This is a genomic window from Phaeovulum vinaykumarii (genome assembly GCF_900156695.1).
Taxonomy (GTDB): domain Bacteria; phylum Pseudomonadota; class Alphaproteobacteria; order Rhodobacterales; family Rhodobacteraceae; genus Bieblia_A; species Bieblia_A vinaykumarii.
Genome location: NZ_FTOM01000009.1, coordinates 1 through 55974, shown reverse-complemented (window position 1 = coordinate 55974; position 55974 = coordinate 1). Strand labels below are relative to the sequence as shown.

Genomic DNA, 55974 nt, shown 5'->3' with positions numbered 1-55974 from the left:
TACCCTGAAAACCGCGTGCAACCCACCAGGGCGGTTGCGGCCGATGCGCCGAATGCGAACTATGCGGTCAGCGCCCGAGGAGAGTTCACGCCGACGGCCATCTGGGATGATGGTACCTTCACGTATTTCCGGTTCGCACGGAACGCGCCGGTGCCCGCCATCTTCCGATATTCGAACGGCAGGGAACGCGCGGTGAACAGCCAGGCCTTGAGTGACGGCGTCATCCGCGTGTCTGGCGTCAACCGACAATGGGTCCTTCGCCTTGGCGAAGATGTGGTTTGCGTCCAGGAAGCGGGACAGGCCACATTATGACCGAAGGTACGGAAGACCTCGCCGCGCGCCTCGCGGCTCTCGAAGGATCGACAGGCAAAGCGAAGGCAAACAAGCGGCCTGCACCGCTTGCCGCGATCCTTGGGGTCGTCGGCATCGCGGCAGCAGGTGGTCTGGCGTGGGCTGCGCTACAGCCGTCGGCAGAAGCACCAATGGCGACCGCCGCGCCGGAAGAGTTCCAGACCAGCGGCCCCGGATTCGGAGATCTGGCGCCGATTTCTGCCCCGGAGCCCAGCCAAGCCCCGCCTGCTGACACAGGTCCGAGCGAGTCGGAACTCGCGCTGATGGAAAGTCTTGCGACATTGAGAGCGGAACTCGAGGACCTGCGCGCAAGACCGGCCGAGGCCGCGGACAGCGGGGCGGAGCAGGCGATTGCGGACCTGACGGCGCAAGTTGCCACCTTACAGGAAGCATCCGCCGAGGCGCAGCGTGCCCTCGAGCGGCAGCTGACCGAGCGGGATCGCGAATTGGATCAGCTCCGCATGGACTTGGAACTTGCACGGCTTGCACCACCAGAGCCGACCTCATTGGGACCAAGTGAAGAAGAATTGCGGCTGGCCGAACTCGAAAGGCGGCGCGCTGCTGAAGCTGAGGCCCGCGCAGAGCGTATCGCGTCTCCTATGATCGCCTTCTCCGGGATGGGCGCGGGTGCGGATAGGGAGAACACGCTGGAAGCCGCACGCCTGAATGCAGATGAAGCCTTTGTTCGTTCGGGCGCACAACCTGCGCAGGTGACACGTGCCGAAGTGATCGCGAACCCATCGAACACGGTTGTTCAGGGCACCATGATTCAGGCTGTGACAGAGACGGCCCTCGACAGCACACTGCCCGGCGCGATCCGCGCCATCGTCTCGGAAGACGTCCATTCTTTCGATGGAACGCGTATCCTGATCCCGCGCGGCGCGCGGCTGATCGGGCGCTACCGCTCCGATGTCGCACTCGCCCAATCGCGCGTCATGGTGGCATGGGACCGGATCATCTTGCCCGATAATCAGACCGTGCAGATCAGCGCCTTCGGTGGAGACGAACTCGGCCGTACTGGCACCACGGGGTTTGTCGACACCCGTTTCGCGCAACGCTTCGGCTCCGCCGCGCTGATCTCCTTGATCGGCGCCCTGCCTGCGGCTGCAGCGGGTCAAATCGACAGCGAGGCGGCAGCCGATGTTGCGAATGATGTCGGCACCGACCTGCGCGATAGCACGCAAAGCGTGATGCAGGACTATCTGGCGATCCGGCCAGTGATACATGTCGATCAGGGTACACGGATCACGGTCATGGTTGATCGTGACCTCGAGATTTTCTGACATGGCTGCAAGTTATCTGGAAGCGTCGCTCGACCGTTTCGGCCCCGAGGTCCTGCGCGACGACACGATCGAGATCTGCATCAATCCCGACGGACAAGTCTGGGGCGAATTCCAGGGCGATCACTTCATGCGAGGCCTCGGCACGCCGCTGACCCAAACCGAGATCAAGGACCTCGGCAACCAGATCGCCTCCGCCGCCTCGACGACGCTCAGCACGAAGAAGCCTATCGTCTCGGTCTCGATCCTATATCGAGATCGCCCAATCCGCGCGCAGGTGATCCAGCCGCCGGCAGTCGAGGGCGGTTTCTCGATTTCTCTTAGGTTTTTCTCCTCCCTGCCGCTTGAGAAGGTCAAACTCGGATTCCTTTTCGGCAAGGAACGCAGCCTTGAGGGTCTGCGCCGCGAACGTAACGCCGCGCTGCGCGATGTGGTGACATCCGGCGACATCGGCGCCGCGCTGCGCTTCTGCGTCGAGAACAAGCTCAACATGATCGTCTCGGGTGGCACGTCGACCGGCAAGACGGTTGCGGCGCGCAAGATCCTTTCGCTGATCCCGCCCGAAGAGCGGATCATCACCATCGAGGAGGCGGCCGAGCTGCGCCCCGAGCAGCCCAATGTCGTGACGTTGATCGCGGACCGGGACACGGATGTCCGAAGTGCCGATGTGCTTTTGGCCTCAACGCTTCGCATGCGACCCGACCGGATCGTCCTGGGCGAAGTCCGCGGGCGCGAGGCGATGACGTTTCTCGAGGCAATCAACACCGGCCACGGTGGATCGCTGACTACGCTGCATGCCGAGACCCCACAACTTGCTGTTCGCCGCCTCGCCATCGCCGCCCTGAAAACGGATGTGCCGATGACCTATGCCGACATGATCGATTATATTGAGGGCTCGATCGACGTGATCATTCAGGCAGGCCGCCATGAAGGCGCGCGCGGAATCACCGAGTTCTTCCTGCCGGGTCAAACCACAGATTTGAACCTCGACACGGTCGACGGCAGAGGCAACAAGAGCCCCTCCGTTGCCGCTGAGTAAAAAAGGACCCCCCCAGATGCGAAAACCAATCCTCGCAGTCACGCTTGCCGCCCTTGCGGGCCCACTTGTGGCGCAGACTTCGCCTCAGGTTTCAAACGATCTCACAGTGGATATGTCGCCTCAACAATACCGGATCTGCAACGATCGTCCGGCGCGACCGACCTGGATGGACGAAATCAATCCGCGGGAAGCCTACAAGGCGCTGACGCTGATGGACCTTTACGAACTGCGAGCATGGGAACAGATCGTCGAAACAGGTAGCTGCAACTGCGATATCCGCTTTCCATCCTGGGAAGGTGCCTCGGAAGCATTCAACGAAAGGTACCTCATGGCCTCAGCTGCAGAACACACAGCAGCGCAGCGGAACATCAGGCAGCAGCGCAATGATCTGCGCTACGCAGTACAGGACCTCTGTGAAGCTCAAGGCAACTGGTAATGGGCGTCGTCAGCTGGATGGTCGGAACGGCAGACGCGTTCCTTGTCGATGCGGCTGAGTCCCAGTTCGGGGCCGTGGCAAGCAATACCGGCACGATCGTCCTGCTGATGGTCACGCTTTCGCTAATCGGCGTCTGCATCAACATGGCATTCCAGTTCCGCAGCATGGATGGGGCAAGTTTCTTCTGGTACCTGATCAAGCTCACACTGATAGGCCTCTTCGCCTTCAACTGGGCCAACTTTAATGCGGTTGCGAATGCCGTCATCGGAGGGCTCGACTATGTAGCGGGCGCGCTGGTGTCGTCCGTCGGCGGGGGTGGCGCAGGCGCAACCCATTTCGCGGGAGAGTTCGACAACCTGATCGAGCGCTTCGCGACATATCTGAACGCGATCGGCAGCAATCTGAACTGGATGACAGGCGCGATCCTAGGTGGGATCGGCCTGGTGCTCCTCAGCCTCCTTGGCTTCATGACCGGCATCGTCCTCATATTCGCCAAGATGATGCTGACCCTCATGCTCGGCCTTGCTCCGATCATGATCGCATTGTCGCTCTTCGACGCGACCAAAGATTTCTTCCATAGGTGGGTCTCGACGACGGTCAGCTATGCCTTCTACCCCATCGTCATCGCAGCCATGTTTTCGACCGTCGTCGGCATGGCGAATTCGCTTCTCGCGCAGCTCGGTGATCCGAACTCGGCAACCAACATCGGATCGCTCGTGCCGTTCTTCGTCATGGTTTTCCTAGCCAAGGGGTTTGTGGCAGCAACACCCCTGATCGTTCGCGGCATCTCGGGCAACCTGATGGTGGCGGCCGCGCCCGCGGTCGTCGCTGGGTCGAGCGGGGTCGTGCGAGGGCTCTTCAACACGGCCGGCGTTAAGGGTAGGTCGCGGATCGGTGCGCTGACCACGGGGGAAGCGATCGGGCGAGGCGTAGTACAGAGTCCAGCGGCTGTGCAAGCGGCAGCAAAAACCGCCAGCGCCCAGCTAGTAAGGATGGCGGAAAGGGCGAAAAGGTTGGTCCAGTAATGGATGGTGATGATTTTATTGTTTTTCAGTGAGTTGAACGACGTCGTGTGCAGCTGATGTTCATGTTTCGGTCTCGCATTTTCGCATTCTGCCGTAGAACCGGCGGAGCAGCTGCCGATAGATCCGACCACAAGACGTAAACCTACCGACGTATTCGTTCCAATCAGCCAGTTTCCGACATGTCCGCCCTAATGGTTTCAAGGTGCTCTGTCATGAACGCGGACGCACCTTCCGGATCCTGCTGTTCGATCGCATCGACGATGCGTTCATGCTGATCGCTGTGCAGGGTTTGAAACGCCTGCGTTCCGATACGTCGGTAGGTGCGTTCCCATTCCCGCTGCCAGGCGACCCGACGGCGCACACCCGAGAGGTAGTTTAGAAAGCCGACCAGGATCGGGTTGCCGGAAATCTGCGCCAGCGCGCGGTGGAACACGTCGTCTGCCTGTTCGCAGTCGGCCCGGTCGCGGGCCCTGCGGCCCGCGCCGACCTTCTCGCGCAACAGCGCAACATCGCTGGCATCCGCAAGACGCGCCGCCTCGGCAGCGACCATCGGCTCCAGCAGCATGCGGGCCTGCATGACATCGGGCGGGGTCGCGCCCTCGATCAAGAGCGTATCGCGCATGGGAAGGTGACGCGGCCGCGGTCCGCGAAAGGTGCCCTGACCGACATGGCGCCAGATTGCGCCATCTTTTTCCAGCATCGTGAGGCACGACCGAAGGGTCTGCCGCGAGCAGGCGAGTATTTTCACAAGATCGCGTTCGGCCGGAAATCTCTCTCCCGGTGCCAGATCGTTCAGCACCTCGAGTATTTCGGGATAGATGTCCGCGGCAGACCGTCTCGGCATGGAACTCTCCTTTGCGGACCAATTTGCAGACCAATCGAGAAAAGCGCAAGGACCGGCGCACACCAGAAACGGAGCTTGCGCCATGATGACCGACCTTCTCTTGCTCTGCCTTGCCGGGACGGCGGCGGGCCTCCTCAATGCCGTGGCGGGCGGCGGGACCTTCCTGAGCCTGCCGGCGCTGATCTATGTCGGCGTGCCGCCCGTCGCCGCGAACGCAACCGCAACACTGAGCGCGTTGCCCGGATACCTCAGCAGCGCATGGGGCTTCCGCGGCGACATGCGCGCCGAGGGGACGCTGGGGTTTGCGGCCATCCTCGGCCTTGCGGCCTTTGGCAGCATCCTCGGCGCGCTCCTGCTGATCGTGACGCCGGGCGAGACCTTCCTCTGGATCGTGCCGTGGCTTCTGTTGCTTGCGACCGCGCTATTCGCGGCTGGTCCGATGTTGCTGAAGATCTTGCGCCGTCGCGGGACGGGTGTTGCCGGCCCCGTGCTGTCCGGCACCGCGATCCTCGCCGTTTCGGTCTATGGCGGGTATTTCAACGGTGGCCTCGGGATCATGCTGCTGGCCACGTTCGGCCTGTTGGGGCATGTGGACCTGCACGGCATGAACGGATTGAAGAACGTGCTGTCTGCCTTGCTGTCTCTGGTTTCGGCCGCCGCCTTCGTCTGGGCCGGGCTGATCGTCTGGGAGCAGGCCACCGTCATGGCGGCAAGCGCGATGGCGGGCGGCTATGCCGGCGCTCGGCTAAGCCGCCGGATCGTGCGCACCGATCTGTTGCGCGGGTTCATCACGTTGGTCGGGGCGTCGATGACGGTGGCATTCTTCGTCCTGTAGCGGCGCGGGCGGCGGTCAGCCGCCCGGCCACGGGGTCAGCGCCCGCCACGCCGCCGGCGCGGGACGCGGGCATCGCGCTGCCGTTCCCGGTGGACGATGTAAGCGCCCGAGCCAAGGATGATCGCGACGCCCAGCCAAGTGAGCCCATCCGGGAACTCCGAGAACACGAGGAACCCGGCTGCCGTCGCTCCGACGATCTCCAGATACTGGAACGGCGCCAGCGCCGTCGCCTCGGCATGGCGAAACGCCTCGGCAATCAGCACGAAGCTCGCCGCAGCGAACGCCCCGCAGCCAAGGATCGCGCCCCATGTCCATGCGGGCCGCGTCAGGGGAGCCAGTTCGACGACATCGGCGGCGCTGAGAGCGCACACGACACCGACCATGCCAAGCGCGGCATAGACCGTCGCCCCGCATTGCACCGTGAGACCAGAGCGTGTCGCGCAGGCACGGCGCAACACGATCATGTTGAGCGCATAGGCCGTGGCGGCGACGAGCGGCAGCAGCGTCGCCAGACCAAACTCGGAAAAGCCCGGCCGGATCACGATCAGCGCGCCCACCAGCCCGACGCCCACGGCGGCGTAGCGGCGCGGCCCCGCGACCTCGCCCAGCAGCGGACCTGCCAGCAGAGTCAGGATCAGCGGCTCAGCGAAGAAGATCGCGATGGCCGTTGCGATCGGCATCACCGAGAACGCCGTCACGAGGCTCGTCAGCGTGATCATGACCAGCAGACCTGAGAGCGCGACGACCGGCGAAAACATCGCGCCGCGAAGCCTGCGGCGCAGCAGGACCACGATTGGCAGCAGGCAGAGCCCTTGGGCAAGCAGGCGCCACATCGTCACTTCGACCGGCCCCATGACGCCGGTCAGGATCTTGGCGAAGGTATCGCCGGCCGGAAGCAGTAGCATGGCAAGGGCCATGAAGACCATGCCGGTGTTCGAGCCCGACCATGCGGGCGCGGCGGCGCGGTTCAGGATAAGGGCGTGGTTCATGACATTACCTCACGACGAAAAGCCCGCGCTTGCCGCGCGGGGTGAAGTCTTGGCGTGCCAGACCGGAAAGATGTCCAGGGGGCGGTGTGACGCCATCACACCTTGTCGGGCTCATACGACCGGACGCCAGCCCCTGTCAACAGGGCGTGCCGATCCCGGGCGGAGCCGACCGGCCGGCGCGCCCGATGCGTTGTCAGGCGGCCTCGTAGCGCGCGAAGATCTCAGTGCTGCCGTCGCGGCGGATGAGGAAAACGCCGTAGGCCTCGCGGTTCTCTGCCGGGCCCATGCCGGGCGAGCCGTGGGGCATGCCGGGCACGGCGAGGCCCACGGCATCGGGGCGCTCGGACAGAAGCCTGCGGATATCGGCGGGCGGCACGTGGCCCTCGATGAAATAGCCGTCGACCTCGCCGGTGTGACACGAGATCATCGCCTGCGGAATGCCGTTGTCGAGCTTGTGGCGGATCAGGAGCGTCCCGAATCTGGTCTCCGTGGTCACCTCGAAGCCCTCGACCTGGAGGATGCGCACCCAGGCGTCGCAGCAGCCGCAATTCGGATCCATAAGGACGTGGATCGCAGGCGCGGTCTGGGCGAGACTCAGTTGCGGCGCGAGGACGCCAAGGCTCGCGCCGCCGGCGAGCAGGCTACGTCGGGTTATCTGGTGCATAACGTTTTCTCCGTTCGTAATCGTTTGCATCGTTATCCCGCGGCGTTCAGCGCCCAGCCGATCACGAGGACTTGCGGCACCGTCAGGAGCGGCAGCAGGAGCGCCGCCTTCAGCCGCCCGGTGACCTCACGCAGGACAAGCATCTCGGTGTAGTCGGTGGCCGCACCGGCCATCAGGAAGGTGAACGCGTTGCCGGGCGCCGCGGCGCGGGTCATCAGGTCGGACGCAAGCGGCACGGAGCCTTCCGAACAAACCTCGATGATGGTGGCCGCGACGAGCGTGGTGAAGAGCCCCAGAAGCGTCGCGCCAAACCATGTCGCGAAGATCTCGGTCGGCACCGTCGCCTGAATGAGAGCGGCCAGCACCACCCCGAAGAACAGCCAGCGCAGGACCATGCGGCTCGCCGGGAAGGCGCGCATCGCGATGTCCTTGGCCAAGGCCGCGTCGAAGCGGGTGGCGCGCAGGCCGGCCTTTGCCTCGCGCCAGACGTGGAAGTCGGCCGGCAGGTCCACGCGGTTCGGGTTCGGCTGGACACGGCCCGCGCGCTCCAGCGCTTCGACAGCAAGGCCTGTGAGAAGCGCGATTACGAGCGAGGCCACGAGGAACACCGCCATCCACTCCCAGCCCATCAGGACGCCGATGATGATCGTCAGCGACAGCGAGTTCCACGGGGACGCGATGAGGAACGCGAAGACTTGCCCGAGGCTCGCGCCGCGCTCGTAGAGTTTGGCGCCGACCATCAGAACCCCGTGGTTGCAGAGGTCGAGCAATACGCCCGCCAACACCGCGCGCACGAGGCTCTTCGCCCCCTGGTCCCGGCCGATGATCCCGATGACGAACTCGCGCGGCACTCGGTCGATAAGGCCGACGGCCAACATGCCGACGAGGATGCCCCACCACATCAGGTTCATCATCTCCTGCACGCCGTGGGTGAAGACGCCGAGCCCAAGGGGTGCGTCATGCGGCAGGACGACGGCCGCGGGATAGGCAACGGCTATCACCGCGCCCGAGCCCCAGAGCAGCCAGTCCACTCGTCGCCAGGCCGGCGCACCAGCGGCCACGGCGGGGCCACAGCAGGTGTCCACCGTCGCGTTATCCCCGCCGCAGCAGGACGCCGCCTTCGCCGAAGCAAGGCGAGGGGGATCGTCCGGCAGTGCGAAGGGACGGGATGAGGTGTCGGTGGCGTGGTCGGTCATGGTGTCGGTCTTAACGAGATTCTCTGTTCCGACTTTACAAGTAGGACCTCTAGCAACTGTAGGTTCAAGAGGTTTCTTTCAGAGTTTCATGTGTTTCCGGTCGTTGCGTCATCTGACATCGTTGCAGGCCAGTCTTGTGGAACCTACAGTCGATGTAGAAGAGGGGGCCGCTCATGTTCACCATCGGCACGCTGGCCAAACGCACCGCTACAAAGGTGCAGACGATCCGCTATTATGAGCAGATCGGACTGATGCTGGAGCCGGAACGCACCGGCGGAAGACAACGGCGCTATGGTGACGCAGCGCTCGACCGGCTTGCCTTCATCCGCCATGCACGCGACCTCGGGTTCGGATTGGAGGCGATCCGAGAACTGCTGGATCTGTCTGATCGCCCCGACCGCCCTTGCGCCGATGTTGATACCATCGCCCGGCGGCACCTGGAGGATGTGGAGCAGCGCATCGCGCGGATGGAAACGCTCCGTCTTGAGCTCAAGCGGATGCTGACACAGTGCGGCGAAGGTCGCGTCGCGGATTGCCGCGTACTCGAAGTGCTACGAGATCATGCGGAATGCCTGACGGATCATGGTTTGGATGGACGTTGATCCACACTTCTGCCAACTGCTACAGCCTAGCGCTTAAACGATGCCGTCCCATCGACGCGAAAACGCGTCAGCTTTTGAGCAACCCGTCAAAACCCGCATCGACCAACTCCAAAAAGCGCGTTGCCACACGTGAGGGTTCACGCAATGCGGGCAGAAGCAGATCGTAGCGGAACGGTTGTTCGGGGTGGAGGGGTCTCGAAACGACCTTCCCGACCGCTGCAAAATTCACCGCTGTCACAGGCTCAACAATCGACAGGCCCGCTCCACTGGCCACCAGTTCGCAGATCGACGCAGAAAGCTGAGCTTCTGCGACGATCCGAGGACGCGCCTTTGCACTGGAAAAAAACTCGTCTGTTTCCGAACGTGTGGTGATTTCCGAGCCAAGCGCCACGAAGGGCTGATCGTGAAAATCTGCTGGCTCCAGCCGCTCCTTGTTGCTAAGCGGGTGCCCGATCGGCAGCACGGCCAACATCGGCGCAGTGTAGATCGGGCGTCTTATGACCGCCGGGTGGTCTGTTTCGAGCGACGCAAAGCCAAGATCGAATTGCTGGGAACTCAAGTGCCGCAAGACAGCTTGGGAGCTACGCGTGCGCAATGAAACCGTGATGCCGGGTTCTTCCTTAATGAACGCCGCAATCACACCAGGCAAAAACCTGAGTGCCAGAGCTGGCATGCCCGCGATCAACAGGCTGCCGCGCCGAAACTGGCGAATATCCTCGATCACTCGTGATATTTCGCTCAAGCCGACGAAAGACCGCTCGACCTCTTCATGTAGCGCCAAAGCTTCCGCCGTGGGTATGAGCTGCCGCCCTCGTCTTTCGAAGAGCGCGAAGCCCGCGACATCTTCGAGATCGGACAGCATCCTGCTGACGGACGGTTGTGTCGTATTTAGGACGTCTGCGGCCGCAGTCACCTTTCCGGTCTCGATGACCGCCCGAAAGGCTTCGAGTTGGCGATGAGTCAGGCGATGTAGCATTGTTAATACATATCATAAACGTATGGATATAGCAAAAGGAAGAATTTTTCTTATGCATCTACGCATGCGATTTGTTCCCGCAGGAGGATTCGCATGGCATCTGGCACATCGGATATCGCAATTATCGGCGGCGGCGTCGTGGGCCTGTCCACGGCGCTCGGTCTGTTGCGGTCCGGCCGACAGGTCACCGTGTTCGATGGCGCAGATATGGATCTTCGCGCGTCACAGGGAAATTTCGGCCTGGTATGGCTTCAGGGCAAGGGCGCGGATTTCGCACCCTATGCCGAATGGACGCGGGACGCGGTTGCCGCCTGGCCGGATTTTGCAGGAGGTCTGAAGGATCTGACCGGCACCGACGTCGCACTGGACCAATCGGGCGGGTTCGAGTTCTTTACGGACTCAGAGGAGTTTTCCGACTTCGCGGCAGCCCTCGGGCGACAGCAGGCGGTCCTCGGCAATCGCTTCAGCCATGAGATCGTATCCGGCGACGACCTGCGGCGGTCTCACCCGGGGATCGGTCCGGATGTGGTTGGCGCGAGTTTCTGTCCGCTCGACGGACATGTAAACCCGCTGCGCCTGTTGCAGGTCTTGCGCTGCGCCGTGCTCGGTGCGGGCGGCCGCCTGGTCACCGATGCGCATGTGGTTGACGTGCAAGCCAGCGGAGGCGGCTTCGATCTGACGTTGCGGGACGCTACGCGTGTGACTGCGGAACGAATCGTGCTTTGCGCCGGTCTCGGCACCTCGGCGCTGGCCGGGAAGCTGGGCTTCCGCACCCGCGTCCGACCGCAACGGGGCGAGCTGCTGATCACCGAAAAACTGGCCGAGCGCCTGCCGTTCTTGTCCAGCACGATCCGTCAGGTCGACGAGGGCGGTGTGCAGATCGGCGGCACCAAGGCCGATGCCGGACCGGATGACAGCGAGACCCTCGAAGTGATGGCCGGACTTGCGCGCCACGCGGTGCAGGTCTTTCCGGCGCTTGCCGACGTTCGGGTGGTCCGGGCCTGGGGGGCCCTGCGCGTGATGTCGCCGGACGGGTACCCGGTCTATGCGCGATCTCGCCTGCATCCCGACGCGCATCTAGTGACCTGCCACAGCGGCGTCACCCTCGCACCGCTGCATGCCACTGCGCTGGCAGATTGGATCAACGGCAGCGTTGACGCACCCAACCTGGAGGCCTTCGATGAAAATCGCTTCGCGCTTTCTGACGCCGCCTGAACCGGCCGCGACGATACAGCTGACACTGGATGGTGAGCCGGTCACGGCACGGGCAGGCGATACCGTCGCTGCAGCGCTCTTGGCTCATTCGGGCGACGCCTCGCGGCTGACCGCCAGAGGCGCACCGCGCACCGCCTTTTGCATGATGGGGGTCTGCTTCGACTGCCTGGTCGAGGTGGACGGCCGCCCGAACTGCCAGGGCTGCATGGTGCAAGTGCGCGACGGCATGGTGCTGCGGCGACAGCGCGGACCACGAAAGTTGATGGGAGGCGCTCAAGATGCATGAGCTTGATCTCATCATCATTGGCGCCGGCCCAGCGGGTATGACAGCCGCTGCGACTGCCGCGAAACACGGCGCCCGCGTGTTGCTGTTGGACGAACAACGGCGCTCTGGAGGGCAGATTTATCGCGACGTCGGCGAGACTGACAGCGCAAGGCCGTATCTTGGCAAGGACTACGCGGCGGGCCGCGCGCTTGTTGCGGCGCTGAATGCTCCGGGCATCGACATCGAAGTCGATGCAACCGTCTGGCGCGTCGACGCCGGGCCGCGCGTGATCTGGTCAAGGGGCGGCAAAAGTCATGTGACCAGAGCCCGTCATGTCCTGCTGGCTAGTGGCGCGCAAGAACGCCCCACGCCCTTTCCAGGCTGGACACTTCCGGGTGTGATGCCCGCGGGGGCCGCCCAGATCCTGATGAAAACCTCCGGGCTGTTGCCGCGCGATGCGGTCCTGGCCGGGTCCGGGCCGCTCATCTACCTGATCGCGGCGCAGATGATCGACGCTGGCGCGCGACCTCGGGCGCTGGTCGAAACTCAGTCACCGCGGATGCTGCTGCGCGCCGCGCGACACCTTCCGCGCGCGCTTTTGGCCACACCGACGCTTCTCAAGGGTCTCGGGCTCATCGCCAAGATCAGAGCTGCAGGGATCACGCGCCATATCGGCGCCACCGGGTTCAGCGCCGAGAAGACGGAGAATGGCGATATCCTTTTCAGCTTCACCGCGAAGGGCCATCGCCATCAAATCGCGACGCCGCTTCTGCTGACCCATCAGGGGGTCGTGCCGTCGACGCATATCAGCCGCGCGGCCGGTGTTGCGCATGAATGGAACGAGGCGCAACAGGCGTTCCAAGCGAAGACCGACCCTTGGGGAAGAACCGATGTTCACGGCATTCATGTCGCAGGGGACGGTGCTGGCATCGGCGGTGCCGACGCGGCGAAAGCGGCAGGAAGGCTCGCCGCGCTCGATATTCTGCACCGGCTCGGTCGGCTGACCGAGGATGCCCGGAACCAGACGGCCGCTGCGGACCGCGCCGCACACCGCCGCGCCATGGCGATCCGCCCCTTTCTCGACGCCGCCTATGCTCCCCTGCCGGAAATCCTCGCGCCTGAAGGCGACACCATCGTCTGCCGCTGCGAGGAAATCACCGCCGCAGACATCCACGCTTCGTTGAAAGAAGGTGCGAAAGGTCCGCGTCAGGTAAAAACCGCGACTCGCGCAGGCATGGGCCCCTGCCAGGGGCGCATGTGTGACCTGACCGTTCGCGGCATTCTTGCCAATTGCGGCGCCACGCCCGCGACGCCGCGCGCCCGCTCGCCGATCAAACCCGTCAAGCTCGGCGAACTGGCCGCCCTTACTTCTCATAAGGAAACATCGCCATGACCCAAAACGCTGCCCTGAAAGTTGCCGACATGCATAAGAGTTTCGGCGCACACGAGGTCATCAAAGGCGTCTCGATGGAAGCGCAGAAGGGGGATGTAATTGCCATTCTAGGCGCGTCAGGATCAGGCAAGAGCACCTTTTTGCGCTGCATCAACCTGCTTGAGACGCCGAATTCCGGCGATGTCTATTTGAATGGCGAATTGATGCGTATGAAAACCAATCGGCATGGAGAGCCCGTTCCCGCCGATCTGCGGCAGGTCGAGCGGATGCGCACGAAGCTCGCGATGGTTTTCCAAGGGTTCAACCTGTGGTCGCACATGACCGTGATGGAAAACGTCCTGGAAGGCCCTGTCTACGTTCAGGGCCTGTCGAAGGCCGAAGCGCGCGACAAGGCCGAGGCCCTTCTGGCCAAGGTAGGACTGTCGAACCGTGCAGAATACTACCCTGCTCATCTGTCCGGCGGCCAGCAGCAGCGCGTGGCTATCGCGCGCGCGCTCGCGATGGATCCGGACGTGATGCTCTTTGATGAGCCGACCTCAGCGCTGGACCCCGAGCTCGTTGGCGAGGTTCTGGGCGTGATGCGCGATCTGGCCGAGGAGGGCCGCACCATGCTGGTGGTCACGCACGAAATGGGCTTCGCCCGGGACGTTTCGTCAAAGACCGTGTTCCTGCACCAGGGTGAGGTTTGCGAAGAAGGCCCACCCGGCAAACTGTTTTCCAATCCCGAAACCGAGCAATTCCGGACATTCCTGTCGCGGATGAACTGATCGACCAACCCCAAGGAGAAGAGACCCATGATCAGAAGAACCTTTCTTGCCACCGTTGCCGCGCTGGCGGTTACCGTCCCTGCCTTTGCCCAGGACGCCCTGCGCATCGGCGTCGAGGGCGCCTACCCGCCGTTTTCCTACAAGGAGGCCGATGGCACCCTGGCCGGTTTCGATATCGAAATCGCCAATGCGCTCTGTGCCGAGATGAACCGCGACTGCACGCTGGTCGAACAGGAGTGGGACGGCATGATCCCGGCGCTCAAGGCGCGCAAGTTCGATGCGATCGTGGCGTCGATGTCGATCACCGAGGAACGCAAGCGCCAGATCGACTTCTCGGAGAAATACTACCAGACGCCGGCCCGGATCGTGGCGCCGAAGGATGCCACATTCGAAGGCACGCCCGAGGGGCTGGCCGGCAAGCGGATCGGCGTCCAGCGCGGCGCGACGCATCAGTGCTACGCCGAAAAGACCTTCCCCGATGCCGAGATCGTGCTCTACGGCACGCAAGAGGAGGTGTTCCGGGATCTGGTTCTGGGTCGCATCGACGTGCAGCTTTCGGACTCGCTGATCGCGCAGGAGAGCTTTCTCAGCAAGGATGAAGGTGCGGATTACGGATTCCTCGGCGGCGATCACACCGACGTGGAGTGCTATGGAGAAGGTGTCGGCATCGCGGTGCGAAAAGGTGACGACGAACTGCGTGAGGCGCTGAGTGCGGCGATCACCGCAATCCGCGAGAACGGCACCTATACAGAAATCAATGACAAGTACTTCCCCTTCGACATCTACGGTGGCCGTCCGGCCTCGGCAGACGCGTCAAACTGATCGCAACGGGGCGGGGGCGGCAAGTGCCGCCCCGTCGGCCCGGAGGAGTGGCCCATGGACCTGATACTGGAATACAAGGCGCAGCTTGTCGCCGGAACGCTCATGACGATCCAGCTGGCGCTGGTCTCGCTGGCCATCGCGCTTGTCTTCGGGCTTCTGGGTGCCTGGGCAAAGCTCTCGGGCAACCGTGCCGCGCAGCGTCTGGCCGGGGCCTACACCACCGTTGTGCGCGGCGTGCCCGATCTCGTCCTGATCCTGCTGGTATTTTTTGGCGGCCAAGTGACGATCAACTGGATCGGCTATGCGACCGGTCTTTGGGACTACGTCGAAATCAGCAAATTCATTGCTGGAGCCGCGACCATCGGCGTGATTTTTGGCGCATATTTCACTGAAACCTTTCGCGGCGCGATCATGGCGATCCCACGCGGCCAGATCGAGGCCGGGATCAGCTGCGGCATGCCGAGGCAACTGATATTTCGCCACATCATCTGGCCGCAGATGGTGCGCTATGCGTTGCCGGGATTCACCAACAACTGGTTGGTGCAGCTGAAGACCACCGCGCTGGTCTCGGTGATCGGGTTGCAGGATCTCGTCTACAACGCCTTCACCGCGGGGCGCTCCACCGGCCAGCTTTTTACCTTCATGGCCGCAGCCTTCGTCATCTACCTGGTGCTGACCGCCATCTCCGACCTCGGCCTGCGCGCGCTCGACCGCCGTTACAGCCGCGGCGTAGTGAGGGCCTGAGCCATGGAAACCTTCCTGTCCTACATCCCACTCGACATCGCCCTGATCGCCGAGAATTTCGACCGCTTCTTCTACGGCGTCTGGATGACGCTCAACCTGACGGTCCTGTCGCTGCTGCTCGGCGGCCTGCTGGCGATCCCGATGGCGATTGCGCGGGCATCGCGCCATCCGGTACTCAACCCGATGGTCTGGAGCTATACCTACGTCCTGCGGGGCACGCCGCTGCTGGTGCAGACCTATTTGATCTACTACGGCCTCGGCCAGTTCGAGACAGTCCGCCAAAGCTGGCTCTGGGATCCGATCCTGTCCTCGGCTTGGTGGTGCGCACTTATTGCCTTCACGCTGAACACGGCAGCTTACACGACGGAACTGCTACGCGGTGCCATCGTCGACACACCCACGGGCGAGGTCGAGGCGGCTATCGCCACGGGCCACTCCTACCGCAGCCGAATGCGCCGCATAATTCTGCCCTCGGCCTTCCGCCGCGCCATCCCGGCCTACTCCAACGAAGTCATCTTCATGCTGCATGGCTCGGTCGTCGCCAGCACGATCACTCTGCAGGATATCTTGGGCGTCGGGCGCTGGCTCAATGGCCGCTACTACCTAGCCTATGAAGGCTTTATCACCGCCGCGCTTCTCTACTTTTTGATCGTCTTCGCCATCACCCGCGTCTTCCGCTGGATCGAACGGCGTTACCTGCGCCACCTGACCCGGCGTGAAACGACGATGGATGCCCCGGCGACACCCGAACCAACGCGATAGCCAAGGACCGAACCATGATCGAACGAACGCACACCAGTGCCCGGATGAGCAAGATCGTCAAGCACGGGCATACCGTCTACCTCTGCGGACAGGTCGGCAGCGGCCCGGACGTGACCGCGCAGACCCGCGATTGCCTGTCCCGCGTCGAGACCTTGCTGGACGAGGCCGGGTCGTCGAAGGCGCATATCCTGCAAGCCGTGGTCTGGCTGGCACATATGAGCGATTTCGATGCGATGAACGCGGTCTGGGACGCCTGGGTGCCTCAAGGCTACGCCCCTGCGCGTGCCTGCGGCGAAGCACGCCTTGCCGGGTCAGATTTGTTGGTCGAGGTGATCGTCACAGCCGCCATCATTGATGGAGGTGACGCATGAGCACGCAAACATGCATCTTGATCGGTGCCGGCATGGATTGCGGCAAGCGCAGGCGGGGCTGCATCATGGGCCCGGATGCCTATCGCACGGCAGGATTAGCCGGGACTCTGAACGATCTCGGCTGGCAGGTCGAGGATCGCGGCAACATCGACGCGCCACAATGGGTGCCCGACGCGCCTAAGGGCAAGGTCCACGCACGAGAGGAATGCATCGCGTGGACCAAGCTCTTGGCGCAAGCAGCCGAGACCGCCATTCAGGATGGTTTTCCGATTTTCCTTGGCGGCGATCATGCCTTGTCGCTGGGGACGGTGGCGGGCGTGGCGACCCATGCAGCACGGATCGACAGACCGCTCTTCGTTCTCTGGCTGGACGCGCATCCCGACATCAACAGCCCGGAAACTACCGCGTCGGGCAATCTGCACGGAACGCCCATCGCCTATGTCACCGGGCAGGACGGGTTCGAAGGCTTTCCCGCGGTCCAATCGCCCGTGCCGGCCGAAAACGTCTGTTTCATCGGGCTGCGCTCGGTCGACGCGCCGGAACGGGATTTCATCATCCGCTCAGGCATGACCGCCATCGACATGCGCCAGATCGACGAGCGCGGCATAGCCGCCCCGCTGGCGGAGTTCTTGCACAAGGTCTCTGCCGCAGACGGAATGCTGCACGTCTCACTCGATGTCGATTTCCTGGAACCTGCCATCGCGCCCGCGGCGGGCACCACGGTTCCGGGGGGCGCAACTTTCCGCGAGGCGCATCTGGTCATGGAGATGCTGCATGACAGTGGGCTCGTGACTTCGCTCGATCTGGTCGAGCTGAATCCTTACCTCGACGATCGGGGGCGGACAGCCTCGCTCATGGTCGATCTGACCGCCTCGCTTTTCGGTCGGCGCGTCTTCGACCGACCGACTCGCAGTTATTGAGGAGATCCATCATGCCCGCACCCGCACCTTCCGAACTCGCCTTCATTCGCTTTGTCAGCGTCGAGAACATGATGAAGCTCGTCCACAGCATCGGCGTAGAGACGGTGTTGAAAGACCTCGCCCGCTACATCGAGGACGACTTTCGCCGCTGGGAGAAATTCGACAAGACCCCGCGCGTCGCCAGTCATTCCGCCGAGGGCGTGATCGAACTGATGCCGACCTCTGACGGTGAGGATTACGGGTTCAAATACGTCAACGGCCACCCGAAGAATACCAAGGAAGGTCTTCAGACTGTCACCGCCTTTGGCCTGCTCGCACGGGTCGACACCGGCTACCCGGAACTTCTGACCGAGATGACACTACTCACCGCTCTGCGCACAGCGGCGACGAGCGCGATGGTCGCCAGCCACCTCGCACCGAAGGGCGCGCGTGTTATGGCGATGATCGGCAACGGCGCGCAATCAGAATTCCAGGCGCTGGCGATGCGGGCAATCTGCGGCATCGACACGCTCCGGCTTTACGACATCGACCGGGCGGCCACCGAAAAGGCGGTGGGCAATTTGAAGGGGCTGGGGTTCGACCTGGTGCCCTGCGCCACGCCGGAAGAGGCCATCGAAGGCGCGCAGATCATCACCACCTGCACAGCCGACAAGCAATATGCCACCATCCTGACCGACAATATGGTAGGCGCGGGCCAGCACATCAACGCAATCGGCGGCGACTGCCCGGGCAAGACCGAACTGCACAAGGATATCCTGACCCGCTCCGATGTATTCGTGGAATACCCGCCTCAGACGAGGATCGAGGGCGAGATCCAGCAGATGCCGGAGGATTTTTCCGTCACCGAGATGTGGCAGGTCATCACTGGCGCCGCCCCCGGCCGCGTGAATGACCGCCAGATCACGCTCTTCGACGGGGTCGGCTTCGCCATCGAGGATTTCAGCGCATTGCGCTATCTGCGTGACCGGCTAAAAGACCACCCCTTCTACCAGGAGCTCGACATTATCGCCGACCCCGACGATCCGCGCGACCTGTTTGGGATGTTGGAGCGGTCAAAGCAGCATTAAGTTCCGCGACTTCAATCTCTTGTCCTCTATTGAGGTGTCGAAGATTATTCTTGGGAGAGCACGGACTAAGCGGGTCTCAACCACCAGAAAAACTCGATCGAGGGCAGTGACTCCTTTCAAAAAACCGACGAATGGCGGCTCATCCGTGCTCCGCAATGATTGCTCTCGTTGTTTGAATTGCCGAAGCCAGTTCTGTCCGGTTCGTGCTCGAAATTCCCAACCCCTCGATATCGAGAGACAGCTGACCCTGGCCACCGCCGCTCGCAGCAGCGCGAGCGGCACGGCCACGTGATCTCCCTGAACAGACAGGACCCATCGTCAAAGTGTTCGGCACGTTCGTACCTACTTCCCGCGGTCCCGCAGCCGCCCGCACTTCCTGCAGTTCCTGCTTCAACCTTTCCACCGTTTCCCGGGTCTCAGACATCTGCCGATCCCGCCGCAGTCCATCCTCGTCCGGATACGGGAAACTCCCCGACTGCCCGGCGTGCAGCACCTTCAAAGCCGGGTCCTCGAAATACTTCACCCTTCTCGCGCGGATCGGCATCTGCGCGTCGATCACAAGGATGACCTCGTCGAGGTCCATGCGCCGGGCCTCATCCTCTGTCAGAAGCGGGGTATCTTCTGTCCTCTCCGAAACGCTGCGCCCTTCGAACGGATTGCGCCCGACCGCGCGGGAGCGCGTCACCACGCGTTTGGTGGTCTTGCCGACAGCTTGGCTCAGCTCCTCGATTGTCTTCTGCTCGGACGGGGTGAGGTAGAGCTTCACTCCGGCGCCGCCCTGAAGCGACCGGCGGGTGTTCTCACCATATATCTCGTCCAGCGCCGGAATGGTCTGGGTGACAATGGCGAGGTTGCCGCCGAAGGAGCGCAGAGTTTTGATGCTCTCGGCGACGATCGGCATTTTGCCGAGCCGGTCGAACTCGTCGAGCAAGATCATGACCGGCCACGGCTCGTCATCGCCGGGTTCCCGCGCCTGCAGCGAGGCAATCAGGTCCGAAAAGAAGAGGCGGATCAGCGGGGCAAGCGGGCGGATCATCTCGGATTCGACCACAAGATAGATCGCATGTGGGCGGCGGCGGATATCCCGGAATGAGAAGTCAGAGGTCGCGGTGGCCGCGTCGATCGCGCGGTTGTCCCAAGTGTCGAGACCCGATGTCATCAGGAGGGAGAGGTAGGAAGTGAGGGTGTCGTTGTTGGTCGATGCCATACGCTCGAAGATCAGTTTGGCCGACTTGTTCTTCACCTCCTGCGAACGCTTCAGGTATTCCTTCTGCTTGTCGCCCCCCGAGGCTGTGATGCGGTAAATCTCGCCGATGGTCGGAACGCCGCGCTCGAAGGCCAGAAGACCGGCCGCTACGAAGAGGTCGATACCCCCGGCTAAAAGCCCGCTCAGCTTTTCATTGTCGGTCTGCAGGAAGAGCTTCGCGGTGAGTTTAAGCTCCATCTGCTGCCGGTCGGGGTTGGTCATGGCAGCAATGCGCGCCAGCGGATTATAGCGATGTGTCGGTCGGTCCCAGTCGGTCGGCGCGAAGCGGAAAACCTTGTCCCCCATGCTGGCGCGGAAGCGCGAGGTCTCGCGGAAGTTCTCGCCTTTCACGTCGAGCACCACGGCCGAGCCCTTGTAGGTTAGCAGGTTCGGGATCACGAACCCCACACCCTTGCCCCGGCCTGTCGGCGCCACGATCAGCGCGTGGGGGAAGGTTTTTGAGACAAGGAATGGGCGCCTGGATTTCGGGGAGCCGAGCTTGCCCAGAAGGAAGCCACCACCGGGCTTGGCAAAGAAGCCGTTCCTCTTCATCTCGCTGCGGGTCTGCCAATGCGTCGTCCCGAAGCGGGTCAATGCATCCCCCAGAAGCGTAACGCTCAGCATCAGCGATGCCAGGCCGAAGCCACCGAGGATGAGGTTCACCCAGAGGAAGTCTTTTGGTGCGGACTGAGACAGACCCCGGTATTCGCGGGCAAGCAGGGTGACGTCGAAACGGGTGGGAGAAAGCCCATAGCGGAACATGACAAAGCCGGTCGCCACGACATAGCCCATGGCGAGACCGACCAGCACGAGGCTCAACACTCCGAGGGCAATCTTGCCTTTATCCATGGGTGATCCCCTTCTCGCCATCTGCCGCAGCGTGGCGTGCGCGCTGCGCCTCTATCTGTTCTTCCGCCAATGCATCGAGAACGCGCTCCATCGCCGGGCCGTGCGCAGTGACCTCGCTGCTCTGGAGATAGGTCTTGGCAAGTTCCAGCTGTCGCAGCGGATCCTGGGTGAATTTGTCCAGGACATCCGCGTTACCGGCCCGCAGTGCGTCGATTGCGTCGGGGCTTAGCCGTTCGTTGACCTGCCGGACGATGTCATTTCGCTCTGCCTCGGATATCGGATCTCCGGCGTCGGCGTTCCGCACAAAGGCCATGACCGTTGGCGCGGTCTCCTCCAGATACCGGCGCTCGGCGTAGTCTTGTCGCGCCTGGTCCTCGATCTCGAAACTGCGCTCGCTGATATAGGCCCGCGACGCGCCGAGCGAACGAAGGTGATTGATTTCGTCCTGGACGGCCTGCCCGAATTCATCATCCGGCATCTCCGTGCGATAGCGGGCGAGGGTGCGGACTTCTTCGGTGATCGGACCGAGATGATCCGAGGGATCCCGCAAGGCGAGGTCCATGTCGCCAGCGTGCAACGTGCGGTCCTGCTCAGATACCGCATATTGCTGCGGCATTCGACTGTCAGTCGCCTGGTCCCAAGCCATCGAGGCCAGTTCAGAATGCTGCGGCGATTTCTGCGCGTAGGCGTCGAACGCGGCGCGGGCCTCTTCAACCTCCACAGCGCCCGCCCGCCGGACGGACGGGTCGTCGGAGAACGGATGATCGAAATCCGTCCGGCGGAACTGCGCCACCAGCGCTCTGAACGCCTGCCGCTCCGATGGGGCAAAGATGTCGGACCCATCTTGCGCGAGATCGCTCCCAGGTGTCGTCAACCGCTCACCAAGCGCTGCCTCAGCGTCATCCACCTCGTCGACCTCGGTTGGCGCGCGCAGGACGCGTACGTCTGTCAAAACATCGCCCAGCCGAACATGCACGGCTTCCAGCCGGTCGAGCGCTTCTTCCCGGTCCACAGATTTCTCCAGATCGAGGTCGCTTGCTTTGGCAATCCCTTGCAGATCCTGTGCCAGCCACTGGCGCTCCAATGCGGCATTGCCTGCCCCCTCCCGCAGGCGCGCTGCCACAGCCTCGGCATCGATGCCCGTGCCTTGCAACGCCTCGGCCAGCTTTGGTGCCACCTCTCCATCGTCAAGACACGCGAGGTGTTCTTCACTTAAGTTCGGCCTTGCATAGATGCCGTCCCGGGATGGGGCATCGACCAGGGCGGCGGAGCGATCCCCGAGCGGGTTCAAATGCGCGACCGAGGCCAGAACGTCGGTCAGCTTGCGCTCGATCACCGGCCTCTCGGCCGCCGGCGCCCTGTCGATCGCCGCCTCGATCTGGCGAATGTTCTGAGAAAACTCGGTGATCAGCGTGTCGAACGCTGCTTCGTCTTGGGACATGTAGATGGCTCCGTCAGATTGAATCTGACCGCCTCTGGCAAGGATGGTGCTGGCCCTCTCGAGCGCCTCGGACACGTCTTCGAAATTCGAACGGGACGCCTCCGCCGCGAGCCCGCGATAGATCAAAGCGTTGTGCCGGACGGTTTCCAGAGCGGCCGCCAGGTCAGCACCGGTTCTCTGGCGCTCGACTGGGGGACGACCTTCGTCGCGAGCCTTGTAGATTTCATCGATCTCGGCGCGGTAGGTCGTGACGCCGCGATCCAGACGACGCGTCGCCTCAAGGCGGATCCCATGTCCTCTAGCCGCTTCGACCATCGCCTCGCGAAAGGCGTCGTAGTTGAAGTGATGATCCTTCCCGAGAAAGAACATTTCGCCATCCTTGCTGCGGCGGTTCAGAACGATATGCGCATGTGGATGCGCGCGATCTTGGTGTATTGCAGCAATATAGTCGAATTGCGACCCCTCACCTTGAAAGAACTTCTCGCAGACCGCCTGGGTGATATCGCGCACCTCTTCACCCCTGGTCCCAACCGGGAATGCCATCAGGAGATGCGACGTATGGCCAAGCTTGGGGCTGTAGCGCTCGTTCCACTGGTTCTCGAACCGCCGCGCCACTCGGTTGATCTCGGCTTCCGAGAGCTGCTTCTTCCCGTCATGGGTGCCGCGACTGTCGAGGATATGGGTCGACTTCGTCGTGAGATATGTGAGCTGAGCCCGTAGCTGCGCCCCGGTGTGGCAGCCCCCTTTCGAGATAGCCTTGAAGATCGCTGGCGAATAGCCGCGCGCGGCCCGAACCATCTGCGCGCCCTTGGAAAGCCCCTGCCAGGATCCCGAAACCCGGCTCCAGCCGCGGTCAAATAGCGCCGGGTCGATGCCACGGACCCGGTCACTCCGCTCCATTTTCATCCCTCTCGGCGAGGTCCGCCAGGGCAGAGCTGATCTCAAGGTCCAGCACGCTGCGCCGCGCACGCGACATCTCCTGGACCTGGTCGGCCAGATCGAAGACCAGACCCGCAAGGGCGCGGACGTCACGGTGCCTTGAGGCCGGGTAGGACAGTCTCTCGCCCCGCAGCTTGGCCTCGTTCAGACGTCGCGCGATCTGGTTCACATTGTTGCCGACCCGGTTGAGCGCGGCGCCGAGATTGCGCAACTCGTCACACATCTCGTCGTCGGGCAGGAAGACACCTTCGGCCGCCAGCATCAGGCGGCGCATGGCATCCGAGCGGTGCGCAATCCCGCGCCGCGACAGCGCCGCGTCGAACCGGCGCAGGTCGTCGTCCGAGACCCGGATCCCCACAACCCGCGATCGGCTGCCGTTCGCTGTCTGACGCTCATCCCGGTGGTTCACCACGTTGTAGATCGTCTTCAGGCTGACATCGTAGCGCGCGGCCAATGACGCCGCGGAGACGCCGTTCCGGCGGTCCTGGGCGATGGTCGATCGCTCGATCTCTGACAGTCTACGACGGCGGGGCATTTTGAAGTTAACGTTCCTATTTCTTGCCAACTTCGTACAAGCCCGCCGACTCCCAACGCAAGTGAAGTCGGCCATAAGGGCTTGTACTCAATGTAGAAAATCGCCCTGTAGGGGCGATTTCCCGTCCTTAGTCAAATGGATCGCGCTTCGCGCTCATTGCACCACGCGATGCGGTCCCCGCATCGCGCATCGCGTCTTTTGCACCCCGTCTCTTGCACCCCGCAAGACGGGTTTTGCTGCGTGCTGACCGTCTCGCGTCACCCGCAGAACGACATACGCGAGACTGCCTCCCGTCGTCTGGAGCGCGCTATCCGTCACCTGCATTCCGTCCGCAGTACATCGCCGAGCGCATCCCGACATTTGGAGGGTGTGCGGTGCCCCGCGACGAATGCTGAAGGCGCCACGGCAGACGTCGCACGGTCATCGCACAACGCCGCCCGCTGCATGCCAAACGCGGGTCGCATCCCGACTTCTGCTTGACCCCTCCGCCTCATGCGTTTAGCGACATTTTGGTATTATCGTTGCGTTTCACTATTTTTGCGGAGGATCAGAATGCCGAACGAAAATCTTGTGGTGGTCGCAGCGATGGCCCGGAAAGGGGGCAGTGGAAAAACGACGCTTTCGCGCGCCTTGATCAGTGCCGCGATCGCCGCCGGACGCAGAGTGATGTTGATCGACACGGACAGCACGAGGGTACTCGGGGCCTGGCATGCTCGGGCGGAAGCCGGTGGGCTGAGTTCGCCGCTTCTCTGCTCGGCCACCGTCGAAAGCGTGGCGGGTGTCGAGGATCAGATCGATCAGGTCTACATGGCAGGCACGGCAGACTTCATCTTCATCGATACCGCAGGGGTCGGTGCCGAATGGTCAGACGGCATCGCGGTGCTTGCGGACCACATCGTGACGCCCGTCATGCTGTCGACGTCTGATTTCGATGTCGGAGCGCAGACAGCTGATTGGTTTGAGAAACTGAAATCCCGCGTTGACGACCCCTCCAGCCTTCCGCGCCACCACGTCGTCCTCAACATGGTTGACCCGAAAACGACCCGTGCTGACGCGGCCCTGATTGAAGAAGCGCTCACCCGTTTTCCGGTGATTGAGACCGTCATGATGCGACGAAACACTTACAAGGAGATGGATCAGAAGGGGCTTCTCCACGCCTTGGCGCTGGAAAAGCAATCTGATCCAAACCCTCTGATGCGTCCACATGTACGTCATGTCGTCGAGGCGCTCGAGGAGGCGACGGACATCCTCAACAATATTCTTGCTGCGTGAGGACAGTCGATTGCGCAAGAAGATCCCGACCATCACCAGGCCCGACCCAGCCTACGCCGCCACCCTGCAACAGGGTGACCGCGAGGTTCCCGGGAAGGAAGATGAGGCACAGGTCACAGCAACAAAGACTGGGACCCCAGCCGCTGACGTTGACGCTGATCGGCACGAGTCAGAGCGTGTGCCAGAAGGTGCCGTGGCGCCGCACCAAGTCACCGCGGAAAGCTCTGACCCGCATACCAGCCTGAGAGCTCCCGTATCGGCGCGCGCATTGAGCCCGACCCGGAAGATCGACATCAGGGTCAACGCACTCGAACGACAGGAAGCAGCGCTGCAGACTTGTGGTGTTGAGCCAGCACATGTGGTGCGTGCCGCCCTGCGCCGTGCAGTCAAAGGCTGGCAACTGTCGCCGGTCTTCGCCCCAGTCGCGGAGGAGCGACGCACTCGAAACACGCAGTGGCAGGCCCGGACATCTCTGGCAGTCGATGCGGCCAGCCTGAGTATGCTCCTTCGGGACCACGACCCCCTCGACGTCTTGAGTAAATGGGCCCTGATCCGCGGCCAGGTGGAACCACGCATATGGGGCGAGATCGACAGAATTTTGGAAGAAATTGCTGTTCGTGCTGCATCGCAGCATGAACCGTAAGGCACCTATCTAAAAAGACAACTTGCATTTCGCCGGTGGATTTATGCCCACAGGGAACAGTTCATCTTGCAGTTGCAGAAACCTAGTCCTAACACCAGCTAACAGGAATTTCAGACCTCAGTAGTGACGAGTTGCGAGGTCCATTTAGGAGGAACGCATTATGAATACGAAGCCCCGCCTGACTGGCGAACCGATCATGCGCATCCTCTGCAAGACATCTGAAAATCTGGTTGGCTACCTGTACCAATGGAACAATGGCGACGTGCAGCCTGCCTGGTTCGACCGCGCCATGGCGAACGTTCGCTATGAACCATTCATTCAAGCGCCGGAACAGAACCCCGCCGATCCGAAGACCCCCAGACCGCGTCAGCAAGATCTGACGCACCTTGAAAAGGCATAGCTCAAGGCCTCGCGTCGTTTTGTGGGTCACCCCATCCCGCAGGTCCTTTGAGCGATAGAGTTGACTTCTATGCCTCAGAAGTGATCTAAATATGAGTTATAGAAAGGATGTCTATAACTCATGGCTTGGAACTGGACGCTGCCCGATTGGCCGGATTCCCGGTATGACGCCTCCGCTCTGGAGCCGTTCGAGCAGACGTTTCTGCTGTCGTCCGGAGAAATCCTCGGCGCGGTCCATCATGTCAGCCAGCCGGAGCGCGAGCAACTCCGCGTCGAACTGCTCAGCGAGGAAGCGATGCAGACGAGCGCCATCGAGGGTGAAATCCTCGATCGGCTCAGTGTGCAATCTTCGTTGCGCCGCCATCTGGGCCTCGATCCGGACAGCTACCCTGCCAAGCCGCGCGAACAGGGCGTCGCGGAAATGATGGTCGATGTCTATTCCAGTTTTGCAGAGCCGCTGACCCATGAGACACTGTACCGCTGGCATCGGATGCTCCTGTCCCATGACCGTCGGTTGGAAACCATCGGGGCCTACCGACAACACGCCGAGGCGATGCAAATCGTTTCCGGCCGCCTTGACCGGCCGACGATCCACTTCGAAGCGCCGGCTTCAGAGCGGGTGATGCCTGAGATGGAGCGATACGCGAATTGGTTCAACAAGACCGGGCCCGGGGGAGCAGAGCCGCTTCCAGCGCTGACGCGCGCAGGGCTAAGCCACCTCTATTTCGAGAGCATCCACCCATTCGAAGACGGCAACGGCCGCCTGGGTCGCGCCCTCGCTGAAAAGTCGCTGGCGCAGAACATTGGCCAGCCGACCCTCATCTCGCTCGCCTTCACCATCGAGAAGGAGCGCAAGGCTTACTACGACCAGCTCGAGCAGCATCAAAAAACGCTCGACGTGACCGATTGGCTCGTCTGGTTCGCAGAAGTTGTCTTGAAGGCCCAACAGGCAACACTCGACCGCGTCGGCTTCTTCATCAGCAAGGCACACTTCTACGATCGTCACAGGGACCAGTTGAACGAACGTCAGGCCAAGGCCATCGCTCGAATGTTTCGGGAAGGCCCTGGCGGTTTCAAAGGCGGCCTCAGCGCCGACAACTATCTCAAGATCACCGGAACTTCACGCGCAACCGCAACCCGCGATCTGCAGGATCTGGTCGAGAAAGGTGCGCTCAGCAGGACCGGTGAGAGACGCCATACGAGGTACTGGCTGAACCTGAATCCGAAAATCATCACACAGGTCGCCCGACAATATCCATGAGTTTCGAATAGTCCGTAACCACATCATACTTAACCCTGTCAGGAGCAACACGCTCGCTGATCTCGTCGAAGAACTTTCGGGCGCACTCGATTTTCGTCTTCTCGATTTCGCGCAACTTCATCGATGACATCGTGCCCTTGGTCTCAGCAACGAAATAGATGTGCCGCACACTGCCAGCTTTGAAGGAAATTGCCCAATCTGGGTTATAGTCGCCGACCGGAGTTGGGATCAGGAAGCCACGCGGCAGCTTCGCGTAAACTACGACTTCGCTGCTTGTATCCAGCTCCTGCACGAACGCTTTTTCCACGTCGGAATCCGTGATCGCGTAGTCATAGACATGGTTCTTGAGCTTTGCCGTTGCCCGCGAGAAATCTTGGCCGGTCTGGTTGGCAGTGAAAATATCCACGTCGTACCGCTCGTCGACTTCATCATAGGCTAGGCGCTCGATCACCATCGTGGCCTTCTGTTCAGCAACGATACGCGACGCTTCGGCGATGAAATGTTCGGGGTTCTTGGTGAATTGCTCGAAAACCGCCGGTGTGATTTGGCCCAGAATGGACGCTGCAGTGTCTCGGGTCAGTTGAGCGTTCTCGGCTACTTTGCCCACGAGATCATACTTCACTAGGGAGTGGACAGAACCGCCATGACTGGTGGTCGTGTTCGTGACCTTGAAGCCGTCGCCGCTACGCAGTTGGCCATCGGTCAATCCATCGTTCTGCACGCCGATTTGAACCGTGTACTGCAACGGGGTAACCCGCAACTGGCTATCCAGCGCGCTGACGCATTTGCGGATCAGCTCAGCCGAGTCGAACTCGACCCGGTAGACCGCCTTCCGGTTGATACGAGTCCAAAGCTCTTGGAACTCTTTCTTCTCGAAATTCGCATTCAGAGGATTGGTCTTGGGTTTACGGCCGTCATCGACTTTGGGCAATTGCGCGTCGCTGAAGACGCTATCGATGAGCTGGAACACCTGTTCCGCATGCGGCTTCAAGTCGTCGGGAAGATCGGCCAGTTTTCCCTCGGCCTTTGCTTTGTGATAGGCGGCAGAGATCTGGTCCGTATCGTCGGTGTAATCATTCTTCACCAGATAGCGGTAGATTTGCTTCGCCATCGCTGCAGTAACTTCAACGCTACCCTGCTCGGTGGAGAGCGTCTTGCCGGTGAAGTACTCCTCGGTTGCCTGCCTCGGGCGCGACGAGAGGGTCTCCGCAATCTCCTGCTGGAGCCCGGCCACGAAATCCTTGTAGCTCTCGCTCGCCACCACAGTCAGCACGTTGATGTCATGCACCACAGCTGGGTGATCCATCCTGTCGCCGTGTTGGTCGACGCTCAGCCGTAGGCCACGCCCCACTTCCTGGCGCCGGGATATGGTGTTATCGCTGTGCTTCAGCATGCACATGACAAAAACGTTCGGGTTGTCCCAGCCTTCACGCAGCGCCGAGTGCGAGAAGATGAATCGAGTGGGTTCGGCGAAGGAAAGAAGGCGTTCCTTGTCCTTGAGGATCAGGTCGTAGGCATCCACATCGTCGGAATCGACAGAGCGGGCACCAACAGCAGGATCTTTGAGGCGGTTCGTCTTCTTGTCGATCGAGAAGTACCCGTTGTGGGTTTTGGCCGAAGCGATGCCCTCGAGATATTTCCGGTACGCCTCGTTGTCGATTGCGAGCTCCGATAGATACTCGGCCTTCAGCAACTCGTACTCTTCCTCGAAGACCCGAGCATATTCGCCTTTCTCGTCGGCCTGGTCGTAGTCACGGTATTTCACCACCTCGTCGATGAAGAACAGCGACAGGACCTTGATGCTCTGTGCGAACAGCTGCTTTTCCTTGTCCAGGTGCGCCTTGATCGTCTCGCGGATCTGGATACGGCGGATGTCGCGCTCGGAGACATCGCCGTTGGCCTCACCAGCCTTCAGCACTTCCCCGTTGGTGAATTCGACCGTGTCGTTGACGGCGTCGATCTGGCTGATCGTGAAGCCGCGGTACTGATCCAGCTCGCCAGACTCCACGAACAAGTCGTCGCGGAACTCGAGCCGCCGCAGCTGGCGCTTGATCTCGCCCGACTTCAGCTTCACCTCCAGCTCGATCCGCGCCACGGGGGCTTTTTTCGAGATGTCGATGCCTTCGAGGTATAGGTACGCATTGGTGCCGGCGAGACCACGGGTCTGGATACCACGCACCGCGATCTTCTTCACCAGTTTCTGGTTGTAGGCGTCCAGCGCATCCAGCCGGTGAACGCGATTGTGCTGCGTGCGGTGGGTGGCCGAATAGCGCATGATGAACAGCGGCTTGAACTTCGGCAACGCCTCCATGGTCGCTGCGCCTTCCATCTTCTGCGGCTCGTCCAGGATCAGGATTGGCCGGTTCGAGGCGATCACATCGATGGGCTTGCGCGACTGGAAGTCGTCCAGCTCGTCGTAAATCCGCCGATTGTCAGCTCCGCGCGACGCAAACGCCTGGATGTTGATCACCATCACGTTGATCCCAGCGTCGGACGAAAAGCTCTCCAACTCATGCAGGCGCTTGGAGTTGTAGATGAAGAACCGCGCCTTCTTGCCGTAGCTTTCGGTGAAATGGTCCGCCGTGATCTGCAGCGACTTGTAGACCCCTTCGCGGATCGCGATCGACGGCACCATGATGATGAACTTCGACCAGCCGTAGCACTTGTTCATCTCGAAGATGGTCTTGATGTAGCAGTAGGTCTTGCCCGTACCGGTCTCCATCTCGACGTCCAGATGAACGCGTGTCGCGGCCAGCGCGTCGCGCTTGTAGGTCGCGGCCACGGGGCCACGTTCGCTCCGCGCATTAAGGGTCGTGAATTCCGTCAGGGACTGCGTGACGGGCAGGTTCTGGCGTTGCTGAACCTTCTGGATGTTCTCCAAGATCTGCGCGTCGGTCAGCGCGAAGTCGGCGTTCTTGAAGCCTTCCTCGAAGGCCTGCACAGTGCCCTTATAGCCTGTTTGGTTCGCCTTTTGAGAGCCGGGGTCGATGCGATAGGTCAGGCCAGCGGTCATGGGCTGCCCGGCGAAGCAGTCGACCACGTCGTTGACGGCATTGGTCTGATAGGGCTGGACCTTGAATTTGAGTTTCATGGTCGGCCTCAGATCGCTTTGACTTCGGTGCTGGGCGAAAGCTGACGGAAGATCTGGGTCACGTTGATCTTCACCGCGTCCGACACGAACCCGTTGTCGCGAAAGACGACGCGCAGGGGCTCGTGCCCCGCCAGCTCTTTCACCAGATTCTCACTGATGCCGCGGTCGAAGCAGGCGACAAGGGCGTTGTCGTCAACGAAGAACACGGTTTTGCCCTGCACCGTCTCGCGGCGGATGGGGAGCGTCAGGTCCACGCCCCAATCGACCAGCACCTGGAACAGCAGGTCTTCGGCCGTGCGGTCTTCCTTCACGTTGTCGACCATGTCGAGCAGGTCGGACTGCTTCAGCTCATCCGGGCGGTAGTAGACGTCCTTCATGTTCGAGGTGTCGACCTTCAGCACCCGGAAGCCGACATCGCGGTTCCAGTCGGGGTGGGTTTCGCCCTCGATGATCCTCTTTCCGGCACGTCGGATCCGCTCCTTCGAGAGTTCAGCGATGTTTCTTGCGACCCCGAGCTTGTCGCAGAGTTCCGCAGCGGCGCCTTGAGCAGAGTTCTCGCGATCAAGAGCTTCGGGAAGCTGGACCAAGATGAACTGTCGCGACTTTCCATCGAGGGAGCTTTGCCGAAACACGGCATCTGCCGTGGTTCCTGATCCCGCAAAGAAATCCATTACGATGTCGTTTTCCTCGGTAAGTTGTTCTAGGAACAGCTGAATGAGCGCCGTTGGCTTGGGGAAGGTAAAGGCAACCCCTCCCATCAAAGAATTCACCTCTCTTGTTCCATCCGCTGTGCTGAACCCACTCAACACAGTAGAGATGTTCTTGAAGAGGCTCCTCATTTCCTTGAGGAACAACTTGTGACGAGGGCGCCCGTCAGCACTAGAAGGAAAAAGAATTCGCCCTTCTTCAATCTTCTGCTGCATTGTCGAAGGTTCATAGCGCCATCCTTTAGGAGGGCAACCATAGTTTATGCCTGTTTCAGGATCGATGAGATCGTAGTGCAGATTCGGTCGAGCTTCTTTTGTGGCGAGCCCGGTGAGGTCTGCAGATCGCCAAGGGCCTCGCGGATCATTGTCAGGATTAGAGAACTTATCGACGTCTTTTTCAGATCCACGAAACCGAGCGGAGTCGGTTCGCGCGTAGCATACTATATATTCGTGATCTGTTGAGACGCCCGTTGTCGCCCGCGTGTCTTCACTAACGCGAGACTTCCAGATGAATTGGGCAACGAAGTTTTCTCTGCCGAACACCTCATCACATACGTTCCGGAGGTTACTTACTTCCTCGTCATCAATGCTTATCGCAATGACTCCATCTTCACACAAAAGGTTCTTTGCGAGGCGAAGCCTCGGATAGATCATCGACAGCCAGTCGGAGTGGAACCGCCCGTTCGACGTTGTGTTTGCAACGAGCCGATTGCCCTCCAGATCGCGCTGTAGAGAACTTTCAAGGTATCTTTGCGAACCCTGAGCAAACCGGTCGTCATAAACAAAGTCATTCCCGGTATTATAGGGTGGATCAATGTAGATAAATTTTACAGATCCAAGGTATGTTTCCAGCAAGAGCTTCAACGCATCCGCATTGTCCCCTTCAACGAAGATGTTGCGAGTGGAACCGAAATCCACACTTTCATTTTCAGCTGGCCGCAATGTCTTTCCGACAGGGGCATTCGATATGATGAGCGCCTCCTTCTTTCCGGGCCAATTCAACAGGTATCGCTCTGCTCCACCATCAATAAGGTAGTCGCTTAGCTCCTGACGCAGCTGATCGAAATCCACCGACAGACGCACCGCCCCCGTTGCCTCGTCCCGTGCTTCAGTCACGCAGCCGGGGAACATCTCGCGGATCTTCGCGATGTTGTCCTGGCTCAGGTCGGGGCTGTGCATCTTCAGCTTGTCCATGCTCGTCCTCTCAATCATTCGTTACGGCGGTTCCGGGATGTGCCCCGGTCAGCCGCTCAAGTTCTCGTTTTGCCGCGCGCAGCTCGGCATTGATCGCCACGCGCTTGTTGAATTGCCTTTCGCGTCCCAGCCGCGCCGTGATCCGCTCGACCTCACGCGTCTGCGCCTTGATCGCCTCGGCCTGCGCGATGCGCTCTTCCAGCGACAGGGGGCGCTCCGCCTCAGAAGGGGTGAGGGATGCCTGAGGCGCCTCGCCAAACCCTGATGCGGCCCCGGGGATTAACCGAGCCGTCTGCCCGGCCACCAGCGGCTCGAGCAGCCGCTCGTACAGCGCGCCCATATTCAGCGCCACAGGTAGCGGGGCGCGCGGCGCATCCTCGGGCAGCCAGTCCCCCAGGAAATAGTCACCCACCACCCAGCGGGCGCTGTCGGCCTCGCTCGGCCGCTTGTAGGCCGCGGCCAGCCTGACGCGGCCGCCATGGGCGACCTCGAAAATCAGGGGAAAGGGGATGGCCTTGTCGATGGCGCGCAGCACGTCGCGGTCGAGCGTCGCGGTGCGTGCGGTAATGCGGAAGACTTGGATCTCGGCCACCTGCTTGGTCGCCGCCAGATTGACCGTCTCGGGCGCCAGCTTGTGCGACCAGGTGATCTGATCCACCTCGCGCACGAAGAGGTCCTTGAGGCCCGTATTTGCCCCGGCGTGTTCGTAGATCTTGTTCTTGGGGATCACGCGCCCGAAGGCGCTCGCGCGGGGCCAGTCGTAGAGGGTCATGAGCCGCCCCCTTCGATGACCAGGAAGGCGATCAGCTCGAAGTCGTCCAGCCCCTTGATGGTGTGGGTCAGCGCCGTGGTTCGCCCGCCGCTGAACAGGCTGTCGATGTCCTTCTCTTCCTTCACCTCGATCATCGATCGGATCGCGCTGGACAGCAGGTCGGAATAGCGGCCCATCTTGCGCCCGTCTTCGGTGCGCTCGTTGAAGATGCGGCAGACATCGCGCATGGGCTCGATCCGCCCCTTGCAGCTGGATCGGATCAGGTCGAGCATGCGCTTGACCTCGGTGTGGTCGGCGACGATTTGGCCCTCGTCGTCGATGTAGACCAGGTAGAAGGGGTGCAGCCGGTTCTGCTGGTTGACGTTCACGCTGTCGTGGATGTTCTTCAGGGCGAAGATGACACCGGGCTGCAATCCCAGCTCCGGCTGCGCCGGGACGACGGCGTGCATCCCGAAGGGCACGTTGTCGAGCTCGCCATGCGCTTTGACATAGTTGAGCAGGTCCATCCGGAAGTCGTTCAGCCCGAGATCGGTGATCGATATTCCGGCCTTCACGTCCTCAAGCTCGATGACCTCGTCCTGGAGCCGCTTGAGCTGTTCCTTGCGGTAGGCGATGTCGCTCGACTTAGCCGTGAGCACGTTATCGTCGCCAGTGGCGGTGATGTCGGTGATCACCATCCGGTTTTCGACGCGCTCCTTGAGGTTGATGTATTCGTCGAGCGTAATGTCGGGCCAGTAGTTGACCAGCTGAATCTGGCTGTTTGGGGATCCGATCCGGTCGATCCGACCGAAACGCTGAATGATACGTACTGGGTTCCAGTGGATGTCGTAGTTGATCAGGAAGTCGCAGTCCTGCAGGTTCTGACCTTCCGAGATGCAGTCGGTGCCGATGAGGATGTCCAGCTCAGCCGGATCAGTTGGCAGGACAATGGCTTTCTCTTTCGAGCGCGGAGAAAACAAGGTCAGGACGCTCTGGAAGTCGTATGACTTCTTGAGCGTGGTTTTGGGGGCGTCCGAACCGGTGACCTTACCGACATGCAGTCCGAGCTGGTGTGCGAATGGCGCCAGGTTGTCGTAAAGATAATTTGCGGTGTCAGCGAACGCGGTGAAGATCAGCACTTTCCTGTTCCCAGGATTCAGCGGCTCATCAACCTTCTGTCTGATAAGGGCAAGCAGATGCTGGAGCTTGGCGTCGTCCGCCGGTTTGACCTTTTCCATTGATGCGATCAGGTCTTCGATCAGGACAAGGTCGGCAGCTAGGTCGTGCTTCCAGGAGGGCAGGTCCATGTCTGCGAGACTGATCTGCACCTTCTTTCCGACCGTGAATTCATCGAGGCCCGAAAGATCATCATCTTCCGGATCGAAGTCACTCATCTCCGCAAGGTGGTCACTTACGCTCCCGCAGCGCCCCGTCTTTTCGAATTCTTCGATGGCATCGAGCGTGCGAGAAACATTCGCACCTAGGGACCGAAGCGTGAGACGAAACGCTGCAACCGAGCTCTCCAAGCGTTTCAGCAGGTTGGTCGTCATGAGGGCCTGAAGGCTGCGCTCGCGATCGGCCTGCCTCAGTTTGCCCCGACCGCCCTCGGTCTGCGTGTCATAGATTTCCTCATACTTCCGCAGTCGGCTCGGCAGGATGTAGCTGATAGGCGCATAGACTGCCAGCTTGAGCACCGAAAGCTGCGAGAAGATATCGTTGAAACCCATGACGTCGGTTCGCTCGGTAATTGGCCGATGATGTGAAAGAGGTTTGCGTCTCTGGGGAAACTTTCCGATGTCTTTTGTGTCGTAGAAAGTTTCGATGTGCTTCCGCGAACGGGCAATCGTGACGGCATCGAGAAGCTCGAAAAAGTCAAAGTCCAGTGACTTCAGTATCGATGCGGCGGTCCTTTCCTCCGAAGGCAGAGCGGACCATTCGTTGAATGCAGTCTGAGCCCGTCGGAAGATCTCCTCAATGGTGGCCTGACTCTTCAGGCTTTTGCTGAGCGCCTCCGACTGCCCCTCGTATGCCAGTGCCAACTGGTTGCGGAGATCGGTGAACTTGTTATTCACCGGCGTCGCGGAAAGCATCAGGACCTTGGTCTTCACGCCCGCGCGGATGACCTTGTTCATGAGCTTTTGATACCGCGTCTCCCGGTCTTTGTAGACATCGTTGTTCCGGAAATTATGGGACTCGTCGATCACGACGAGATCGTAATTTCCCCAGTTCACGCGATTGAGAGGGATGCCAAAGGATTCCCCAGACGTCCGTGAGAGATCGGTATGGCACAGCACATCGTAATTGAACCTGTCCTTGGCAAAAATGTTTGTTGTCAGATTCGAATTATAGTTGCGCCAGTTATCTGCAAGCTTTTTGGGGCAAAGGACCAAGACTGAGCGATTCCGCAACTCATAGTATTTGACCACCGCCAAGGCAGTGAACGTCTTACCAAGGCCGACCGAGTCAGCGAGGATACAGCCGTTGTATGTCTCGAGCTTGTTGATGATGCCGGTCGCTGCATCTTTCTGATAGTTGAACAGCTTGTTCCAAACGAGGCTGTCCTGATAACCTGTAAGATCGTTCGGCAGAACATCTTCGTCGACTTCATCAAGGAAGTCTTGGAAAATGCTATATAGCATCGCGAAATAGACGCGCTCAGGAGAGTTCTCTTGATAGACGGACTCAATATGCTCGCAAATGGCAGAGGTTACGTCCTTCACCTTGTCCGGGTCCGACCAGATCTGGTCGAAAAGTTGAAGGTACATCTTCGCATGCGCAGGGTCTTCAAAACGTGTGACGAAGTTTGAGACCGCATCGCCCTTTTGGTAACCCAAATCCACGGCGGTAAAGCCGCTGATGGGCATATACCCCACCTCTCCGTCAGAGCCTGCAACGTGCATGAACTGCTGCATCGGCGCCTTGCTCGTATTTGAGCGGAACCTTGCCTTCTTGCGGATCCAATCTGCACATTCGCGGGCTACAGCTCGCTGCGTTAGCTTGTTGCGAAGCTGGATCTCGAATTCTGTACCATATAGGCCGCTTTCGCGCCGAGCCTTGGGGATGAAGAATTCCCGGCGCTCTTTCCGAAGGCGATCCGTAACCTCCGTCGGAACGAAAGTCGGAGCCGTAAAAATGAACTGCAGACTATCGATTTTCGATAGCTCAGATTTCAGCTCCTCGAATGCATAGATCGAAAAACACGATGCCGCGATCCGCAAACGTGACCCGCGTTCGATGGAATCCTTCAGGTCATCCCCTAGCAGGCGCGATGTGTTATCAATAATTTGCATCGACAACCTCCCGGTTCAGAAGAACAATCTGCTGATCTTCGGGCTCCCTGGCGGATGGAGCAGTGTCGAGCCCAAGACGCTTGAGCGTGTAATAGAGCAGCGCGCGGCGCACCTTTATCTTCGCGCTGCCGCCACGCATCCCGTAGTCGAGGGCAATGACCTTAGCCTGCGTTTCTGACAGTTCGGGATGAGGAGCCACTTCAAGGACGACTTCTGAATTCCAGTCGAGATCATCATCGGCCGATGTCCCGCTTTCGCGTGAGCCACGAATCTCAATCATCCGGGAGAGAAGGAAATCCTTGAAACACTCGTCGGTTAGACAAAACGCGCGGGCGTGCCAGCGAAATCCATCGAAGGCAATCGCGTGAGGCGCAATCCAACGCCATCGCGGATCTGGGCTGGAAAGGGACTGGTATCGTATCTCTATCTCTTCGGATCGCCTGATCGCTCCCACAACGGACCGAAGCGTCACGGGGTCAACACCACGGACCGGCGTCGGCGCAGAGGCAAAGGACGGAAGATTAGCGATCCAAGAGTCTTCACGGTCAAGAATGTTTTCGGCCACGGACCGTAGCTGAGCTAGATAGCGACTGGCATCAGGTTCCAGAAATTGTGGTTGGAAAGCACTGCCTCGCACATAAGTCCGCGCACTCTTGTCGTAGACCATGTTCGCCGGTGCAAAGCCGATGTAGCGATTCAGGTCAGTGGACGCTTGGTTGACCGAGACACCGAACTGATCCATGAGGTCACTCCGGTTTACATGCCCCTCCCAGAACAAGCGGAACTCTATGAACTCGAGACGTTGCTCGACTCCCCATCGCAGTTCTGACCTGTCGCTATCCACCCTGGCCTCCCGGTATCCCAATGCGCATTGTAACTATGCGCGCCCATTTTCTGGGCCTGCGACAACCTTAGGGAGTGACACCTAGATTATCAATCGAATTTCAAGACGTTGCCTTGGAAGTCGACCATCCAGGCGTAGATACCCCAGGGACTGGTCTTGGACTATCAAAGCCCAAAGGATCAGCTAGCTCGAACGTAAGTATCCTCGGCGATGCTTCGTCGCTGCGAGCTTCAATAGGGCGGTCACAGCATGCCCCTCGTCCGGGTGCCGTTCTATCAGCATCTGCCCTCGAAACCCGATACGGCCCCATTCCCGCACAAGGCATGCGCCGCCAAACAGGTCCGGCTGAACGCTCATTCGATAGAAGCGCCGCATGTTGAGCGGCGGGTCGATCCGCTTGAGATCGACCGTTGTCGGGAACACTTCCATTTGCTGCGATATGTCGAACATGTTGTTGGCGCCTCTCTCCAGACCACAATATCAAGCGCTCTTCGACGTTTCCACAATGTTCTGTCCCGGATTGAAGTCGGGGGCTCACGCCCCCTTCTCGAACTTCATGACCGGGATGCCAAGCTTCTTGGCCTTGTCGGCGAGGTTTTCCTGGATACCGGTTCCGGGGAAGACAAGGATCCCGACCGGGAGCACATCCAGCATCGCATCGTTTCGTTTGAAGGGCGCGGCCTTGGCGTGCTTGGTCCAGTCGGGCTTGAAGGCCACCTGCGTCACGCTGCGAGCCTCGGCCCATTTGGCGGCGATGAGCTCTGCGCCTTTGGGGCTGCCACCGTGCAGGAGGACCATGTCGGGATACTTGGTCCGGACCTGGTCAAGCTTGCCCCAGATCAGGCGGTGATCGTTGAAATCGGTCCCGCCGGTGAGGGCGACCTTGGGGCCTGCGGGAAGCATCACTTCGGTCTCGGCGCGGCGCTTGGCGGCCAGGAAGTCGCGGCTGTCGATGAGCGCTGCGGTCATGTGCTGGCGGTTCACCATCGATCCGGTGCGCGGGCGCCAAGCCGATCCCGTGTGATGGACGAACTCGGTGGCGGCGTGATCGCGCATCATGTCCATGCAGTTGCGCCGTTCGACGAGGGTCAGGCCTTCCGCCGTCAGGCGCTCGAGTTCGACGGATTTCACCTCGGAGCCGTCCTGCTCGCGCTGGAGGCGGCGCTGCGCCTGCTCGTTCTCATCGAGTGACCGCTCGATCCGTGCCGTGGCGCGGTGGAAGAGGTTGACCTGGCCCCAGAGCACCTCTTCGAGGTCGGGTTCCATACGGGTGTCTTCCAGGGTCGCGACGAGGGCGTCGAAGATGTCGGCGACGGCGACGGCGAGGCGCTGCCCATCGGGCATCGGGCGCGGATCGGGCTCGTCAAAGGGGCGATAGCCGTAGAGCTGGAGCTCGTCGAGCGCATGGGCGGTCTGGGATGCGCTATGGGCGGGTTCATACGCGTCGTCGTGGGTGTGGATCGTCATCGGTTTCTTGCCTCCGGGCCTGTCTCGTCCGCGCGTCATCCCGCGCGGCCTTCATGGGCAGACCCGAGCCGTCGGGGCGGCTGCCCCTTCACCCCGGCTTCACCGGGGCCGGAACGGCGTGGAGGAGGTCGGAGGGGAAGCTATTTGTCTCGCGATGCAAAGGCGGCTCTGCCGCCGGCGGAAATAGCTTCCCCTCCGACCTTGCAGGGGCAACTGCTTTGACGGCCTGCCCATCTCTTGAAGGCCGCTCGGGTGACGGGTGGATGCGCAAGGCCCGGGATGGGGTGAGGACGACGATCCAGAGCCACGACTGGGATGCAGCCCCCTGCCCCGCACTCCCAGACCCCCCTGCGCGATGCAGTTCAGCCCAACAGGCGATGCCGATCCTCTGGCCCGATCTGACCTGCCAGATGCTGGCGCAGCGCGTCCTTGCCGTTCGCCCGAAGATCATCGTTGAAATCCCCGAGCCGCGGTTCCAGCACCCGCACGCGCACCCCGACCTCGGAGGCTCTGGCGCTCAACTTCTCTGCCGCGCGCTGCCCGGCCGGATCGCGATCGATCGCGATGTAGAGGCGCTTCAGCCCCTCTGGCAGCTGGACCACCCCGAGGTGACCCGAAGAGAGTGCCGCCCAGACGGGCAGACCTGGGATTGCCTCGGACAGGGACAGCATGGTCTCGATGCCTTCGCCGACGACGAGGATGTCATCCTGCGAGGTCAGCTTGACGGCATTGCCGAGGAGGTGACCCATAGCCCGACGCTGTGGATCGACATCTGCTTTGCCTTTTCCGTCAGGCGCAAGCCAGGTGCGATGCACGCCCTGCAGGGCCCCTGCCCCATCGGTAACCGCCGCGATCATCGCCGGTCTGGGGGTGCTCCGGGTCTGCCCCTCTTCCCGATGCCAGCACTTCGGGTGGAAGCGTAAGGCACCGTTCGCGCTGAATTGGGTGATGCCTCGGGAACGAAGGTAGATCTCGGCAAGCGTGCCTGTGATCGGGTTCGAGGCAGCAAACAAGCGCGCCGCCGCCGCAGGAGTGCCACCGGGCGCCTTGGCCTTCCTCGGCTCTTGCCTATCCGGGACGACCGGCTGCGGACGGCCAAGATGCGCTCGGGCCTCGACGAGAAGGTCGGGGAAGCGCGTGATCCCCGTCCGGGCGCGGATGATGTCCAGGAGATCGCCATGCTCGCCTGTGGCCCCATCCGTAAACTTGCCCGCTGCCCCTGGCCCCGACGCAGGGCCCGTCAACCGCACGAAGAGCGACCGGCCGGGGTTGTTCTGCAGATCGCCGACGATCCAGTAGGATCCTTCCCGCCGTCCGGCGGGAAGGTAGGCACGACAGACGCCTTCGGCATTTTCTGCCAGATCGCGCACGAGGTCTTCGGTCTCGGAATACATGGGTTAACAACCTCCGCGATCATGTAGCCTTGCGACAGGACAACGTGCAAGCAAACGATCCAGTATCGCGACACCATCGGCGTCGGTCGGGCAGAACAGCCGAAGCTTCCAACTGATGATCTCCGAGAAGAAGCCATCGGCCTTGAGCCGATCCTTGGCTGCCTCCGAGAAGCCCGACAGTTCGATCCGGTTCGCGCCCATGACGCGCGAGCGGTGCAATTCCATCCCTTCCGACAGGCGCACCACGGTCTTGCCCTCCAGAACGAGGGCATGGACCTGCGCGCCCGAGAGCTTGGGCGCATCGGCGGCCAGCGTGGTCGCGACCCAGGCAGGCGAGACGCGGCGGCCGATGATGCGCTGCCCGTCATCGGTCTGCAGGCGGTAGACGCGGGTTTCATCCTGGGGAAGCTGCTTCCAGATCGGCAGCAGCAGACCTGCCACGATGTGCAGCGTGGCTTCGGAGAACTCCGGCACCTCGGCCAGTTCCGCAGTCCACGCCGCAGTGAAGGCCGCGCGGTCGGCCTCGAGCCAGTGGGTGTCCTCCATGACCTTGGCCGGGACCGTGCTGGCATCAAGCGGGCGGATCAGGCGCAGGCGCGGCTCGATGGTCCCATCGTCCAGCATGTGACTGGTGGCGGGAACCTGCACGGCAGCCCGGCCCGAGCGGCTGTTAATGAGAAGACGCGCCTTCGGATCATCCAGCCAGTCGAGCGCATCAACCAGCGACAGCGGCGTGTTGCGGCGCTTTTCCGCGATGGTGAGAAGCTGGGTTTCCGCGCCGGAGCCCGGATGGGTGTAGATGACCTGTGCGTCGGTCACCCGGAAGCTCTCGGCACGGAGTGTTTCGAGCCCGAGATCATAGACCCCGGCGGCGATGGCGCCCTCAATTCTCTGATCGAGCAGCTCCTCGAAACCCGCGAACAGCACGGCCTGCATGTCGATCGTCAGCGCCAGCAGGCGATTGAGGAAGGTCGTGATCGGCGGCAGGTCATCCTTCAGCCCGTTATCATCGGTCAGACTGAGCCCGGTCGCATCCTCGAAAGCCCCGAGCGAACATCCGGCCAAATCGCCGCGATAGATGCGGCGGTAAAGCTGGCGCAGGGCGTCGCGGGCGTAGGGCGACTCGAGGTTGTCTTCGGGCCGGAACAGCCCTTGCCCGCCGGTCTGGCGCTGGCCGCGCGTTATAGCGCCAAGCGTGTCGAGACGTCGCGCAATGGTCGACAGGAACCGCTTCTCCGCTTTGACATCGGTGGCCACCGGCCGGAACAGCGGCGGCTGTGCCTGATTGGTGCGGTTGGTCCGCCCGAGCCCCTGGATCGCCGCATCTGCCTTCCAACCAGGTTCGAGAAGATAGTGAACCCGCAGGCGCTGGTTCTTCGCCCCGAGATCGGCGTGATAGCTGCGCCCGGTGCCGCCGGCATCCGAGAAGATCAGGATACGCTTTTCGTCATCCATGAAGGCTTGGGTCTCAGTGAGGTTCGCGGCTCCGGCCCGGTTCTCCACCACGAGCCGTGCCGAATGCCCTTCGCCCTTGCGCACGATGCGCCGCGAGCGCCCTGTGACTTCGGCAACGAGATCGGTGCCGAAGCGCTGGACGATCTGGTCGAGCGCACCCGGCACCGGCGGCAGCGAGGCCAGCTTTTCGATCAGCGCGTCACGACGGCGGACGGCTTCGCGGCATTCGACCGGTTGGCCGTCGCGCGTGACGGGGCGCGACGAAAGATTACCTTCGCTGTCGGTGAAAGGCTCGTAGAGCCGCACCGGGAAGGAATGGGCAAGGTAGTCCAGGACATACTCCCTCGGCGTGATGTCGACTCTTATGTCGTTCCATTCCTCGGTTGGGATCTCCGACAGGCGTCGCTCCATCAGCGCCTCGCCGGTCGAGACGATCTGGATGACGGCGGCATGACCTGCCGCGAGATCGGCCTCGATGGAGGCGATCAGCGTGGGGGTCTTCATCGAGGTGAGCAAATGGCCGAAGAAGCGCTGTTTGGCGCTCTCGAAAGCTGACCGCGCAGCGGATTTCGCCTGACGGTTCAGTGTGCCCGACCCGCTCGGCCCGTCGGCCGCGCCGGAAATGTTCGCCGCCTCCAGCGCCGCGGTCAGGTTGTTGTGGATGATGGCGAAGGCCCCGGCATAGGCATCATAAATGCCGCGCTGCTCGGGGCTGAGCGCATGCTCCAGCATCTCGTATTCGACACCGTCATAGGACAGCGAGCGCGCCGTGTAGAGGCCGAGGGACCGCAGGTCGCGGGCGAGGACCTCCATCGCGGCGACGCCGCCAGCTTCGATGGCTTGCACGAATTCCGCCCGCGTCGCGAAGGGGAAGTCTTCACCACCCCAGAGCCCGAGCCGCTGAGCATAGGCGAGGTTGTGGACCGTCGTTGCGCCCGTGGCCGAGACATAGACCACGCGGGCATTGGGCAGTTTGTGCTGCAGGCGCAGGCCCGCCCTGCCCTGCTGCGAGGCCATGGTATCGCCCCGCTCGCCTTTGCCGCCGGCAGCATTCGCCATGGCATGGCTTTCGTCGAAGAGGATCACCCCGTCGAAATCCGCCCCGAGCCAGTCGACGATCTGGTCGACGCGGGATTTCTTGGCACCCCGTTCTTCCGAGCGCAGCGTCGCATAGGTGGTGAAGAGGATACCCTCGGTCAGAGGGATGTCACGGCCCTGCGCGAAACGCGACAGCGGCGTCACCAGCAGGCGCTCCTGCCCGAGCGCCGACCAGTCGCGCTGTGCATCTTCCAGCAGCTTGTCGCTCTTTGATATCCACAGCGCCTTGCGTCTTCCTCGGGCCCAGTTGTCGAGCAAGATCCCGGCCGACTGACGGCCCTTGCCTGCCCCCGTACCATCGCCGAGGAAAAAGCCCCGCCGGAAACGGACTGCGTCAGCGGCATCCTCGGGAGCGGCCGAGACCATATCGCCGGTTTCATCCACGGTCCACGATCCGGCGAGATGCGCGCCATGCGCCTCCCCCGCGTAGATGACGGTCTCAAGCTGCGCGTCGGACAGCAGGCCGTCGCGCAGGATGGTCGCCGGAAGCTTGGGGCGATAGCTGGGTTTCGGAGGTGCGACAGAGGCCATGGCCGCCGATTGCACAAGCTTGGTCGGGTGCGATGCGGCGTCTGGGATGTCGATCGCCTGCAGACGGAAGGTCTCGTAGATCGCGTCGGACAGCCGTGCGGCATCTTCGTCCTCGGCGGCATCGCGAGTTGCGTAGTTTAGTTCCTCGGCCTCGATCGGTGTGTCTGATTTCGCCGGTAGAGTCGCAGACGTCGCACGGGATCGGCTGACGGGTTTGCGGGTGGTGAGGTGAGAATTTCCCGGAAAGGGGGAAGAATGGCCCTGCCCCGCAGCAGGAGCTGGACCAAGTTCGAGGCGCGGCGGAACCTCGGCAGTGACCCGGGACATCAGATGTGCCACGTCCGGGGATGTGGGTTGGCGCAGGTCTGCGGTGATGCCTCCCGGCTCGCCGCCGCGGCATTTATCGAAGACAGAAATCCGCGTCTCGAAGCTGGTCCCATGTTTGGCGAAAGCGGCGCTCGACAACGCGCCGGTGTAGACGAGATGGGCGGTCTCGGTCAGACGGCCGAAGGTCTCGGCCCAGGCAGGCGCAACCGGCGCGAAACCGGCTCCGGTGATGGCGACGAGCCGTCCGCCGGGGGCCAGACGCGCAAGCGCCGAGCGCAGATGCCGGGCCGTCGCCTCGGTCGACCGACCATCGACATTGGCTTGGGCCGAGAAGGGCGGGTTCATCAGGATGACGCTCGGACTTGAGGAGACATCGAGATGATCGTCGATCTGCGCGGCATCAAAGGTGGTGACGGCGCGCCCCGGAAAGAGGAGGCGCAGAAGGTCGGCGCGCGTGTCAGCAAGCTCGTTCAGCGCGAGGCCGCCACCCGCGATCTCTGCGAGGATCGCCAGAAGCCCGGTCCCGGCAGACGGCTCTAGGACAAGATCACGGGCCGTGATCTGTGCTGCCGCCACAGCCGCGAGCCCCATGGGCAGCGGCGTCGAGAATTGCTGAAAGCGCTCCATCTCTTCCGACCGCCGGGTGTGCGTGGGCAAGAGGCCTGCCACCTTGGCGAGGATCGGCAAGAGCGCCGCAGGCGAGCCCGCCCGGGCGAGAAGGGCGCGGCCGAATTTCCGCAAGAACAGAACCAGCGCCACCTCGCCGGCCTCATAGGCGAGCTTCCAGTCCCAAGCACCGGTCGCATCGGAACCGCCAAAGGCATGTTCCATCTCGCGGCGCAGGCGCAGCGCGTCGATCTGAAGCCCTTGCGCCAGATCGGGCTGCAGCGCTTCGGCAACAGCAACGATCGCAGGGGCGGGATTTGCTGCCAACGGGACAATGGGCGCAGGCAAGGACGCCTGCGCAACGGGGGCAAGGTGGGTCATCGGGAAACTCCGGAATGAAGGACAGGATCAGGCCCGGACACCCTCTCTCGGGCAGCCTCGGACCTGATCTTTCCCGGCCCCTCTCTCCCTTTCGCACCAAGGTGTTCCCGACGCTTGGCTTGATTTTGTTCTTGTTATGTTCTATGCTCAGAGCCAAGTCAGAAAGGGGGTTCCACCATGGAAAGCACCAAGCACGCCCTGCCCGCAACGCCCAAGCAGATTGCCTATGCGCGGTCGCTCGCCCTGCGCAACCGGACGCTCCTGCCCTGGGAGGTTCAGCAAGACCGGCGATCTTTGAGCGCCTGGATCGAGGCTCAGGCCCAGCTGAAACCGGTATCGGACATGGACCGGCTGCCCACGTCCAAGCAGGTGGCCTTCGCTGAGAAACTCGCCCGGATCAAAAGGCGCGCCGTTCCGGACGAATGCTTTCGCGACAGGGGGCTCATGTCGAAGTGGATCGACGGGAACAGGTGAGAACGGCACCGGCTGGCTCCGACCTGCCGGAGATTCTGCCATACCGCGGTTTGGCAAACCGAGCGCAGCTGCCAAGCTGTAGGTTGGCAGACTGGACCTTCGGGACATCAGCCTCGGTCAAGCTCCTGTCCGAAGGACCAAGGTCTGGTTCCGGCGGCACGCCGGGAGGTGCACCGCTGCGACCTTCGGTAACCACCGCAAGTCGTAGCCGTCTCTCAACCCAGCGTCTTCAGATCTCCCTCCCCTTGGGGCTAGTCCCTAAGTTCTTTGGAAATGGTGAGATAGGAGCGTCCATAACGCAGGAAAAGCATTTTCATCAAAGAAAACTGTAGATGTCTCTTTGAAAATCTGTCACTTTAGGTATCATGGACACCGCAAGGTCACAGAATCTGAAGAAAGTGCTCGATGCCGTACCCGCCGGGTATCTGGTCGACGCGGCATGGCTCGTCTCGCAGGGCATCGCCTATGAGAGCTTCCGTGACTATGTGAAACGCGGCTGGCTGGAGCGCATCGCACGCGGTGTCTTCCGCCGACCAGTCCCGAATATGCAGGCGTCCAACAGCATCGACTGGAAGACCTGCATCCTTTCGATGCAACATATCATGGGTCATGATCTGCATGTCGGGAGCACAACGGCACTCGGTGAACAAGGACATGCCCATTACCTCCGCCTGGGGGAAAGCGCTCCAGTCTGGGTCTATGGGGACAAGGTCCCGAACTGGCTGATCAAACTGCCGACGGATGCCCCTTTCAGTATCCGCCCCCGTTCCTTGTTCACCGATCCGAAGCTGGGCGTGATCGAGGGCAAGAATTCTGGCCTGCCATGGGACTGGGGTCTGACGATGTCGACGCCGGAGCGCGCAATCCTGGAAGCCATGGACGAGTTGCCCCACCATGAGAGTTTCCACACGCTCGACATGGTCTTCGAGAGCCTGACAACCCTGCGCCCAAGGCTGATTTCCGACCTCCTGCAAGCGTGCCAGAAAATCAAGGTCAAGCGCCTGTTCTTCGTCTTCGCGGACCGCCACGATCATCCCTGGCGCAAACGGATCGACCCGCAGGCATTCGACCTCGGAAGCGGCGACCGAGCCTTGATCCAGGGCGGCAAGATCCACCCGCGCTATCGGATCATGGTGCCAGAAGAATTCGTGAAACCGGAGGCCGAAAATGGCGCGTGAGACCTATGAAGCCCAGGTTGCGCTCCTGGTGCGCGTCCTGCCCAATGTCGCGGGCGAAAGCGTCTTCGCGCTCAAGGGCGGGACGGCCATCAACCTCTTCTACCGCGACCTGCCTCGGCTGTCGGTCGACATCGACCTGACCTACCTGCCAATCAAGGAACGCGCCGAGAGCCTGGACGAGATCAACGCCGCGATGGATCGCATCGCGGCTTCCATCGAGACCGGTATCCGCGGGGCAAAAACTCAGCGCATCCAAGGGGGCGGCGGCGGAGCCACCCGGCTCCTGGCGCGCCTCGGGAATGCCGAGATCAAGATCGAAACCTCGCCCGTGACCCGGGGCGTAGTCCACGACCCGGAAGTCCGGACCGTATCTGCCGCCGTGGAGGATGCCTATGGCTATGCCGAAATGCAGATCGTCTCGTTCGAGGATCTGTTCGCTGGCAAGCTGCACGCCGCCCTGGACAGGCAGCATCCCCGGGATCTCTACGACGTCACGCTCCTTTACGAAAACGAGGGACTGACGCAGGACCTCTTCCACACCTTCCTGATCTATGTCGCCAGTTCGCCACGACCGGCGCATGAGCTTCTCGATCCGAACCTGATCGATCTCGAGCAACCCTACGCGCGGGAATTCGAAGGCATGACCAGAACACCCGTCCCGCTCGCTACGCTTTTGGCGACGCGCCTCAAGTTGGTCGCCGATCTGCAATCGAGGCTCGATGACAAGGCGAGGCAGTTCCTCCTGACGCTTCAGGACGGCGAGCCTGACTTCGCGGCGATCGACCGTTCGCAGGCCGCTGACCTACCGGCCGTGAAGTGGAAACTTCTCAACCTGAACAAACTGAAGCGCGACAACCCCGAAAAGCACGCAGCGCAGCGCGACGCCTTGTTGAAGCTCCTGGGTTGAGCCACGGCCATCACCGTCGTGAGGGGCGCTTTGCGTTGGCCGTCCTCATCGCGTCCATGGGAGGCGCCGAAGACGGGTGAACTCAGTCGGCGCTTCCAAGCCCTGTGTTTCGCTGAAATGACCGCGTTTTCGCCCGACGAAAGGCAGAGCGCAGTGCTTCGGTCGGCAAAGGCGGCGAGTCCATCGCTTCAAAGAAGTGCGCATGGTCAATCTGCTTGAGATCGGTGCGGTCAGGGCTTTCAATATCAGGCGTTGCCATCCTTATAGGCCTCCGGGGCAATTACGGTTTTGCGGATTAGCTGACAGCCGCAATCGAGTAGTGCGGTGTCCCATCCCAAACAAGATCCCAAGACGCGCCCGGACGAACGTTCTGAATTGCGTGGGGCTCGAAGCAGACCAGGCAATTCCCGCCCGGTGCAGGAGCCCGGACCGAAGGGTAAATCAGGCCCTTGGATCCGCCCCGACGCAGATGCTGTGCCAGGCTTTGGCCCTCGGGATACCCGACAGCCGGATCCGGATGCAGCGCCGGATGACCTGCCTCATCGGTCATGTCGTTGAAGACGCCGATGAAGTCGGCCAGCAATTCCACATAGCGGGCGCTGTCATGGAAGCTGCCGGTAAAGCCGAGTTCGCGTGTGCGGTGCCAGGCGACTTCGCTGACAGAAACCATCACATCCCATGCGCAATACCAGGCACCTCGCTCCTCGGTGTTGAAGCGGTTACCGCCGGCGCGGGTGTAAGTGAAGGCGGCATTGACATGACTGTCGCCATAGATGCGGAGATCGCGGCTGCGGCGTTGCCAAGCGAGTTCGCGCGGGTCCAGATGCGGGTTGCGCCCGCGTTCGGCCTGTAGACGTCCACTGGTCATGCCCTCGATCTCTGCCAAGATCTCCATCTCGTCATCGGTATCGACGAGACCGCGCAACGATGGTGGCTTGTGGTAGGTGGCGGGCAGGAGACGAACGAGACCGCGATCGGAAATCTCGGTCTGCTTCATGCCCCACCACGCAACGCATCAAGATAGGTCCGAACCGCGAGGATCTGCGGCAACCCCCCGTCGATGGCGGTGTCGACTGGTCGGCTTCCACCAAAGAGCGGCCCCTTGTTCGGTCGGGTGAACCAGCTTTTTGCCAGAGGCTCCGAGAAGTAGAGTTCGAGCGACTTGAAGATGCCAATTACAGCGCTGAGCCGCAGCAGTTGGTCCTTGGTGAGCTCTCCGGCGAAATCCGGCTTCTTGGCGCGCTTCCACGTGCTCTCTGACATGTCGGCAAGGCCAGCCGCTTCCTTGAGACTGAGACCCCAAGCATCGGCCACGCGTGCATAAGCTTTCAACGCGACAGCGTTGATCTGTGCGGGTTCCCGGATTTTCTCTGCAACGTACATGGCGTCCTCCATTGGCCCGAATATAGATCATATGACCTCCTTGTAAAGATCAAATGAACTGCCTGCGCTCTCACCCGAAGCGGCGCCCGGCTTCCGTGAAGGTGTACTCGTTCACGATGATCCCCTCCTCGATGGCCTCGTCCGAGGTCAGGTGGTCGTATTCGGCTTCAAGCTGGCGGTAGAGCCAGCGGGCCAGATCACGCAGCGCCTCGGTCACGATGTCTTCGGCGTCCTCTGTCGGCGGCTGCCAGGTCGGGCTGTCCCGCGTAACATCAACGGCCATGGTGTATTCATGGTAGTAGCGCCCGCGATGGCTGACCTCGGCGGCGAGTTGGTAAAAGTTCCGCCGCTGGATGGCCTGCAGCCGGTCGGCGATGCCTTGCAAAGCCGCGTCTTGGGGCGCGTAGTCGCGGATGCGTGTGGCCCCGCCCTTGGCGTGGGACCAGTAGCCTTCGAAGCAAGCCCCGTCGCCCTGGCTCCAGAACCCGGAGAACCAGATACAGGGCTTGGCCCGCGTCCCGCCGCCCATCAGCCGCACGGGCGTGGTCTTCAGGCGGATGCCGAGGATCTCGCAGACCCTTTCGAAATCCTCATAGACCGCGTCCCACCAGTCGTCGTGGGGGCCGAGTTCGCGATACCAGCTGCGCGCCTTCTCCTTGGCGGCATCCGAGAGCTCGGAGAACTGGTAGACAGTGGTGCAGATGATCTCAGGCATCGACGTCCTCCCCGTTCAGCGCCGCGACCAACCATTCTTGCGTGCTGGACCAGCCGATGGATTTACGAGCGCCAAGATCGATGGCATGCGCACCGCCGCCAAAGGCGTCGAGCCGCGGCCGGGAGCAGGTCAGAGCATACTGGAACCCCCAAAGGCCGGTGAGGTCGAGGTCTTCGGCGAGCCGCAAGACGAAGCGGATGACGGCTTCGACATCGCCGTGTTCGTCGTCATGGATCCAGAGGCTGCTGCCCTCGGGGGCATCCTGGTGCACGAGATCGAAGCCAGCGACATCTGGGTCGTCAGCGTCCTGATCCGCAGCGCGAAGTTCCTGAAACAGCGCGAGCGCGCGGGCGGCCTTGTCGGGGCTCCCGACGTCGATCAGGCATGAGAAATGGGTGAAGTAATCCGCCATGGGAACCTCCTGAATGGGGAAGGCCCGGCCAAGAGGCCGGGCTTAGATTGGGATGAAGGGTTGGCTGGTGTGATCAGCCGGTGGGCCTGTCGCCCGCCGCCTGTCGCGCGGTATGCGCGCAGAGCATCTGCCGGTAGAAGCGCTTGCGCGCCGCCCGGAAGCCGCGAACGGCGCGCGTGTCGGGGTGAAGCGCCCGGACCGCTGCCCGCAGGACAGTATAGGGCGACGCCGTCGCCGGCAGGCCGAGGCGCTGATAGGCCGGGTCGATCATCTCAGCTGACCTCGACCACGGGCGAGGCGAGATGCGGATCGACCAGGGCCTCGATCCGAGCGGTCCGGCCCATCCACGGCTCTGGCCGGATGGCCTTTATCCAATCGGCGAAGCTTGGGATGAAGCCGAGGTCTTCCTTCACATGCTGCTCGCCGACCCATCGGGTCGGGATGATGCGCCCGGTCGAGAGGGTGAGGGTCGGCCCGAAGATCGTCTCGGCCATGAAGATGCCCTCGGCATGGTGGCGCAAGGCCCGGTGCCGGAAGTCGGCCGTGATCTCCTTGCTCTGGTCGCACCAGGCATGCACGGCGATGAAGTCGTCGACCGTGCCGCCCCATTTCTTCACGGAGGACAGGGCGTGGTGATAGGGATGTGCCATCGCCGCCCCCTCAGAAATCGTGCGTGTAGAGTTCGGACGAGGTGAAGCGCTCGTTGAACTCGAGGTGGATGGTGCGAGCGCTAGCGTCGAAGCAGAATTCGCCGTAGGCCCCGTCGTTGTTTTCCCAACCTCCATGGGTGTCAGACAGCAAGTCGTAGGCCAGTTGCTCGACGACATCTTCCAGCGAAAGCGCCCGAGTCTCGACCTCCGGGTCGTCCCAGGTCAATGCGGCATAGGCGATCTCGGTCTTGGGGAAAGCAACCTCGGTCTCGCCAGCGTAGGCAGCGATACTCTCAACCTGACCGCTGTCGCCATAGCCGTCGAAACACACAGTCACATGTGTGATGCCCGCGGCAGTCAGGCCATCGAAGAGGCGCTCCTTGTTGACCGGTCGCAAAGCTGCGATCCGCGCGTCACGCTCGGACTGCCGAGCCAGCACGGCGGCGAAATCAATCCTGGACGGCGCCATCGGCGCGGCCAGGGTGGGTTCGATCTTGGACATTGAAAACTCCGAAATGAGGGAAAGGATCTGAACCCCGAGGCTCTCTCTCGTCCTCCTAGGCTCACATCCTCCCCTGCCCTACTCTGACTCTCGGGCGTCACGCCGCGATCTGCAGTGCGCGAGACGCGAAGACACGCCAGAGCGGATCGACAAGACGGGCATCGAGAACGTCGGCGTGGTGCCGCAGCCGTCGCGCGAGGCCATGTTCATGCCACTCGGCCGCCCGCATGGCCTGCGCGCGGGTCTGGCTGGCCTCGGACACGACGGCGCGGGCTTCGGCGGCATCCGAGACCGGGTGGCACCATGCGACCCCGCCATCATAGGTAGCGCCGGCCAGAACGAGGCGGCCCTCCCTATCGAGGATCGCCAGGATGCGCGGCGCGTCTTCAGGGGTGACATTTTCGGCATGAACGATTGCCCCCTGCATGGCGTCGGCCAGCGTTGCAAACCGCTCCAGTACCTTGGGGTGTGCCTGCCCGGACATGAGAGCCGCGGGCACATGGCAAGCCGTCGTGAGTGCAAACGGCAAGTCTTGATCTGCAGAAACGGTCAGGAAGCTCGGCGGCAAACCTGTCTTCTGTGTTTCCGGCTGAGTTTGGAGAGTAAGGTCGAACATGGGCATATCTCCAACGGTGCGGAGAGCCTCTCTCCCCGCTTCAAACCGTCAAAGACCAAACCGCCCCCTCGGACTCTCTGTCGCTGATCGGGCCGATCATTTCGGCGTTGGTAAATCGCCCCATCGAACCCGCAAGTAGCGCCCTTCGCGCTTTGGAAGATCTTTTCGGTCGATCATCCGACCCGAGACCTGAAAATCCTCGTTGATCTTTACAACCAAGAGCTTGTTGAAATGCCCATTTGTATCGACCACGACCACATCCTTTGTCTTGAATGGCGTAATGGTCTTGACCTCGACATGATCATTGCCAAGTCTTCCGTCAGCACCCTGGGCATAGGTCTTGTTCAGCTTGATACCGTACGTGATAGCACCGAACAGCTCACCGATATCGCCGTAGACAGAGAGGTGAAGGCCGGTCTCGAGGTGATAGCTTTCCGCGAGGGACAGGAGATCCTCAAAATATGGGATCATAGACCGGATCGCGTTCGGGTATTTTGCGCCCCACTCCTTGTAGCGAAGCTGCTCGTCGATTTCCGACCAGGTAACCCATTCACCGTCATCATAAAATGCACGATCTGACCAATCAATTTCGTCCATGCGCGTACTTCCAACACCTAATCGTGTCGGGCACAGTAGCAGATCGATGAAACAGGAACGAGACCGGAGGCGATATCGCCTCCGGTCGCCACCTCAACCAACGCGGTCGAGAAGCTTCTTGGCGCGCCCTTCCATATCAAGGCGGGCGTCCTGCTGGGTCTTGTCGCGCGCAAGCCGGGTAATCCCCTGCACGAAATCGAAGATGCTCTCGGGCGGGCGGCCTTCCTCCATCAGCACCTTCTCGATAATCTTGCCGGATTCGGCCTTCGAGAAACCGCGCTTGCGCAGGAAATCCGCGCGGTCCTCGTCGCTGCGCGCCACGATCTGCTGGCGCGCCGCCTTGATGCCGTTCACGAACCCCTGCGGCGAGGAATTGGCAAACCGCGTCAACGCGGGCGCGGCCTCATGTGCAAAGCGCGAGGCGGCGTATTTCGAGTGGCGGATCTTGATCTCCTGGAAATCCTCGACGCCCCACAGGTTCCGGTTCTGGCACACCGCCCGCAAGTAGAAGCTCGCCATACCGAGGGTCTTCGCGCCCACCTCGGAGTTCCAGCAGTAAAATCCCCGGAAGTAGAAATCGGGGGAGCCGTCGGGCAACCGGCCCGCCTCGATCGGATTGCGGTCGTCGACCAGAAACAGGAAGACATCGCGGTCCGAGGCGTAGAGCGTGGTCGTGTCGCGGCTGATCTCGACATCGGGGTTGTAGACCCCGGTCGACCAGTCGAGCACGCCCGGCACCTTCCAGCGCGTGTCACCCGTGCCATTGCCCGCGATGCGCTGCACCGCCTCGACAAGCTCGAAGTCATGGATGCGACCGTAGTCGGGACCGGTCACGGCACGCAGTTCGGTCCGGCCGTCTTCCGTCTCGAAAGTCTTCACCTGCTCGGCGCGGTGGTTGGTCAGGCCGTATTGCAGGTTGATCCCCGCCAGCGGCGCGGGCAACTGCCGCAGGTAGGAGGCCGGCGCGCCGACGATGCTGGCAAGCTGGCCGAAGGCCCAATGCGTGGGCGCGACCGGCGCCTTGGCTTTCGGCAGGACCAAATGCAATCGCTCGGCGCCGTCGCGCGCGGCCTCGACCCGGATGTCGGCTGTCTGAACTACCCGGCTGCGGCTGCGCTCGGAGCGACCCTTCACATTGGCCCAGAGATCGTCGAGCGACAGGTACCGCTCATCATCCGGCCGATTGAACCATTCGGACGACACCCGCCCGTTCCGGTCGCCCCGGCTCACATCTACTTTCCAGCCACCAGCCCGCGCCGGTGCGACCGGATCCAGAACTTCCACAACGCCCATCGGCATTCCTCCGTGACAGGCGCCGGGAGCCACTCTCCCAGCCATCAACCTGTCACCCGGAAACCGGCCCTTCTCTCGCTCTTCAGCCCGAGCGCGAGTGGCAGCAATGCGGACAAAGCGACCATTTTGTCGAATACGCATTGCCTTCTCGCGCCGCCAGCAATATCAGGCCTTCATGATCAGTCAGCACATCCAGCTTGCTCAAGGCACCTATTACCGCCGCTCCTGAGGCGGTGGATAGTGTTGCTGATCCAAACCGCCGTGATTGGGCGGTTTGCTTCTTCGGACATCCCCGGTCGCGGCTCTTTCAATGGAGCTAAAATGACGACCAAACAGCTTTGCATCGACTATCTAAAAGCCCTGAACGAGGGAAATCTCGCGGATGTGCGCGCCCTCTTCAGCGACAACGCGAAGGTTGTATCCCCGCTCTATGGGGTGCTAGATGCCTTTGATTTCTATGCCGATCTTTTCAAAGATACGAACAGATCAGAAACCTCGTTACTGAATGTGTTCGACACGTCTGAAATGTCGAAATCGGTTGCCCTTCACTTCCGATACGAATGGACCTTGGCTGACGGTAAGCTGGTGTCGTTTGAATGTGTTGATGTGTTTGAACTGAACGACGCGCGAGATCGGTTCGAGAAACTGACGATCATCTATGACACCGCCCCGCTTCGGCAGGACTTCGACAATCTCAGACGCACGTAAGCAAACCGCGTGGCCCGAGTGTGAATGGATGCGCTCGGGCCTCAATGGCGGAAACGGGCTCGAAGCTGACTTGCGGCTGTGCAGCGAACCCGGCGGGTTTCCCCGCCGGGCCCGAGGGGGAGACCCCGTTCCTCAGAACGGGATCTCGTCGTCGCGGTCGACCAGCTCGGGGTTTTCGTTCTCGGCCGACTTCGGGCGGCTCAGGAAGTCGACCTTCTCGGCGATGATCTCGCAGCCGTAGCGGTCGTTCCCCATGCTGTCGATCCACTTGGTGTAGTGGATGCGGCCGTGGACGAGGACCTTCATCCCCTTTTCGCAATGCTCGGCGACCGTCTTGCCGAGTCCGTTGAAGCAGGTGATGCGGTGCCATTCGGTGTCCATGACCCGGTAGCCGTTTTCGTCGCGCATCACACGGCCTTCCGAGAGGCGGGGACGCGAGGTGGCGAGGCTGAAGTTGGTGATCTTGGTGCCGCTCTGGGTGGTGCGGACTTCGGGGGTCTGACCGATGTTGCCGGCGAGGATGACGATGTTCTGCATGATAAGCTCCTGTTTTTCCTGTCTTCGGGACCGTCCCTTCGACAAGACCCTGAAAAAGCCCGTCGGGTGACGCGTGCACGGTGGACAGCATGGACACCGGACACCCCCAGAGGACCGGGGTGGAGCGGGCAGGACGCCAAAGGCGGCCAACACGGCCCGGACTGACGCGGGGTTGCGCGCAGGAGCCCGAACGGGATTAGGGGATTGTCAGTCGAAGGGATGACCCAGGAGACAGAGAGATGCGGGGAGCCCATGCCAGACCATGTCCTCTTGCCCATCGGGACTGCTTTACCCCAAGCCCAGCACACCGCTAGCGGCCAAAGTGGCTATCTCCAGCTCTCACCCCTGCCCTTGCCTGACGAGAAATGCAGGGCCCTACCGCGATGGGATATCGATACCGGGAAATCCAGGACACGGACCGCACCAACGGCTGCTTTCGATCTCGAGGTACTGTCGCTCAGCGAGCTGAAGAAATTGCAGAAGGACGTCGCCAAGGCGATTGCCACATTCGAGGATCGGCACAAGGCGGAAGCTTGCGCCAAGGTGGAAGCCCTCGCCCGGGATCTGGGCTACTCCCTGGCCGAACTTGTCGACCCCGAGACGAAATCCTCCCGTGCACCGGCAGCGGCGAAATACCGGCACTCTGACAACCCGACGCTCACGTGGTCTGGCCGGGGGCGCAAACCACAGTGGTTCGTTGAGGCGTTGGAGGCGGGTAGCACCGCAAGTGAACTAACTTTACGTTGAGAGTAGAAGCGACGCGATCGGCCCCTAACCGGTCGTCGCTGAGCCGCTCCACTGATTCACCGAAGCGGCCATTCATGCAACCCGCAGCGTTTTTTGGCGGTCCGAGGTCGGTAGTGCGGACGAAGCCAATAGTCGCGTCCTTGTCGACTGGTTGTTGACCGAAATGCATCATCAGTTCGGCCGTTCAGCCGGGAAGCCCATCAATCCTTTCGATGGAGGGCAGGTCGTTGTCCCAGTTTGCGCGACTGGAACAACAGATATGCGCGTTGGGTCGTATGTCGAGCCGGCTGTCAAGCGACCCTGCCGGCACCACAAGCAAACCGATCTCCGGCTGGGGGACTGGCAGCGCGGACCCGCAGTCAGAGCAAAAGCTCTTCACGTGGCGTGACCCTGAGAGCCGGAACGTCTTTATGCTTTCCTCGCCTGACACCCAGATGATTCTGGCAGTGGACGAAAACAGGTTTGCCGAATGGGCCGAACCACTGTCCTTACGGCAACGGGTGCAGTGGCACAGGAAAAAGCTCTCGAACTCTCCCGATATCCGGAATTTCACAGCGCCACAAAGGCATTGTCCGGTGGTTGGATTGTCGTCCATTCACACTCCTCTCGACAGGCAAGCCCTCTGCCGCCAGTCGAACGCATTTTCATTGATCCCTTGTATCCGCCTGTTAGATCACGGTCAAAAGGGCTGGTCACGGCGATGCAGAACAAATCTCGATCTTGGTCCGCTCTGAATGTCGGCTTCCATCATTGTGGGGTGATCGGATTGCATCCGCGGAGGTGGGGCGCACCTGTGCCGCGCCCGGGCCCTCGGAAAGTGAGGCCGAAGCCTCACCCGAAGGGATCGTATTCCGAGTTATGCGGTCAGCAACATAACTCGGAGTATGACCCGTTCCAGATTATGGCCCGCTGAGGGCCATGACGCCTTCAAGCCCTTGCCGCGCCGAGCTTTTCGCTCGGCGCTACGCACT

General features: G+C 61.5%; 57 protein-coding genes (1 of these 57 only partly in view). 26 read left to right on the top strand and 31 right to left on the bottom strand.

Features of this window, described 5'->3' with window-relative positions; all coding sequences use genetic code 11:
- The 5 genes in view from BW949_RS14490 to BW949_RS14470 are tightly spaced (at most 16 nt apart) and all read left to right on the top strand, a layout consistent with a single transcriptional unit that may run on beyond the window.
- A protein-coding gene (locus BW949_RS14490) for a TrbG/VirB9 family P-type conjugative transfer protein (RefSeq protein WP_159440072.1) crosses the window boundary here: on the top strand, positions 1 to 312 show its final stretch. The gene continues 390 nt to the left of window position 1, outside the view; the window shows 312 of its 702 coding nt (coding positions 391-702); its start codon lies beyond the left edge, outside the window; its stop codon occupies positions 310 to 312.
- Positions 309 to 1634, top strand: a complete 1326-nt coding sequence (locus BW949_RS14485; RefSeq protein WP_076367346.1) for a TraB/TrbI/VirB10 family type IV secretion system protein — start codon at positions 309 to 311, stop codon at positions 1632 to 1634. Before BW949_RS14490 ends, BW949_RS14485 begins: the two co-directional genes overlap by 4 nt.
- A 1-nt stretch (position 1635) precedes the next feature.
- The gene (locus BW949_RS14480) at positions 1636 to 2670 is read left to right on the top strand and encodes an ATPase, T2SS/T4P/T4SS family (RefSeq protein WP_076367344.1); all 1035 of its coding nucleotides are present in this window, start codon (positions 1636 to 1638) and stop codon (positions 2668 to 2670) included.
- Between the two features lie 16 nt (positions 2671 to 2686).
- Positions 2687 to 3106, top strand: coding sequence for a hypothetical protein (locus tag BW949_RS14475; RefSeq protein WP_076367342.1), 420 nt, complete (start codon positions 2687 to 2689; stop codon positions 3104 to 3106).
- The gene (locus tag BW949_RS14470; RefSeq protein ID WP_076367340.1) at positions 3106 to 4131 is read left to right on the top strand and encodes a TrbL/VirB6 family protein; all 1026 of its coding nucleotides are present in this window, start codon (positions 3106 to 3108) and stop codon (positions 4129 to 4131) included. Before BW949_RS14475 ends, BW949_RS14470 begins: the two co-directional genes overlap by 1 nt.
- A gap of 163 nt (positions 4132 to 4294) precedes the next feature.
- Here BW949_RS14470 and BW949_RS14465 read toward each other — a convergent pair whose 3' ends face one another.
- The gene (locus BW949_RS14465) at positions 4295 to 4975 is read right to left on the bottom strand and encodes a FadR/GntR family transcriptional regulator (protein ID WP_076367338.1); all 681 of its coding nucleotides are present in this window, start codon (positions 4973 to 4975) and stop codon (positions 4295 to 4297) included.
- A gap of 82 nt (positions 4976 to 5057) precedes the next feature.
- On the opposite strand from BW949_RS14465, the gene BW949_RS14460 reads away from it, so the two are divergent.
- Positions 5058 to 5810, top strand: a complete 753-nt coding sequence (locus BW949_RS14460) for a sulfite exporter TauE/SafE family protein (RefSeq protein WP_407947270.1) — start codon at positions 5058 to 5060, stop codon at positions 5808 to 5810.
- A 35-nt stretch (positions 5811 to 5845) separates the two neighbouring features.
- On the opposite strand, the gene BW949_RS14455 is transcribed toward BW949_RS14460, so the two are convergent.
- From BW949_RS14455 to BW949_RS14445, 3 genes are all read right to left on the bottom strand, one after another.
- The gene (locus BW949_RS14455; RefSeq protein ID WP_076367336.1) at positions 5846 to 6799 is read right to left on the bottom strand and encodes a DMT family transporter; all 954 of its coding nucleotides are present in this window, start codon (positions 6797 to 6799) and stop codon (positions 5846 to 5848) included.
- Between the two features lie 193 nt (positions 6800 to 6992).
- Positions 6993 to 7463 (bottom strand): DUF411 domain-containing protein, encoded by a 471-nt coding sequence (locus tag BW949_RS14450; protein ID WP_076367334.1) that lies wholly within the window; start codon positions 7461 to 7463, stop codon positions 6993 to 6995.
- Positions 7464 to 7495: 32 nt separating this feature from the next.
- Positions 7496 to 8659: a permease gene (locus BW949_RS14445; protein ID WP_083947788.1), complete on the bottom strand. Its 1164-nt coding sequence runs from the start codon at positions 8657 to 8659 to the stop codon at positions 7496 to 7498.
- A 173-nt stretch (positions 8660 to 8832) separates the two neighbouring features.
- Here BW949_RS14445 and BW949_RS14440 point away from each other — a divergent pair, with 173 nt between their 5' ends.
- Entirely contained in the window at positions 8833 to 9261 is a 429-nt protein-coding gene (locus BW949_RS14440; RefSeq protein ID WP_076367332.1) for a MerR family transcriptional regulator, read from the top strand.
- 67 nt (positions 9262 to 9328) lie between these two features.
- Here BW949_RS14440 and BW949_RS14435 read toward each other — a convergent pair whose 3' ends face one another.
- Complete coding sequence (locus tag BW949_RS14435) at positions 9329 to 10237, bottom strand: LysR substrate-binding domain-containing protein (RefSeq protein WP_076367330.1); 909 nt, start codon at positions 10235 to 10237, stop codon at positions 9329 to 9331.
- A 93-nt stretch (positions 10238 to 10330) separates the two neighbouring features.
- On the opposite strand from BW949_RS14435, the gene BW949_RS14430 reads away from it, so the two are divergent.
- From BW949_RS14430 to BW949_RS14385, 10 genes are read left to right on the top strand one after another with little or no spacing between them, the layout of a single operon-like run.
- Positions 10331 to 11452: an NAD(P)/FAD-dependent oxidoreductase gene (locus BW949_RS14430; protein WP_076367328.1), complete on the top strand. Its 1122-nt coding sequence runs from the start codon at positions 10331 to 10333 to the stop codon at positions 11450 to 11452.
- Positions 11418 to 11738: a (2Fe-2S)-binding protein gene (locus tag BW949_RS14425; RefSeq protein WP_076367326.1), complete on the top strand. Its 321-nt coding sequence runs from the start codon at positions 11418 to 11420 to the stop codon at positions 11736 to 11738. Before BW949_RS14430 ends, BW949_RS14425 begins: the two co-directional genes overlap by 35 nt.
- On the top strand, positions 11731 to 13110 hold the full coding sequence (locus BW949_RS14420) for an FAD/NAD(P)-dependent oxidoreductase (protein ID WP_076367324.1): 1380 nt from the start codon (positions 11731 to 11733) through the stop codon (positions 13108 to 13110). The genes BW949_RS14425 and BW949_RS14420 overlap by 8 nt, the downstream gene beginning before the upstream one ends.
- Positions 13107 to 13877, top strand: coding sequence for an ABC transporter ATP-binding protein (locus tag BW949_RS14415; protein ID WP_076367322.1), 771 nt, complete (start codon positions 13107 to 13109; stop codon positions 13875 to 13877). Before BW949_RS14420 ends, BW949_RS14415 begins: the two co-directional genes overlap by 4 nt.
- A gap of 27 nt (positions 13878 to 13904) precedes the next feature.
- Complete coding sequence (locus BW949_RS14410) at positions 13905 to 14699, top strand: ABC transporter substrate-binding protein (protein WP_076367320.1); 795 nt, start codon at positions 13905 to 13907, stop codon at positions 14697 to 14699.
- Between the two features lie 54 nt (positions 14700 to 14753).
- A complete protein-coding gene (locus tag BW949_RS14405; protein ID WP_076367318.1) occupies positions 14754 to 15443 on the top strand; it encodes an ABC transporter permease in 690 nt (229 codons plus the stop codon).
- A gap of 3 nt (positions 15444 to 15446) precedes the next feature.
- The gene (locus BW949_RS14400) at positions 15447 to 16205 is read left to right on the top strand and encodes an ABC transporter permease (protein ID WP_200805145.1); all 759 of its coding nucleotides are present in this window, start codon (positions 15447 to 15449) and stop codon (positions 16203 to 16205) included.
- 14 nt (positions 16206 to 16219) lie between these two features.
- Entirely contained in the window at positions 16220 to 16576 is a 357-nt protein-coding gene (locus BW949_RS14395; protein WP_076367316.1) for a RidA family protein, read from the top strand.
- Positions 16573 to 17496: an arginase gene (rocF, locus tag BW949_RS14390; protein WP_076367314.1), complete on the top strand. Its 924-nt coding sequence runs from the start codon at positions 16573 to 16575 to the stop codon at positions 17494 to 17496. Before BW949_RS14395 ends, rocF begins: the two co-directional genes overlap by 4 nt.
- An 11-nt stretch (positions 17497 to 17507) precedes the next feature.
- On the top strand, positions 17508 to 18563 hold the full coding sequence (locus tag BW949_RS14385) for an ornithine cyclodeaminase (protein WP_076367312.1): 1056 nt from the start codon (positions 17508 to 17510) through the stop codon (positions 18561 to 18563).
- A 139-nt stretch (positions 18564 to 18702) separates the two neighbouring features.
- Here BW949_RS14385 and BW949_RS14380 read toward each other — a convergent pair whose 3' ends face one another.
- The 3 genes from BW949_RS14380 to mobC are packed head-to-tail and all read right to left on the bottom strand — an operon-like array spanning position 18703 to position 23573.
- The gene (locus tag BW949_RS14380; protein WP_076367310.1) at positions 18703 to 20658 is read right to left on the bottom strand and encodes a type IV secretory system conjugative DNA transfer family protein; all 1956 of its coding nucleotides are present in this window, start codon (positions 20656 to 20658) and stop codon (positions 18703 to 18705) included.
- The gene (locus BW949_RS14375) at positions 20651 to 22999 is read right to left on the bottom strand and encodes a relaxase/mobilization nuclease domain-containing protein (RefSeq protein ID WP_076367308.1); all 2349 of its coding nucleotides are present in this window, start codon (positions 22997 to 22999) and stop codon (positions 20651 to 20653) included. The genes BW949_RS14380 and BW949_RS14375 overlap by 8 nt, the downstream gene beginning before the upstream one ends.
- The gene (gene mobC / locus BW949_RS14370; RefSeq protein WP_076367306.1) at positions 22986 to 23573 is read right to left on the bottom strand and encodes a plasmid mobilization relaxosome protein MobC; all 588 of its coding nucleotides are present in this window, start codon (positions 23571 to 23573) and stop codon (positions 22986 to 22988) included. Before mobC ends, BW949_RS14375 begins: the two co-directional genes overlap by 14 nt.
- A gap of 552 nt (positions 23574 to 24125) precedes the next feature.
- Between mobC and BW949_RS14365 the strand changes: the two genes are divergently transcribed.
- The 4 genes from BW949_RS14365 to BW949_RS14350 all read left to right on the top strand — a co-directional run bounded on the left by BW949_RS14365 (position 24126) and on the right by BW949_RS14350 (position 27148).
- Positions 24126 to 24845, top strand: coding sequence for a nucleotide-binding protein (locus tag BW949_RS14365; protein ID WP_008336065.1), 720 nt, complete (start codon positions 24126 to 24128; stop codon positions 24843 to 24845).
- A 10-nt stretch (positions 24846 to 24855) separates the two neighbouring features.
- The gene (locus BW949_RS14360; RefSeq protein WP_076367303.1) at positions 24856 to 25488 is read left to right on the top strand and encodes a hypothetical protein; all 633 of its coding nucleotides are present in this window, start codon (positions 24856 to 24858) and stop codon (positions 25486 to 25488) included.
- Positions 25489 to 25648: 160 nt separating this feature from the next.
- Positions 25649 to 25888 carry a hypothetical protein gene (locus BW949_RS14355; RefSeq protein WP_076367301.1) on the top strand — a complete coding sequence of 80 codons (240 nt, stop codon included), beginning with the start codon at positions 25649 to 25651 and terminating at the stop codon, positions 25886 to 25888.
- Between the two features lie 120 nt (positions 25889 to 26008).
- On the top strand, positions 26009 to 27148 hold the full coding sequence (locus BW949_RS14350) for a Fic family protein (RefSeq protein WP_076367299.1): 1140 nt from the start codon (positions 26009 to 26011) through the stop codon (positions 27146 to 27148).
- Here the strand turns inward: BW949_RS14350 and BW949_RS14345 are convergent.
- From BW949_RS14345 to BW949_RS14305, 9 genes are all read right to left on the bottom strand, one after another.
- Complete coding sequence (locus BW949_RS14345) at positions 27120 to 30239, bottom strand: type III restriction-modification system endonuclease (protein WP_076367297.1); 3120 nt, start codon at positions 30237 to 30239, stop codon at positions 27120 to 27122. The genes BW949_RS14350 and BW949_RS14345 overlap by 29 nt on opposite strands.
- Positions 30240 to 30247: 8 nt before the next feature.
- Positions 30248 to 32140 (bottom strand): site-specific DNA-methyltransferase, encoded by a 1893-nt coding sequence (locus tag BW949_RS14340; RefSeq protein ID WP_076367295.1) that lies wholly within the window; start codon positions 32138 to 32140, stop codon positions 30248 to 30250.
- A gap of 10 nt (positions 32141 to 32150) precedes the next feature.
- Positions 32151 to 32912 carry a DUF4391 domain-containing protein gene (locus BW949_RS14335; RefSeq protein ID WP_076367293.1) on the bottom strand — a complete coding sequence of 254 codons (762 nt, stop codon included), beginning with the start codon at positions 32910 to 32912 and terminating at the stop codon, positions 32151 to 32153.
- Complete coding sequence (locus BW949_RS14330; protein WP_076367291.1) at positions 32909 to 36181, bottom strand: helicase-related protein; 3273 nt, start codon at positions 36179 to 36181, stop codon at positions 32909 to 32911. Before BW949_RS14330 ends, BW949_RS14335 begins: the two co-directional genes overlap by 4 nt.
- Positions 36168 to 37025 carry a BrxR family helix-turn-helix transcriptional regulator gene (locus tag BW949_RS14325; protein ID WP_076367408.1) on the bottom strand — a complete coding sequence of 286 codons (858 nt, stop codon included), beginning with the start codon at positions 37023 to 37025 and terminating at the stop codon, positions 36168 to 36170. The genes BW949_RS14330 and BW949_RS14325 overlap by 14 nt, the downstream gene beginning before the upstream one ends.
- A 183-nt stretch (positions 37026 to 37208) precedes the next feature.
- On the bottom strand, positions 37209 to 37475 hold the full coding sequence (locus BW949_RS14320; RefSeq protein WP_076367289.1) for a WGR domain-containing protein: 267 nt from the start codon (positions 37473 to 37475) through the stop codon (positions 37209 to 37211).
- An 84-nt stretch (positions 37476 to 37559) separates the two neighbouring features.
- The gene (locus BW949_RS14315) at positions 37560 to 38492 is read right to left on the bottom strand and encodes a DUF2493 domain-containing protein (RefSeq protein WP_076367287.1); all 933 of its coding nucleotides are present in this window, start codon (positions 38490 to 38492) and stop codon (positions 37560 to 37562) included.
- A gap of 362 nt (positions 38493 to 38854) precedes the next feature.
- On the bottom strand, positions 38855 to 39886 hold the full coding sequence (locus BW949_RS14310; protein WP_076367285.1) for a DUF7146 domain-containing protein: 1032 nt from the start codon (positions 39884 to 39886) through the stop codon (positions 38855 to 38857).
- 3 nt (positions 39887 to 39889) lie between these two features.
- Positions 39890 to 44284, bottom strand: a complete 4395-nt coding sequence (locus tag BW949_RS14305) for a bifunctional class I SAM-dependent methyltransferase/DEAD/DEAH box helicase (RefSeq protein WP_076367283.1) — start codon at positions 44282 to 44284, stop codon at positions 39890 to 39892.
- A 177-nt stretch (positions 44285 to 44461) separates the two neighbouring features.
- Between BW949_RS14305 and BW949_RS14300 the strand changes: the two genes are divergently transcribed.
- The 3 genes from BW949_RS14300 (at position 44462) to BW949_RS14290 (ending at position 46843) form a co-directional block, all read left to right on the top strand.
- Positions 44462 to 44758, top strand: coding sequence for a hypothetical protein (locus BW949_RS14300; protein ID WP_038070220.1), 297 nt, complete (start codon positions 44462 to 44464; stop codon positions 44756 to 44758).
- A 365-nt stretch (positions 44759 to 45123) separates the two neighbouring features.
- A complete protein-coding gene (locus tag BW949_RS14295) occupies positions 45124 to 45936 on the top strand; it encodes a type IV toxin-antitoxin system AbiEi family antitoxin domain-containing protein (RefSeq protein ID WP_038070221.1) in 813 nt (270 codons plus the stop codon).
- Positions 45926 to 46843: a nucleotidyl transferase AbiEii/AbiGii toxin family protein gene (locus tag BW949_RS14290; protein ID WP_038070225.1), complete on the top strand. Its 918-nt coding sequence runs from the start codon at positions 45926 to 45928 to the stop codon at positions 46841 to 46843. Before BW949_RS14295 ends, BW949_RS14290 begins: the two co-directional genes overlap by 11 nt.
- A gap of 82 nt (positions 46844 to 46925) precedes the next feature.
- Here BW949_RS14290 and BW949_RS16905 read toward each other — a convergent pair whose 3' ends face one another.
- The 12 genes from BW949_RS16905 to BW949_RS17615 form a co-directional block, all read right to left on the bottom strand.
- A complete protein-coding gene (locus BW949_RS16905) occupies positions 46926 to 47102 on the bottom strand; it encodes a type II toxin-antitoxin system TacA family antitoxin (RefSeq protein WP_018065915.1) in 177 nt (58 codons plus the stop codon).
- Between the two features lie 36 nt (positions 47103 to 47138).
- A complete protein-coding gene (locus BW949_RS14285) occupies positions 47139 to 47840 on the bottom strand; it encodes an RES family NAD+ phosphorylase (protein WP_076367281.1) in 702 nt (233 codons plus the stop codon).
- Entirely contained in the window at positions 47837 to 48238 is a 402-nt protein-coding gene (locus BW949_RS14280) for an MbcA/ParS/Xre antitoxin family protein (protein WP_028095451.1), read from the bottom strand. The genes BW949_RS14285 and BW949_RS14280 overlap by 4 nt, the downstream gene beginning before the upstream one ends.
- Positions 48239 to 48296: 58 nt before the next feature.
- Positions 48297 to 48941 (bottom strand): antitoxin of toxin-antitoxin stability system, encoded by a 645-nt coding sequence (locus BW949_RS14275; protein WP_076367279.1) that lies wholly within the window; start codon positions 48939 to 48941, stop codon positions 48297 to 48299.
- Positions 48934 to 49353, bottom strand: a complete 420-nt coding sequence (locus BW949_RS14270) for a hypothetical protein (protein WP_076367277.1) — start codon at positions 49351 to 49353, stop codon at positions 48934 to 48936. The genes BW949_RS14275 and BW949_RS14270 overlap by 8 nt, the downstream gene beginning before the upstream one ends.
- Positions 49354 to 49426: 73 nt before the next feature.
- Positions 49427 to 49624 carry a hypothetical protein gene (locus tag BW949_RS14265; RefSeq protein ID WP_076367275.1) on the bottom strand — a complete coding sequence of 66 codons (198 nt, stop codon included), beginning with the start codon at positions 49622 to 49624 and terminating at the stop codon, positions 49427 to 49429.
- A gap of 1 nt (position 49625) precedes the next feature.
- Positions 49626 to 50003: a DUF6915 family protein gene (locus BW949_RS14260; RefSeq protein ID WP_076367273.1), complete on the bottom strand. Its 378-nt coding sequence runs from the start codon at positions 50001 to 50003 to the stop codon at positions 49626 to 49628.
- Between the two features lie 10 nt (positions 50004 to 50013).
- Complete coding sequence (locus BW949_RS14255) at positions 50014 to 50505, bottom strand: DUF6878 family protein (protein WP_076367271.1); 492 nt, start codon at positions 50503 to 50505, stop codon at positions 50014 to 50016.
- Between the two features lie 97 nt (positions 50506 to 50602).
- The gene (locus tag BW949_RS14250; RefSeq protein ID WP_076367406.1) at positions 50603 to 51121 is read right to left on the bottom strand and encodes a DNA repair protein RadC; all 519 of its coding nucleotides are present in this window, start codon (positions 51119 to 51121) and stop codon (positions 50603 to 50605) included.
- A gap of 96 nt (positions 51122 to 51217) precedes the next feature.
- Positions 51218 to 51718, bottom strand: a complete 501-nt coding sequence (locus BW949_RS14245; RefSeq protein ID WP_076367269.1) for a hypothetical protein — start codon at positions 51716 to 51718, stop codon at positions 51218 to 51220.
- Positions 51719 to 51811: 93 nt separating this feature from the next.
- Positions 51812 to 53011: a DUF932 domain-containing protein gene (locus BW949_RS14240; protein WP_076367267.1), complete on the bottom strand. Its 1200-nt coding sequence runs from the start codon at positions 53009 to 53011 to the stop codon at positions 51812 to 51814.
- 82 nt (positions 53012 to 53093) lie between these two features.
- Positions 53094 to 53216 carry a hypothetical protein gene (locus tag BW949_RS17615; protein ID WP_268875857.1) on the bottom strand — a complete coding sequence of 41 codons (123 nt, stop codon included), beginning with the start codon at positions 53214 to 53216 and terminating at the stop codon, positions 53094 to 53096.
- Positions 53217 to 53251: 35 nt separating this feature from the next.
- On the opposite strand from BW949_RS17615, the gene BW949_RS14235 reads away from it, so the two are divergent.
- Positions 53252 to 53719, top strand: coding sequence for a nuclear transport factor 2 family protein (locus BW949_RS14235; RefSeq protein WP_210187218.1), 468 nt, complete (start codon positions 53252 to 53254; stop codon positions 53717 to 53719).
- A 132-nt stretch (positions 53720 to 53851) separates the two neighbouring features.
- Here the strand turns inward: BW949_RS14235 and BW949_RS14230 are convergent, their stop codons facing one another.
- On the bottom strand, positions 53852 to 54256 hold the full coding sequence (locus BW949_RS14230; protein WP_008335991.1) for a single-stranded DNA-binding protein: 405 nt from the start codon (positions 54254 to 54256) through the stop codon (positions 53852 to 53854).
- Between the two features lie 390 nt (positions 54257 to 54646).
- Here BW949_RS14230 and BW949_RS14225 point away from each other — a divergent pair, with 390 nt between their 5' ends.
- Entirely contained in the window at positions 54647 to 55003 is a 357-nt protein-coding gene (locus BW949_RS14225; RefSeq protein ID WP_068767992.1) for an H-NS histone family protein, read from the top strand.
- A gap of 184 nt (positions 55004 to 55187) precedes the next feature.
- Here BW949_RS14225 and BW949_RS17755 read toward each other — a convergent pair whose 3' ends face one another.
- Positions 55188 to 55598, bottom strand: a complete 411-nt coding sequence (locus tag BW949_RS17755; protein ID WP_076367263.1) for a GFA family protein — start codon at positions 55596 to 55598, stop codon at positions 55188 to 55190.
- Between the last annotated feature and the right edge of the window lie 376 nt (positions 55599 to 55974).

Coding starts and splice junctions, on each gene's coding strand:
- BW949_RS14485 (WP_076367346.1), top strand. CDS start 309: ATGACCGAAGGTACGGAAGACCTCGCCGCGCGCCTCGCGGCTCTCGAA.
- BW949_RS14480 (WP_076367344.1), top strand. CDS start 1,636: ATGGCTGCAAGTTATCTGGAAGCGTCGCTCGACCGTTTCGGCCCCGAG.
- BW949_RS14475 (WP_076367342.1), top strand. CDS start 2,687: ATGCGAAAACCAATCCTCGCAGTCACGCTTGCCGCCCTTGCGGGCCCA.
- BW949_RS14470 (WP_076367340.1), top strand. CDS start 3,106: ATGGGCGTCGTCAGCTGGATGGTCGGAACGGCAGACGCGTTCCTTGTC.
- BW949_RS14465 (WP_076367338.1), bottom strand. CDS start 4,975: ATGCCGAGACGGTCTGCCGCGGACATCTATCCCGAAATACTCGAGGTG.
- BW949_RS14460 (WP_407947270.1), top strand. CDS start 5,058: ATGATGACCGACCTTCTCTTGCTCTGCCTTGCCGGGACGGCGGCGGGC.
- BW949_RS14455 (WP_076367336.1), bottom strand. CDS start 6,799: ATGAACCACGCCCTTATCCTGAACCGCGCCGCCGCGCCCGCATGGTCG.
- BW949_RS14450 (WP_076367334.1), bottom strand. CDS start 7,463: ATGCACCAGATAACCCGACGTAGCCTGCTCGCCGGCGGCGCGAGCCTT.
- BW949_RS14445 (WP_083947788.1), bottom strand. CDS start 8,659: ATGACCGACCACGCCACCGACACCTCATCCCGTCCCTTCGCACTGCCG.
- BW949_RS14440 (WP_076367332.1), top strand. CDS start 8,833: ATGTTCACCATCGGCACGCTGGCCAAACGCACCGCTACAAAGGTGCAG.
- BW949_RS14435 (WP_076367330.1), bottom strand. CDS start 10,237: ATGCTACATCGCCTGACTCATCGCCAACTCGAAGCCTTTCGGGCGGTC.
- BW949_RS14430 (WP_076367328.1), top strand. CDS start 10,331: ATGGCATCTGGCACATCGGATATCGCAATTATCGGCGGCGGCGTCGTG.
- BW949_RS14425 (WP_076367326.1), top strand. CDS start 11,418: ATGAAAATCGCTTCGCGCTTTCTGACGCCGCCTGAACCGGCCGCGACG.
- BW949_RS14420 (WP_076367324.1), top strand. CDS start 11,731: ATGCATGAGCTTGATCTCATCATCATTGGCGCCGGCCCAGCGGGTATG.
- BW949_RS14415 (WP_076367322.1), top strand. CDS start 13,107: ATGACCCAAAACGCTGCCCTGAAAGTTGCCGACATGCATAAGAGTTTC.
- BW949_RS14410 (WP_076367320.1), top strand. CDS start 13,905: ATGATCAGAAGAACCTTTCTTGCCACCGTTGCCGCGCTGGCGGTTACC.
- BW949_RS14405 (WP_076367318.1), top strand. CDS start 14,754: ATGGACCTGATACTGGAATACAAGGCGCAGCTTGTCGCCGGAACGCTC.
- BW949_RS14400 (WP_200805145.1), top strand. CDS start 15,447: ATGGAAACCTTCCTGTCCTACATCCCACTCGACATCGCCCTGATCGCC.
- BW949_RS14395 (WP_076367316.1), top strand. CDS start 16,220: ATGATCGAACGAACGCACACCAGTGCCCGGATGAGCAAGATCGTCAAG.
- rocF (WP_076367314.1), top strand. CDS start 16,573: ATGAGCACGCAAACATGCATCTTGATCGGTGCCGGCATGGATTGCGGC.
- BW949_RS14385 (WP_076367312.1), top strand. CDS start 17,508: ATGCCCGCACCCGCACCTTCCGAACTCGCCTTCATTCGCTTTGTCAGC.
- BW949_RS14380 (WP_076367310.1), bottom strand. CDS start 20,658: ATGGATAAAGGCAAGATTGCCCTCGGAGTGTTGAGCCTCGTGCTGGTC.
- BW949_RS14375 (WP_076367308.1), bottom strand. CDS start 22,999: ATGGAGCGGAGTGACCGGGTCCGTGGCATCGACCCGGCGCTATTTGAC.
- mobC (WP_076367306.1), bottom strand. CDS start 23,573: ATGCCCCGCCGTCGTAGACTGTCAGAGATCGAGCGATCGACCATCGCC.
- BW949_RS14365 (WP_008336065.1), top strand. CDS start 24,126: ATGCCGAACGAAAATCTTGTGGTGGTCGCAGCGATGGCCCGGAAAGGG.
- BW949_RS14355 (WP_076367301.1), top strand. CDS start 25,649: ATGAATACGAAGCCCCGCCTGACTGGCGAACCGATCATGCGCATCCTC.
- BW949_RS14350 (WP_076367299.1), top strand. CDS start 26,009: ATGGCTTGGAACTGGACGCTGCCCGATTGGCCGGATTCCCGGTATGAC.
- BW949_RS14345 (WP_076367297.1), bottom strand. CDS start 30,239: ATGAAACTCAAATTCAAGGTCCAGCCCTATCAGACCAATGCCGTCAAC.
- BW949_RS14340 (WP_076367295.1), bottom strand. CDS start 32,140: ATGGACAAGCTGAAGATGCACAGCCCCGACCTGAGCCAGGACAACATC.
- BW949_RS14335 (WP_076367293.1), bottom strand. CDS start 32,912: ATGACCCTCTACGACTGGCCCCGCGCGAGCGCCTTCGGGCGCGTGATC.
- BW949_RS14330 (WP_076367291.1), bottom strand. CDS start 36,181: ATGCAAATTATTGATAACACATCGCGCCTGCTAGGGGATGACCTGAAG.
- BW949_RS14320 (WP_076367289.1), bottom strand. CDS start 37,475: ATGTTCGACATATCGCAGCAAATGGAAGTGTTCCCGACAACGGTCGAT.
- BW949_RS14315 (WP_076367287.1), bottom strand. CDS start 38,492: ATGACGATCCACACCCACGACGACGCGTATGAACCCGCCCATAGCGCA.
- BW949_RS14310 (WP_076367285.1), bottom strand. CDS start 39,886: ATGTATTCCGAGACCGAAGACCTCGTGCGCGATCTGGCAGAAAATGCC.
- BW949_RS14305 (WP_076367283.1), bottom strand. CDS start 44,284: ATGACCCACCTTGCCCCCGTTGCGCAGGCGTCCTTGCCTGCGCCCATT.
- BW949_RS14300 (WP_038070220.1), top strand. CDS start 44,462: ATGGAAAGCACCAAGCACGCCCTGCCCGCAACGCCCAAGCAGATTGCC.
- BW949_RS14295 (WP_038070221.1), top strand. CDS start 45,124: ATGGACACCGCAAGGTCACAGAATCTGAAGAAAGTGCTCGATGCCGTA.
- BW949_RS14290 (WP_038070225.1), top strand. CDS start 45,926: ATGGCGCGTGAGACCTATGAAGCCCAGGTTGCGCTCCTGGTGCGCGTC.
- BW949_RS16905 (WP_018065915.1), bottom strand. CDS start 47,102: ATGGCAACGCCTGATATTGAAAGCCCTGACCGCACCGATCTCAAGCAG.
- BW949_RS14285 (WP_076367281.1), bottom strand. CDS start 47,840: ATGAAGCAGACCGAGATTTCCGATCGCGGTCTCGTTCGTCTCCTGCCC.
- BW949_RS14280 (WP_028095451.1), bottom strand. CDS start 48,238: ATGGAGGACGCCATGTACGTTGCAGAGAAAATCCGGGAACCCGCACAG.
- BW949_RS14275 (WP_076367279.1), bottom strand. CDS start 48,941: ATGCCTGAGATCATCTGCACCACTGTCTACCAGTTCTCCGAGCTCTCG.
- BW949_RS14270 (WP_076367277.1), bottom strand. CDS start 49,353: ATGGCGGATTACTTCACCCATTTCTCATGCCTGATCGACGTCGGGAGC.
- BW949_RS14265 (WP_076367275.1), bottom strand. CDS start 49,624: ATGATCGACCCGGCCTATCAGCGCCTCGGCCTGCCGGCGACGGCGTCG.
- BW949_RS14260 (WP_076367273.1), bottom strand. CDS start 50,003: ATGGCACATCCCTATCACCACGCCCTGTCCTCCGTGAAGAAATGGGGC.
- BW949_RS14255 (WP_076367271.1), bottom strand. CDS start 50,505: ATGTCCAAGATCGAACCCACCCTGGCCGCGCCGATGGCGCCGTCCAGG.
- BW949_RS14250 (WP_076367406.1), bottom strand. CDS start 51,121: ATGTTCGACCTTACTCTCCAAACTCAGCCGGAAACACAGAAGACAGGT.
- BW949_RS14245 (WP_076367269.1), bottom strand. CDS start 51,718: ATGGACGAAATTGATTGGTCAGATCGTGCATTTTATGATGACGGTGAA.
- BW949_RS14240 (WP_076367267.1), bottom strand. CDS start 53,011: ATGGGCGTTGTGGAAGTTCTGGATCCGGTCGCACCGGCGCGGGCTGGT.
- BW949_RS14230 (WP_008335991.1), bottom strand. CDS start 54,256: ATGCAGAACATCGTCATCCTCGCCGGCAACATCGGTCAGACCCCCGAA.
- BW949_RS17755 (WP_076367263.1), bottom strand. CDS start 55,598: ATGGACGACAATCCAACCACCGGACAATGCCTTTGTGGCGCTGTGAAA.